Source organism: Streptomyces sp. RPA4-2 (assembly GCF_012273515.2).
Lineage (GTDB): Bacteria > Actinomycetota > Actinomycetes > Streptomycetales > Streptomycetaceae > Streptomyces > Streptomyces kaempferi.
Genome location: NZ_CP050975.2, coordinates 4,186,924 through 4,244,594, shown reverse-complemented (window position 1 = coordinate 4,244,594; position 57,671 = coordinate 4,186,924). Strand labels below are relative to the sequence as shown.

Sequence of the window (57,671 nt, the reverse complement as noted above, 5' to 3'; positions counted from 1 at the left end):
CGTCCGGAACAGCCGTGGCAGGTCCAGGAGTTCGCGCAGCACCGCCGCCCGGCCCGCGCGGAAGGCCTCGTCCGGGACGAAGGCGTACTCCTCGCGGACGGCGGCGGTGTAGGCGGCGTAGGCGTCCGGCGGCGAGGCCAGGACGGCGAGGTCGGCGTCGCAGAGGACGGCGCCGTCGCGGTCGTCGGGGGCGGGGTCGTGGGTGACGGTGAGTCGGACGAGGCGGGCGACCTCCCGTGTGCGCGACGCGTCGCAGCCCAGTTCGGCGAGGGCGCGTTCGGCGAGGCGGGCGGAGCGTTCCTCGTTCTCGGAGCGGTCGGGATGGTAGACGGCGTCGTGGAACCAGGCGGCCAGGCGCACCAGGTCCGGATCGTCCGCGTACTTCTCCAGCAGATCGACGTGGTCGAGGACCGCCGTGAGGTGGGCGACGGAGTGGTACCGGCGCTGCGGCTCCCGCCAGCGGGCGAGGAGGTTGTCCGCGTACGGGGCCGGGTCGGGTCCGCCGGGCGGGCGGGTCCCTTCCAGGGCATGGGTCCAGCGGGCGCGCAGCGCGTCGAGGTCGGGCATGCGCGCATTCTCCCGCGCCGGGGCGGCGGACCACAGGGTGCGGCGGGGACGCCCTCGGGGGATCTTCTCGCGACGGTGGCTGTTCCCGGCGTACGCTGGGGATTGGACTAGACCTGTAGTAGCCGTCCGAGGGAAGAGGTCCTATGAGTGAGCGCAGGCGTGCAGTCCTGGAGGTGATCGCCCTCGACGTGGAGGACGCGGTCGCCGCCCAGGACGGAGGCGCGGACCGGCTGGAGCTGGTCACCGACATGGCCGCCGACGGGCTCACCCCGACGGTGGAGACCTTCGCCGGGATCCGCGCCGCCGTGGACATCTCGCTGCGCGTGATGCTCAGACTGGCCGACGGCTTCGCGGCCGGGGACGTCGACGCGCTCGTCCGCGCGGCGGGCGGGATGCGGACCGCGGGGGCCGACGAGTTCGTCCTCGGGTTCCTCGACGAGCACGGCGGCCCCGACCTGTCCGCCGTGGAGCGGATCGTCGGCGAACTGGACGGCTGCCCCTGGACCTTCCACCGCGCCATCGACCGGGCCGCCGACCGCGACTCGCTGCGCAAGCAGCTCGCCGAACTGCCGGGCCTGGACGCCTATCTGACGGCGGGTTCACCGGACGGCGTGGACGACGGGTTCCCCACCCTCCTCGTCGAGACCGCCCGTGGCGGCGAGCCCGGCTACGAGCCGCGCGTGATGGTGGGCGGCGGCCTGCGCCTCGACCATGTGCCCCGGCTGCGCGCCGCGGGCGTCGACGCCTTCCACATCGGTGGCGCGGCCCGGCCCGGTGGCTGGGCCGGGCCGGTGTCGGCGGACGCGGTACGGCAGTGGCGGGCGGCGCTGGACGCGTAGCGGCCGGTTCTCCGGGCCGGCGTCGGACGCGCCGGGGCCCGCGGCGCCCGCCTGCGCGACCGGTCCCGGGCCGGGCCGCGGGCGGGGACGACGGCTCCCCGGACACCTGCCCCCGCCGTTCCCGAGTCTGCCGTTCCCGAGGCCCCCGGTCTAACCCAGCTGGGGCGGCAGCGGCGCCGCGTGGGTCACGATCAGCCCCGAGACCGCGCGGGTCAGCGCCACGTACAGACGGCGCAGCCCCGTCCGCTCGTCCGGTTCGCCGTCGACCACGGCCCGCGGCTCGTCCAGGACCACGTAGTCGTACTCCAGGCCCTTGGCCAGGGAGGCGGGGACGAGCGTCAGCCGGGTGTCCGGGGTCGTCTCCTCGCCCGGACCGAGATACGTCAGACCGGCGGCGGCCAGCGCCTCGGCGAGCACCGGCACGCGGGCGTCGGCGGCGATGAGCCCGACCGAGCCCTCCTGACCCAGCAACTCCCGGCAGGCCTCGACCACTTCGGGATCCGTCACGGTGGCCCGCAGGTCGAAGAAGCCCGGGTTCTCGCGGACCGACGCCACCGGGGTCAGCCCCGGCGCGATGTGCGGCAGCAGCCGGGAGGCGTAGGTGATGACGTCGGTGGGGACGCGGAAGCCCGCCGTCAGCTCCTCGACGACGGCCTCCTCCTTGCCGAGGTGGGCGAGCGCCTCGCCCCAGCTCCGGGTCGCCCAAGGGGTGGTGCCCTGCGCGAGGTCGCCCAGCACGGTCGCCGACCCCGTCGTACAGCGGCGGCCCACGGCGCGGTACTGCATCGGGGAGAGGTCCTGCGCCTCGTCGAGCACCACGTGTCCGAGGGAGTGCGTGCGCTGGACGAGGTCGGTCGCCTCGTCGATCAGCACCGTGTCCGCGGGGGACCACTTGGCGGTCTTCACGGACCGGGCCGGCTTCGCCCAGAGGATCTCCTTCCGCTCGTCCTCGTCGAGGACCCCCTCGGCGTGGACGGCGAGGAAGTCCGCGTCGGTGAGCAGCCGCAGGACCAGCCGGGCCGGGTCGACGGGCGGCCAGATCGCCTTGACCGCCGCCTTCACCGCGCTGTCACGGGCGACGGCGTCCTGCACCCGGTCGTCCGGCGCCTCCCCGGCCCGCTCCATCTGCACCAGCACGGCGTGCGCGATCCGTTGCGGAAGGGCCTCGCGGGCGGCGCCGTACCGGATGTCGCGGTCCAGCAACTCCCTCACGATCTCCTCCAGTTCGTACGCCGGTACCCGCCAGCGCCGGGAGCCGCGCACCACGACGACCGGCTCGCCCGGCGGGGTCACGTGCGCGCGGACCGCGCGCCGCAGCACCTCGGCCATCCGTGCGTCGCCCTTGATGACGGCGGCGGTGGACGTGTCGGCCCCGCGCACCTCCACATGGGCGACGAGGTCGTCGACCGTGGCCTGCTTGACCTCCAGCTCGCCCAGGGCGGGCAGCACCTGCTCGATGTAGTGCAGGAACGACTTGTTCGGCCCGATGACGAGGGTGCCGGTGCGGGCCAGCCGCTCCCGGTGGGCGTAGAGGAGATAGGCGACGCGGTGCAGGCCGACGGCGGTCTTCCCGGTGCCGGGTCCCCCTTGGACGCACACGCTTCCGCTCAGCCCGCTGCGGACGATCTCGTCCTGCTCGGGCTGGATGGTCGCCACGATGTCGCGCATCGGGCCGACACGCGGCCGCTCGATCTCCCGCTGGAGCAGCTTGCTGGTGGCCGCGGTCTCGGAGGGGTCGGAGAGGTGCTCGTCCTCGTACGCCGTGAGGTCGCCGCCGGTGTACCCGAAGCGGCGGCGCAGCCCGACGTCCATCGGGTCCTTCTTCGAGGCCCGGTAGAACGGCTGCGACACCGGGGCACGCCAGTCGATGACCATCGGGTCGCCCTCGGCGTCGTGCACATGCCGCCGCCCGATGTAGAAGCGCTCGCCCTCCGCGCCTTCCGCCTTGTCGGCGCCGGGCGCGTGGAGATAGTCGAGGCGGCCGAAGAACAGCGGGGTGTGGCTGAGATCGGCCAGGGCCTTGATCCGCTCGTCCATCTGGCGCTGGAGCACCGCGGCGTTGACCCAGTTCGCGGTGACGTCGCGGATGTCGAGGTTCTCCACGTCCTCGCGCATCGCGCGCAGCGCCGCACGGGACTCTCCGAGGTGGGTCCGCTCGCGCAGCAGGGGGTCGTCCGGGGCGTCCGGGCCATGGTAAGCGCGGTCGGTGGGGTCGGCGTGGTCGGCGTGGGGGTCGGCGGGCGGGGTGGACACGGGGTTGCCTCCGGAGACCTGCGGCGTGACTGGATCCTGGATGTTCCTGGGGTAAGCCGGTTTCCGTCCGGGCGGCGGCACTCCGTCGAGGGAGGCGGGCAAGAGCGGAGATTCTAGGTCAGGGGGCGAGCACGGGCCAACCGGTTTTCGTGGTGCCGAAGTGGCGCGGGTTCCACGTCGGCGGCGGTGCGGGTCCGCGGGTGTCAGGGTCGCGGACCCCGGATCCCTAGGGGTCGCCGTCCGTCGTGAGACGGACACGCGGAGGCCCGCGGGTGTACGAGGGGGCACCGAGGTTCGGTCCATGGACCGACGCCATATGGGGCGGAGGCTCCCATGATGGATACATGAGCGCAGCCACTTTCACCCCAGGTCCAGCCCAGCACGGTCCCGCCGCCCGCGGCGCGACCGCCTTCTCCGCCGGCCACCACCGCCATCTCCTCGGCGACGCCCTGCGCGCCGTCAAGGTCTTCGCGGGCGCGGCCCTCGACGTGGTCGTCCTCGGCGAGTACGGCGAGGAGGCGGGCGTACGGCACCACTGAGCCGCGGCCACCGCCGCGGTCGTACGCCCCGCCCACCGCGGTGAGCCGTACGCCGGAGCGAAGTGCCACGGCACTAGGGTCACTCCGTGCTTCAGCGGAACGTGATCACTCGCTCACCCACCGGAGCCGTCGGCCGCCCGCTCGCGACCGCCGCCGCGGCAGCCCTGCTCGCCGTCTCCCTCGCCGCCTTCGCCGCGCTGTGCGTCCGCCAGCGCGCTCCCATGGCCGACGCGCTCGTCTACCGGGCCGAGGGCGCGGCCGTCGCGCACGGCACGGATCTCTACGGGTTCACCGTCACCGAGTGGCGGCTGCCCGCCACGTACCCGCCCTTCGCGGCGCTCCTGTTCGTACCGGCCGCCTGGCTCGCTCCGCCCGCCCTGAAAGTGGCCTTCGTCCTCGGGAACGCGGTCCTGCTGGCCGTGCTCGTACGGCTCTCCTGCCGTCTCGCGGGCCTGGCCGCCCGGCTCCCCGCGGTCTGTGCCGCCACCGCGCTCACCCTGTGGCTCGAACCCGTCTTCCAGAGCGTTCTTTTCGGCCAGATCAATCTCGCCCTCGTCTGTCTGGTCCTGTGGGACCTGACCCGGCCGCCCGGCGCCCCCGGTAAGGGTGTCGCGGTCGGGATCGCGGCCGGCGTAAAACTGACGCCCGTCGCGTTCATCGCGTACCTGCTGTTCACGGGCCGCCGGCGGGAGGCGGGCACGGCCGCGGGCACCTTCGCCGGGACCGTGCTGCTGGGCGCGTTCGTGCTGCCCGCGGCGAGTGTGGACTTCTGGACGCGACGGCTCTATGAGACCGGCCGCGTCGGCAAGCCGTGGATCGTCGACAACCAGTCGCTCCAGGGGCTGATCGCCCGCGCGCTGGGAGAGCCGTCCCCAGGCCCGGCCTGGGCCCTGCCGGCCGCCGTCGTCGGCTGTGCGGGCCTCTGGCTGTCCTGCACCCGCACCGCCGCCGTCCCCGCCGCCGTCCCCACCACCGCCTTCGCCGCCGCGGCGAAGAGCCCGCCCGCTGGGAAGATCCCGTACGCGGCCCGGGCCCGGCACCCGGACGAGGCTCCGTACCCGGAGGAGGCCCTTCACCCCGAGAAGGCCCCGCACGTCTCAGAGGCCTCGCACGTCTCCATGACCACCCCCGCGCCGAGGGCGACGCACGCGCCGGGGACGACGTACGCGCCGGAGGTCGCCTACGCGCCGGAGGTCACCTGTGCGTCACGGACCACCTACGCGTCGAAGACCACGTACGCCCCGGACCGCGCCCTCGCGTACGCCGGGCGGGCGGTCCCGCACGCCGGACGGTCCGCCCCGGCCGCCGGTCCGCACCCCGACCGCTGGGGTGTGCTCGGCACCGCGTTCACGGCCCTGCTCGTCTCACCCATCAGCTGGTCGCACCACTGGGTGTGGTGCGTGCCGCTGATCGCCGTGCTGTACGCCGGACACGGACCCCGTCCGGCCGCCGCCGTCGCCGCGGTCTTCACGGCCCGCACCCTCTGGCTGATCCCGCACCAGGGCGACCTGGACCTCCGGCTCCCCTGGTGGCAGCAGCCGCTGGCGTCCCCGTACCCGCTGCTGGGGCTGCTGGTGCTGGCTCAGCTGTCGGTCAGCAGCTCGTCCGCGTCCAGGATCCGGTAGGCGTACCCCTGCTCCGCCAGGAACCGCTGCCGGTGGGCGGCGAAGTCCTGGTCGATGGTGTCGCGGGCGACGACCGAGTAGAAGTGGGCCTGGTGGCCGTCGGCCTTCGGACGTAGCACCCGTCCCAGCCGCTGGGCCTCCTCCTGGCGCGAGCCGAAGGTGCCCGACACCTGGATGGCGACGGTCGCCTCCGGCAGGTCGATGGAGAAGTTGGCGACCTTCGACACCACGAGCACGCTGATCTCGCCCTCACGGAACGCGTCGAACAGTTTCTCGCGCTGCGCGTTGCTCGTCTCGCCCTTGATGACCGGCGCGTCCAGATGCTCGCCCAGCTCGTCGAGCTGGTCGATGTACTGGCCGATCACCAGGATCTGCTGCCCGGCGAACTTCCGTACCAGCGCCTCCGTCACCTTCCGCTTGGTCGCGGTCGTCGCGCAGAAGCGGTACTTCTCCTCCGCCTCCGCGGTGGCGTACGCGAGCCGCTCGGAGTCGGTCAGATTGACCCGTACCTCCACACAGTCCGCGGGCGCGATGTATCCCTGCGCCTCGATCTCCTTCCACGGAGCGTCGAACCGCTTGGGTCCGATGAGCGAGAAGACGTCCGACTCGCGCCCGTCCTCACGGACCAGGGTGGCGGTCAGGCCCAGCCGCCGCCGCGCCTGCAGATCGGCGGTGAACTTGAAGACCGGCGCGGGCAGCAGGTGCACCTCGTCGTAGACGATCAGACCCCAGTCGCGGGAGTCGAAGAGTTCGAGGTGCGGATAGACGCCCTTCCGCTTCGTCGTCAGCACCTGGTACGTCGCGATGGTGACCGGCCGGATCTCCTTGCGCGTCCCGCTGTACTCGCCGATCTCGTCCTCGGTCAGCGAGGTCCGCTTCACCAGCTCGTGCTTCCACTGCCGGGCGGAGACGGTGTTGGTGACGAGGATGAGGGTGGTGGCCTTGGCCTGCGCCATGGCCCCGGCGCCGACGAGCGTCTTGCCGGCGCCGCAGGGCAGCACCACGACCCCGGACCCGCCGTGCCAGAAGTTCTCCACGGCCTGCTTCTGGTAGGGCCGCAGCGCCCACCCGTCCTCGGCCAGGTCGATGGCGTGCGCCTCACCGTCCACGTACCCGGCGAGGTCCTCGGCCGGCCAGCCCAGCTTCAGCAGCGTCTGCTTGATCTGCCCGCGCTCGGAGGGGTGCACGGCCACGGTGTCGGGGTCGATCCGGGCGCCGACCAGCGGCGCGATCCGCTTCGACCGCAGCACCTCTTCGAGCACGGGCCGGTCGGTGCTGGTCAGGACGAGTCCGTGCGCCGGGTGCTTGCTCAGCGTGAGCCGGCCGTAGCGGTCCATCGTCTCGGCGATGTCGACGAGCAGCGCGTGCGGCACCGGGTAGCGGCTGAACTCGACGAGGGCGTCGACGACCTGTTCGGCGTCGTGACCCGCGGCCCGCGCGTTCCACAGCCCGAGCGGCGTCACCCGGTAGGTGTGGATGTGCTCGGGCGCCCGCTCCAGCTCCGCGAACGGCGCGATGACCCGGCGACAGGCGTCTGCCTGCTCGTGGTCGACCTCCAGGAGCAGGGTCTTGTCGGACTGGACGATGAGGGGACCGTTCACGTACGTACCTATCCCTTCCGCACGGCCAAACCTCAAGTGTGCCTTACGAACGGGTGATCACTGCTGGTCGTCCGCCAGTTCCGCCACCCCCGTGACGCGGTGCAGCGGATAGGTGCGGACCTCGTCGGCCGTGTGGTCGTACGCCGTCACGAAGCCGCCCTCGACGCGGATCGGGGCGATCACGCGCTGGCTGGCTGCGCCCTCGGCGTTGACGTACCCGATCCACACGGTCCCGCCGGTCATGACGGCGGCCTGCATGGTGGCGAGGGTCTCCGCGGAGCTGGTGCGGGGCAGCTCACCGGTGCCCGGCAGATCGGCCTGGGCGCCCTTGCGCGGGCTAGTGGAGGCCAGGTCACCCGCGCGGATGGCGCGGATCGCGGCGCCCAGGAGGGTGGCGTCGGGCACCGGCGGGCCGTCCGGGACGGGCTCGGGGGCGGAACGCGGCGGAGTGCGGTGGGCGTGCGCGCGGGTGATCAGCACGTCCCCCTCGGCGGACTCGGCGGCCGGCGCGAACCCCATGGAACGCAGACCCTCCAGGAGGGCGGCCGGGTCGGCCTGCGCGGCGAGCACGGTGGGCGCGAGGCGTCTGAGCCGCAGCCCCTGGGAGCGCTTGTCGGCGAGGATCTCGTTCAGCAGGGCGTCGTCGTCGCAGCGGACGTACGCCGACGCCGCGCCGATCCGCAGATGGCCGTGCCTGCGGGCCACGTCGTCGATCAGATAGGTGAGCGGCTGCGGGATCGGGGTGCGGGAGTGCGCCGTGAGGAAAGCGTGCAGGTCGGAGGCCGAACGGCCGGCGTCCAGGGCCCGCCGTACCGACCCCGGGGTGAAACGGTAGACCGTCGCCCCGCCCTTCGACTCGACGTCCGCGAGCACACCGAGGGTGTCGGCCAGGGGGCGTTCCAGGGGGCCGGGCGCGACAGCGGTCAGGTCGGCCTGGAGGAGGACGTGGTCCAGGGGCTCGGGGAGCAGCGGCCCGAGGATCCGGGCGGCCTGTGCGGCGGCGGCGGCCCGTTCGGCCGGGGTCCGGGGGAGGGGCGCGGCCAAGCTCGGCGGCGGCGCGGTGGTGTCTGTGCACGGGAAGCCTGGCCCCTGCCCCGGCGCCTCTTCCGGCACTCGCGCCCACGGATCCGGACCCGGACGCGGTGTCGTGGGCCGGAGCCGGCGGCAACCCCAGCAGGGCCCGTCCCTGCGCCGACAGCGCGCCTCGGCCGGTGACCCCCAGCAGCTCCGCCTCGGACAGGGTCCAGCGGGCCAGCCGGCCGCGCAGGTCGTCGCCGGCGGCGGTCCGGGGACCGCGCGGGGGACGCTCCCAGTGGAGCCGGGCGACGACGGAGTCCGGGACGGGGGAGGAGCCCTCCGGGAGACCGGCGAGGAGGGCGAGGACACGGTGGCGGACCTCGGGGGCCGCGGAGCGGTCCAGACCCGGCCCCAGCGCCGACAACGTACGGTCCTTCGCGTCCCGCCCGCCGATCAGGCCCGCCGTGCGGGTCGCGGCCAGCCACGCCGAGGCGAGGAGGGCCCAGCGTTCACCGGAGGGCAGCTCCAGCCACTCGTCGTAACCGGGCGTCGCCGCGTACCGTTCGTCGGCCTCGCCGTCCGTGGCCAGCAGCCCGGCCGCGTAGGCCAGCTCGACCCAGAACGCGGCCACCGGTTCCGACACGTCCAGGGCGACCGCCGTCCGCTTCAGGTCCCGCACGCTCAGACCGCCGGCGCGCAGCACGGAGGGCCCGCCCTCGTGCCAGTCCTTGAGCAGTTCCTCGACGGTGGCGAGGGCGGTGTAGGCCTGGCCGGCCGCGGTCGTGTCCACCATCTGCGGACGGTGCGTCCGGGCCTGTTCGAGGGCCGGCGCCACCGGGTCCGTCTCCCGGTGCGCGCGGCCCGCCCGCAGATGCAGGGCCACCTCACGGGGCAGCACGACCGTGCCGGGCGCCGTCGGCAGCAGCAGCGCGCGGTCGATCAACCAGCGCAGATGACGCGCCGGATCGGCCGTCACCTGGCCGTACGGCGGCCCCCACACCAGCCGGGACAGCACCTCCAGCGACTCGGCGGGCGCCGTGTCGAGCAGCGCCGGCATCCGCCTCCGGTCGGTGAACAGGGTGGTCAGCGAGGCCACCGCGGAGACGGAGTCGTGGGTGGTCGGCAGACCGCAGGCGGCCACGATCTCCTGGATACGGCCCGGGGACATGCCCGCCGTGGCCTCGGCGACCGTCGGGCCGAGGCCGGTGGGGGAGGGGTGCTGGGGGCCCGGGGCGAGCAGTTCGCGCGCCGTGCGCACCAGCCGGAGACGGTCGTCGGTGCCCCAGACGAGGGCCTGTTCGCGCAGGGTGGCGAGCGCGTGCGGGAACGCCGCCGTGACCGCCGGGTCGCGGTCGTCGCCCGCCATCAGGCCCATCAGTTCGTCGTGCGTCGCCGGGTCCGACGCCACCGCCAGGGCCTCCGCCGTCTGCAGGGCGAACCGGTCGAGGCGCTCCAGGGCCCTGACGACCGAGGCGCGGGTGCCGGCGCGGGTGGCGAGCTGCGTCAGGTCGGTCGGGACGGGGGTGATGAGATCCGGCCGGATGCGAAGGAGGGCCGACAGGGAGGTGTCGTCCCTCGTGCGGAGGGCTTCCGCCAGTGAGCGCGGCGGGGTGCCCGCCGGGGCGGGGTCCGGGTCGCGCTGCTCCTCTGTCCTCATCCGCTCAACGGTAGTGGTTCCGCGCCCCCGCCGCCCCTACCCTCCCCCAAGCTCTCGGCTTCGCTCGAGCAGGGGGGACCCCCATCGTCCGTCCTGGGGCTCCGCCCCGGACCCCGCCAGGGGCTGCCGCCCCTGGACCCCCGCATCGCCCGAAGGGCTCGTCCTCAAACGCCGGACGGGCTGGATATGCGGGCCCGCGCCGGATAGTTCCGGGTGGCCTGGAGATGCGGGGCCGCGCCGGGCGGACTGGAGGTGTCGGTCCGCGTTGGATGGTTCCGGCCGGGGGTATGTCCTTCAGCCCGTCCGGCGTTTGAGGACAAGGCCCTTGAGGCCGGAGCGGGGGTCCGGGGGCGGCAGCCCCCGGGAGCGGGCCCCGACGCGGTACCGTCGTGGCCACGGGGTATTCAACGCACGCGCCCCGGAGGGGACTTCGTGGGGATTGAGAGCGACCAGCTCGTATTCGACTATCTGAGCCGCGTCGGCGACCTGGCCCAGCAGCGCCAGCTGCCCTCGGCCACCCGTATGCGACTCGTCTCGGAGCTGCGCAACGAGATCGACCGCCGCCGGTCGAAGGCTCCCGTCGACAACCCGGCCGCCGTCCGCCGCATCCTCTCCCGCCTGGGCACACCGGACGAGATCGTCACGTCGGCCCGTCAGGGCGCGTCCGAGCCGGGCGCGGACACCCGGGCCGCCGTGCCCACCCAGCGCGCCGGTGAGCCGGAGGCCCGCCCCAAGGGTCTGCGCAGGGTCGTCCCGAGGCCGCGGCGCACCTCCGACGAGGACGGTCTTGAGGCCGCCACCGGCGACCACCTCTCGCCGCCTCATCACGCCGGCTCCTACGAACCGGGCGAGGCCTCCGCCCCGGCGGACTGGTGGCGGGTGGACGGCGACCCGTTCGAACTCGGGGACGGCGTGCCGGGTTTCGTCGGCGGTGTGGAGATCCCCGGACTGCTCAGACCACCGCCCAGGCCCCGGAAGGCCGATCCCGGCATCGATGCCGATGCGGATGCCGGCGTCGAAGCGGACGCCGATTCCGGTGAAGAGGCGGCCCCCGCACCGAAACCGGCCACATCGTGGCGCCGGTGGAGGGCACGGGCGAAACCGGTGCCGGCGACGAGTGGGCCCAAGGCCGAGAAGGCCGTCCCCGGCATCGAGGACGAGGGCCGCACGCCCCGGGTGCGGTTCCCCCGCCCGCGTACGTGGAGCAACCCCCTGCTCCTGCTCGCCGCCGTCCTCCTCGTCGCGGGTGCCGCCCTCGGCAACTGGTTCGCGCTCGGGCTCGGCTGGCTCATCGCCTACGCGTCCCGCCGTCTGAGCCCGCACGAGTCGAAGTGGGCCGTCCTCGGCATGCCGGGCCTGGTGGCCGCGGCCGGCATCGTGTGGCTGTGGGGCCGTACTGACGGCCGCTGGGGCGAGCCGATCGCCGAGGGCCACATGGACGAGGCGCTCGCGGACACCTGGCCGTGGGTGGTGCGCGGTGCGGCGGTCGCCTCGGCCCTGTACCTGGTGTGGCGCTCCCAGCGCCGCCGCTGAAGGACCCCGGACCCCAGCCCGGACCACCCCGTGCCCGGCCTGGGCACAATGGTCCATATGCATATCGCACCGATGCCCTCGCGCGGGCTGACCGTCGGCTTCGACCTCGACATGACCCTGATCGACTCCCGCCCCGGCATCCACGCCTGCTACCAGGCGCTCTCGGCACGCACGGACACGTACATCGACTGCGACCTCGTCGTCACCCGGCTCGGGCCGCCGCTGGAGGAGGAGCTCGTCAACTGGTTCCCGGCGGAGCGGGTCCCGGCCGTCGCCGACCTCTACCGCGAGCTGTATCCCGCCTACGCCATCACCGGCACGCTCGCCATGCCGGGTGCCCACGAGGCCGTCGAGGCGGTGCGGGCGGCGGGCGGCCGTGCCGTCGTCGTCACGGCGAAGTGGGAGCCCAACGCCAAACTGCACCTCAAGCACCTGGGGATCGGCGCGGACGCGGTCGTCGGCGACCTGTGGGCCGAGCGGAAGGCGGAGGCCCTGCGCGAGCACGGCGCGAGCGTGTACGTCGGTGACCACACCGGCGACGTCCGCGGCGCGCGCACCGCGGACGCGTACTCCGTCGCCGTGGCCACCGGGCCGTGCGACGCGGCGGAGCTGCGCGCGGCGGGCGCGGACGTCGTCCTCACCGACCTGACGCAGTTCCCGGCGTGGCTGGGCGGCTACCGCGGGGCCGCGCCCGCCTGAACCGCGCGGGCCCGGCGGCGGCCGGCCGCGACCGACCGGAGCACCCCGGCTCCGGCGATCAGAAAACCGACACCCATGAGCATGCTCAAGCCGAACATGTAGGTCGGAAAGGGTTTGGTGTCGAGAAGCAGTGGGGTCACGGTGACGAGTGTGGCCACGGCACCGGCAAAGAACACGAGAGCACCGGCGCGGATCAGCCGGTCACCCGGTTCTGCGGAATTCGGTTGGGTTTTGTCACGCACCGGACCAGGGTAGTTCCCAGCGCGAAGGAACAGTCAGGCGACGTCTTGTCAGTGGCCCCCGGACCATTAGCCTTGGTACCGGCGGGTCGGACGGCCCGCCGCAGTGCTGTCCGGAGCGGTTTCCCGATGGTTGCCCGAAGTTGCCGGAGCAACTTCCGACGTAAGTGCCCGAGCAGTTTTCAGAGCGGTTCCCGACGAGTACGAGGACGAGGACAGACGTGCCTACCGGCCAGGTCAAGTGGTTCAACAGTGAGAAGGGCTTCGGCTTTCTCTCCCGCGACGACGGCGGCGACGTCTTCGTCCACTCCTCGGTCCTGCCCGCCGGAGTCGATGCTCTCAAGCCGGGCCAGCGTGTGGAGTTCGGCGTCGTCGCCGGCCAGCGCGGCGACCAGGCGCTCTCGGTGACCATCCTGGACCCCACCCCCTCCGTCGCGGCCGCCCAGCGCCGCAAGCCGGACGAACTGGCCTCCATCGTGCAGGACCTGACGACCCTCCTCGAGAACATCACACCGATGCTGGAGAGGGGCCGTTACCCGGAGAAGACCTCCGGGAAGAAGATCGCGGGCCTGCTGCGGGCGGTCGCCGACCAACTCGACGTGTAGCCCCGGCCACGGGAAGCTCCCGGCGGTTCGAATACCGGGCTACGGGAATCGCAGCGCGTCCGGGCCGAGGGGCGGCACCAGTCCCTCGGCCGCGGCGCGCGTGAGCAGGCCGCGGACCGCCGCGTAGCCGTCCTCGCCGAGGTCGGCGGTGAACTCGTTGACGTACAGGCCGATGTGCTGGTCGGCGACGGCGGGGTCCATCTCCTGGGCGTGCGCGAGGACGTACGGGCGGGAGGCCTCGGGGTCGTCCCAGGCGGCACGGACCGAGGCGCGGGTCGCGGCGGCGAGTTCGGTCAGGCGCTCCTGTCCCAGCGAGCGTCTGGCGATGATCGCGCCGAGCGGGATGGGCAGCCCGGTCGTCAGCTCCCAGTGCTCTCCCAGGTCGGCGAGCTTGTGCAGCCCGTAGTTCTGGTACGTGAAACGGGCTTCGTGGATGACGAGTCCGGCGTCCACCTTCCCGTCCCGCACGGCGGGCATGATCTCGTGGAACGGCATCACGACGATCTCGCCCACGCCGCCCGGTACCGTGTCCGCCGCCCACAGACGGAAGAGCAGGTACGCCGTCGACGTCTCGCTGGGCACGGCGACCGTACGGCCCGCCAGGTCGGCCCCCGGCTCCCGGGTCAGCACCAGCGGGCCGCAGCCCCGGCCCAGCGCGCCGCCGCAGGGCAGCAGCGCGTACTCGTCGAGGACGTACGGCAGCACGGCGTACGACACCTTCAGTACGTCGGACTCGCCGCGCTCGGCCATGCCGTTGGTGATGTCGATGTCCGCGAACGTCACGTCGAGGGCGGGCGCGCCGGGGACGCGGCCGTGGGCCCAGGCGTCGAAGACGAAGGTGTCGTTCGGGCAGGGCGAGTACGCGATCCGCAGGGGCTCGGGCAGTTTCTCAGGGCTCATGTGGGTTCCAACTCTCCAGGACGGGCGCGAGCTTCCCGAAACCCTCGGTGAGGGCCGCGAGAGCCTCGCCGATGCGCCAGGCGGCGCGGTCGCGCGGGCCGACGGCGTTCGACACCGCGCGCAGCTCCAGCACGGGCACGCCGTGGGCGGCGGCGGCCTCGCCCACGCCGAAGCCCTCCATGGCCTCGGCGAGGGCGCGGGGGTGGCGGGCGCGCAGTGCGGCGGTGCGTTCGGCGGTGCCGGTCATGGTGGACACGGTCAGTACGGTCCCGGCGCGCGCGCCGGTGACGGCCACGAGCTCCCGTACGAGTGCTTCGGGCGGACGGTGAGTGACGGTGCCGAAGCCGAGTTCCGTCACCGGGAGGAACCCGTCCGGGGTCTCGGCGCCCAGGTCCGCGGCGGTGATCTCGTCGGCGAGGACGAGGGATCCGACGGGCGCGTCCGGCTGGAAACCGCCGCCGATGCCGGTGGAGACGACCAGGTCGTAGGGGGCGCCTTCGAGAGCGCCCGCGGTGAGCGCGGCAGCGACGGAGGCGGCGGCGAGGGCGGGGCCGACACCCGCGGCCAGCAGATCGAGGGTCGGCCCGGCGGCGGGCGCGGCGCCGGGCGGCGGGACGGCGGAGGCGGGGCGCAGCCGGTGCAGGGTCACCCCGGGGAGCCGCACCTCATGGTGCGGGCCCGTGAACGCCCCGGCCACCGCGTCCCGTTCGACCGGAACCGCGGTGGCCACCAGCACCTTCGGCCCTGCGGCAGCGATCAGGCGTCCTTCTTGAGCTTGAACGACCACAGTCCGGTCACCGTCTTGTCGCCCTCCTTGATGGAGACGAGCGTGGAGTTGCCGCTGGCTCCGTACTGGGCGTTGAAGAACACGCTTCCCGGAATCGTCCGGTAGGTCTTCTTGCTGGAGTCGGTCAGCGGCTGACCGTTCATCAGGATCGTCCAGCCGTTGTCCGCGATCTTCGGGTCCACGCCGAACCGCACGGTGTCGTCGGGGTCGACCTTGATGGACTTGATGTCCTTGGCCTTGAGGCACTTGGCCAGGTCCGCGCTGCTCACCGCCTTGCCGTCGTTGTAGCAGTCGGTCTCGGAACTCACCGAGCTCTTGCCGACCGTGATCGTGGCCAGCGGCGTCGGCTTGTCACAGGCGGACAGGACGAGAAGTCCGGCGGAAACGGCGCCGAGAGCGGCAACGGCGCGACGGTGATGTCCATTGGCGGCTCTGCCGCGGGGCAGGGAGGTCATGGGCGAAGGCTATCGGGCACGTCCACCGCTCTCCCCACGTGGGGTACGGCGTGCCGCAGTCATGCCACGCGTGGCCGCGCCGTGCCTCCGTGCCGGGCCGCGCCGATCAGCCCCCGGACGGTGGTGAGCCACCCGACGGCGACGATCGCGGCGGCCACGGCGAGGCCCAGCGTGCCGTTGAGGGGCAGCACGATGCCGATCGCGCCGCCGAACACCCAGGCCACCTGCAGCAGCGTCTCGGAGCGCGCGAAGGCGGAGGTCCGTACGAGTTCGGGCACGTCCCGCTGGATCAGCGCGTCCAGGGACAGCTTGGCGAGCGCCTGCGAGAACCCGGCGACCGCCGTGAGGCAGGCCACCAGGACGGCCCCGAAGAAGAGGGCGGCGGTGATCGCGGCGCCCAGCACGCACGCCACGACGGTCACGATGATGATCTCGGGGGCGCGGGATTTCAGCCAGGCCCCGACCGCGGTGCCGAGCGCGTTGCCCGCGCCGGCCGACACGCCGACGATCCCGAGCGAGACGGCCGCGCTCTCGCCGGTGAGCGGGTGCTCGCGCAGCAGGAAGGCGAGGAAGAAGATCAGGAAGCCGGAGAGGCAGCGCAGGGCGGCGTTGGCGGCGAGGGCGTGGGTGACCGCCGTACCGACGGTGCGCAGCCCGGGACGCGGTGTCCTCTCCCGTCGCGGCCCGCGCACGTGCTCCTCGTCCGCGGCCAGCAGCGCCCGGTCCTCGCCCTTGGCCGAGTCGACCTTCGGCGGCAGGGTGAACGACAGGAACGTCCCCGCGACGAAGATCGCGAAGGCGCCGTAGAGCGGATAGCGCGGACCGAGGGCCTGCAGTCCCGCTCCGACGGGCGCGGCGACGCCGGTGGCGAGCAGTCCGCCCAGGGTGACCCGCGAATTGGCCTTCACCAGGGAGAAGCCGGGCGGGAGCAGCCGGGGCACGACGGCGCTGCGCACCACTCCGTACGCCTTGGACGCGACGAGCACCCCCAGCGCGGCGGGATACAGCTCCAGGCTGCCGCTGGCGACCGCGCCCGACAGCAGCAGGGCGAGCATCGCCCGGGCGAGCATCGCGCCGGCCATCGCGGCCCGGCGGCCGTGCGGCAGGCGGTCCAGGAGCGGGCCGATCACCGGGGCGAGGAGGGTGAAGGGCGCCATGGTGATGGCGAGGTAGAGGGCGACGCGGCCGCGGGCCTCGTCGGTGGGCACGGAGAAGAAGACGGTGGAGGCGAGGGCGATGGTGATCATGACGTCGCCGGCGCCGTTGACCGCGTGCAGTTCGATCAGTTTGCCGAGGCCGGACTCACCCGCCCCGTGCGCGTGCGTCGCCTTGCGGATTCCGCGGGCCGTGCCGGTGAACGGGAAGTGCAGGGCACGGCCGACCGCGCGGACGGACCCGCTCATCCGGCCCGGCCCGCCCCTTCGGATGCTCCCCTTGGTGCCACCGATTCCGGCGGTTCCCTGGGACGACCTCGCGGCTGCCACTCCGCAATAGTGCCCCGAGAAGGGCGTGGGTAGTGCGGTTACCACGCGTATAGGGGCCGAGTGGGGCCGGTGCGGGCCCGTGCCGGTCCGCCGTGAAGGGGCCGTGGGCGTTTTTCGGCCGACCGGGAGCGACGCGGCGGGGCCCCTTCCGGTCCGGCCGAGAAGGGGCGGACGGTGGGAAAACGCCGCCTCGTGGCGACGAAGAACACCGGCTCGGAGTGCGGAAGCGCCCCGCCGGTGTGGGCCCAGGGCTCAGGAGAAGGTAGCGTGCGTAACGCGCCTGCGGCGGTTGTTCTCGGCCGCGCGCCTCTCGGTCATCCCGCAGAATGGATGACGTAGGTGCGCCCGAGCGCGATCGGGCGCGGACGTCGACGCGGCCCACCGGTCCGCTCCGTCCGCACCGCCGCCGAGGAAGGGCGCACCCGTGAGACGGCGTAGGAGAGAAGCGATACCTGTGAGCGCAGCGACCACGCGAAGCCGCACCCCCGACCGTCTGTGCGCCGAGGCCGTCGACCTCGCGCGCACCGCCGCCGAGGAGGCAGCCGCCCCCGGCGTCGTCGGTGAACATGTGGGGGTGGTCTCCGAGGGGGACCGTGTCGTCACGCACTACTTCGAGTGCAAGGAGTTCGGCTACCGGGGCTGGCGCTGGGCGGTGACGGTCGCCCGTGCCTCCCGGGCGAAGATCGTCACCCTGGACGAGACGGTGCTGCTGCCCGGCTCGGACGCCCTTCTCGCGCCCGAGTGGGTGCCGTGGAGCGAGCGGCTGCGGCCCGGTGACATGGGCCCCGGTGACCTGCTGCCCACGGACGCCGAGGACCTGCGGCTCGAGCCCGGTTTCTCCGGTGAGGACGAGCCCGCGCCGAACTCCGCCGTCTCGCAGGACATGGCCGAGCTGGTGGAGGCGGAGGACGCGGAGGTGACGGCGGGCGTTCCCGCGCACCTTCCGTTCGCGCCGCGCCGCGGTTCGATCGCGGCGGTGGCGGAGGAGCTCGGACTGCGCCGGGCGCGGGTGCTCTCGCGGTACGGGCTGCATGTCGCGGCCGACCGGTGGGAGGAGTCGTACGGGCCCAAGACGGCGATGGCGCAGGCGGCGCCCGCGTCGTGCGTCAGCTGCGGCTTCCTGAACCCGATCGGGGGCTCGCTCGGACAGGCGTTCGGTGTCTGTGCGAATGAGTTCTCGCCGGCGGACGGGCGGGTCGTGGCGCTCTCGTACGGGTGCGGGGGGCACTCCGAGGCCGCGGTCATGCCGGCGCCGCCGCGGCCGGCGCCGCCGGTGATCGACGAGACCCGGGTCGATCCCTTCCCGCTCCGGCCCTCGCCGGATTCCGGTTCGGTCTCGATCACCCCGGACGAGCCGTCGTCCGAACTGGGCCACTCGTGACCCCGGTGTCCCGTCTCCGGGGGCTGCCGCCCCCGGACCCCCGCTTCGGCCTGAACGGCCTCGTCCTCGAACGCCGGACGGGCTGAACAACACCGCCCGCCGAGGCGCGCTTCCGAGGTGCCCTGGGCGCGGGCAACTCCCCACGGCCCGGCAGGCAAGGCACATGGTGCGGGCCGTGGGCGTGGCGGCGTGGCCCGGTGTGAGGCGCGTTCTGGCAGGGGCTTTGAAGGGGCGCGGGGAACTGCGCGCTCAGCCCCCACGGCCCGGCAGGCAAGGCACATGCCGCAGCGAGCCGGATCCCGCGCACGCCCCGCAGGGCAACGCAGGGCAACGCGGGGCCCCCGTGACCAGGACCGGCCGGAGCCCCCCTCCCCGCACGGTACCTTCGTGCGGCGACCGAGCCCAGCGCTCGCGATCGCGTGAAGCCAGAGGGAGAGTGAACCGTGAGCAAGTTCGTGCAACCGGCACCCGAGGGCGCGGACCCGTTCGGCACGGCCCGCCTGCGCCGCGGCGTGCTGGACGCCTGGGCCACCAGCCCGGCCCGGTTCCGTGAAGACGCCAACGCCGAGGAGGACCTGGTCCTCGGCGGATACCGTGACCGCCTCCTCGTCGAACTCGCCCAGAACGCCGCCGACGCGGCCGCCCGGGCCCACGTCCCCGGCCGCCTGCGGCTCACCCTCCGCGACGGGGTCCTGGTCGCCGCCAACACCGGCGCCCCCCTCGACGCGGCCGGCGTCGAGTCGCTGTCGACCCTCCGCGCCTCCGCCAAGCGCGACGCGCCCGACACCGCCGTCGGCCGCTTCGGCGTCGGCTTCGCCGCGGTCGTCGCGGTCACCGACGAGCCCGCCGTGGTCGGCCGGCACGGCGGTATCCGCTGGTCCCTCGCCGAGGCCCGCGAACTGGCGGCCGACACCGCCCGCCACAGCCCGGGTCTGGGCGACGAGATCCGCCGCCGCGACGGCCATGTGCCGCTGCTGCGGCTGCCGTTCGCGGCCGAGGGCACCGCCCCGGACCCGTACGACACCGCCGTCATCCTCCCGCTGCGGGACACCGCCGCCGAGGATCTCGCCGAGCGCCTGCTGCGAGGGCTCGACGACGCGCTCATGCTCGCCTTGCCCGGCCTGGAGGAAGTGGTCGTCGAGATCGGCGACGGCGGCACGGGCGGCGAGGTGCGCACCCTGCGCCGCAGGGCCGAGGAGCACGGTGTCACCCTGGAGGACTCCCGGGACGGCGCCACCCGCTGGCGCACCGTCTCCCACCACGGCCCCCTGGACCCGGCCCTGCTGGCCGACCGCCCGGTCGAGGAGCGGCTGCGCCCGCAGTGGTCGGTGACCTGGGCCGTCCCGGTCGACACCGACGGCACCCCGGGCCGCCCCCGCACCAGCCCGGTCGTGCACGCGCCGACCCCCAGCGACGAGCCCCTCGGCGTCCCCGCCCTGCTCATCGCCTCCCTGCCGCTCGACACCAGTAGGCGGCACGCCGCCCCGGGCCCCCTCACCGACTTCCTGGTGGAGCGCGCGGCGGACGCGTACGCGGAGCTGCTCGCTGCCTGGAGCCCGGTGGACGCCGGGATCATCGACCTGGTGCCGGGCCCGCTCGGCAAGGGCGAGCTGGACGGCGTCCTGCGCCGCGCGATCCTCGACCGGCTGCCGCGCACCGCCTTCCTGCCGCCGGCCGTCCCGCCGCCGGAGAACGGCGGCCCGGACACCGCCGCCGACTGGCCCGAGAGCAGCGCCGCGGAACACCCGGCCGCCCTGCGGCCCCGTGACGCCGAGGTCGTCGAGGGCGCCGGCGCCGAGACCGTCCGGGTACTCGCCGAAGTGCTGCCCAGCCTGCTGCCCGCCGGCCTGGAGCGCCGGGCGGAGCTCCGGACGCTGGGCGTCGCCCGCGTACCGCTCGCCGAGGCCGTGGACCGGCTGGCCGGGCTGGAGAAGGACCCGGGCTGGTGGTGGCGGCTGTACGAGAGCCTGGCCGGGGTGGACCCGGACCGGCTGTCCGGGCTGCCCGTGCCGCTCGCCGACGGCCGGACGGCGGTGGGGCCCCGGCAGATCCTGCTGCCCGGCTCCGACGACATGCGGGCCGCCGCCCCCGACACCCTCGCCCGCCTCGGCCTCAAGGTCGCCCACCCGGACGCCGCCCACCCGCTGCTGGAAAAACTGGGCGCCCTCCCGGCCACTCCCCGCGCGGTCCTCACCACCCCGCAGGTGCGCGCGGCCGTCGCTGCCTCGCTCGACGACGAGGGGGCCGGCTGGGACCAGGAGGCGCCGGACGCCGAGGAAGTGGCGGAGCTGGTCCTCGCCCTGGTCCGCGACGCCGCGCTCGAACCCGGCGACGAGCCCTGGCTCGGCGCCCTCGCCCTGCCGGACGAGGAGGGCGAACTCGCCCCCGCCGGTGAACTGGTGCTGCCCGGCAGCCCGTTCGCCCAGGTCATGCGCGAGGACGAACTCGCCTTCGTCGAATCGGAGTTGGCCGACCGATGGGGTGAGCAGCCGCTCGCCGCCTGTGGTGTGCTGGCCAACTTCACCCTGGTGCGGGCCACCGACGTCGTCCTCGACCCGGACGAACTGGACCCCCGCGACTCCGACTTCGCCGAACCCGACGACGCGGGACTGCTGGACGCCGTCGACGTGTGGTGCGAGGACGTCCTCGACCGGCTGCCCGACACCCCCGTACCGCCCGTCGCCACCGAGATCGTCGCCGTACGGGACCTGGACCTGGTGGACGACGAGCGGTGGCCGCAGGCGCTCGCGCTGCTGTCCCGGCCGCCGCTGCGCGACGCGCTGACCCAGCCGGTGCGCGTCCTGCTCCCGGACGGCACCCACGAGATCGTCCGGCCGTACTCCGCCTGGTGGCTGCGCGGCCATCCCGTCCTGGACGGGCGTCACCCGGCGGGACTGCTCGCCGCGGGCGGCGACCCGCTCCTGCGCGGGCTGTACGACGAGGCCGACGCGACCGGCTTCGACGACGAGCAGGTGCTGCGGGCGCTGGGCGTCCGCACGTCCGTCGCCGCCCTGCTGGACGAGCCCGGGGGCGCCGCCGAGCTCCTCGAACGGCTCGCCGACCCCGACCGCGAGGTCTCCGGCACCCAACTGCACGCCCTGTACGGCGCGCTGGCCGATCTGGAGCCCGAGCGCGTGACCCTGCCGGACGAGCTGCGCGCCGTGCTGGACGGACGGGTGACCGTCGTGGACGCCGCCGACGCCGTGGTCGTCGACTCGCCCGACCTGCTGCCCTTCACCACCGGCATGCCGCTGCTCCCCGTCCGCCCGTCCCGCGCCGCCGAGCTCGCCGAACTGTTCCAGGTACGGCGCCTCAGCGAGTCGGTGACCGGCGAGGTGACCTCGGAGGGCGCCGAACACGACGTACCCGAGTCCGTACGGATCCTGCTGGGCCCCTCGGCCCCCTCCTCGTACGTCGAACACGAGGAACTCGTCGTCGACGGCACCGAACTGGACTGGCGCCGCACCCGGGACGGGGTGCTGCACGCGTCCACCCTGGAGGGCGTGGCGGCCGGCCTCGCCTGGGCGGCCGGACAGTGGCCGCGCCGCTTCGAGGTCGCGGCCCTGCTGGAGGACCAGTCCCGCACGGAGGAACTGGCCCGGGACCGCTGGTTCGACTGAGGTGGGCGGCCGGTACGGACGGCGCGCGGCGACCGTCCGTACCGGCCCGGCGGGGCCGCTCGATGTGGCCTTGGTCATGTACGCACAAAATCCTCACCCCTCGTACAACCATTCACCCCCGTCACGGATCTGATCACCCGAGTCAAGAGACTCCACATCACTTGGGCTCCGAGTGACGACGAGCCGTGCGGACGACCGGCGTCGGGGCCCCTTTCCCATTTGGGGACTGCATGCGCATTCGAGTCACCGTGGCCGCCGCTACCGGCGCGCTGGCCCTCTCCGCCCTGGCCGTACCGGCGGCGCAGGCCGCCGAGGGGCCCGGCGCCACCTCGGCCGCCCGCTCCGTCGTGGCCGACGCGGTGAAGACTCCCGCCGACGACTCGCGCGGCGACACCGCGATCTCGAACGTCGTGGTGAACGGCGGCAAGGACATCGTTCTCGGCACCACCACGAAGAAGACCTTCACCGTCTCCTTCACCGTGAAGGACAACTCGGGCGTCGAGTGGGCACAGGCGATCCTGTGGCACGGCCCGGACTTCGACCACCTGGACGGCGGCGCCGTGGCCGACTCGTCCAACGGCCGTGCCACCTGCACCAAGGTCAACGCCACCACGTCGAACTGCAAGTCGGCCTACACGGTCAAGGCGGACGTCGACCTCATCGACAGCCTGGCCGGCAGCTGGAAGGTCTGGGCGATCGCCCAGGGCACCGACGGCAACTACGTCCAGAAGGACAACGTCAAGGGCTTCCGGATCCAGCGCCTGTCCAAGCTGACGGTCAACGCGTCCCCGGAGCCGGTGAAGAAGGGCAAGACCATCACGGTCACCGGCGCTCTGACGCGTGCGAGCTGGAACTCGGGCAAGTACCTGGGATACACCGGTCAGTCGGTGAAGCTGCAGTTCAAGAAGAAGGGCGCCAGCGCCTACACCACGGTCAAGACGGTCAAGTCGACCAGTGGCGGCGCACTGAAGACGACGGTCAAGGCGTCCGTCGACGGCACCTTCCGTTACTCCTTCGCGGGCACGACGACCACCCCGGTCGTCAGCGCCACCGGTGACTACGTCGACGTGAAGTAGGCACGCGAACCGGTACGACGAAGGCCGGTGCCGCCCAGCCAGGGCGGCACCGGCCTTCGCGTTCGGCGTCTGCGTGGACGGCGGTCCTGGTCACGTGTACACAAAGAGTTCACCGCTCGTACAACCATTCACCCCCGTCACGGATCTGATCATCCGAGTCAAGAGACTCCACATCACTTGGGCCCTGAGTGACGACGAGCCGTGAGGAACGACCACCGTAGGGGCCCCTTTCTCCACTTGGGGATCGCATGCGCATTCGAGCCACTGTGGCTGCCGCTACCGGCGCCCTGGCCCTCTCCGCGTTCGTCGTGCCGGCCGCGCACGCCGCCGACTCGGCCTCTTCCTACCGTGCGGACGTCGCCAAGGTCCTGGAAGCAGCGCACTCCGCGTCCGGCAAGACCGCGTTCACCGCCACCACCGCCGCCGACGACGCGCCGTACGCCCTCAATGTCACCTTCTCCAACATCAAGGTGAACAGCGGCAAGGCCATCCCGGTCGGCACCACCAACCACGTCGCCGTCCCGGTCACGTACACCCTGACCCACGGCACCGACGTCAAGATCACTGCTGCCGACTTCCAGACCGGCCCCTACCTCTACAAGGGCACCTTCGGCGACCCGGACAACGAGCTCTTCGGCGACGACCCGGCGAAGTGCACCGTCACCTCGACGACCACCGCGTCCTGCAAGGGCAACATCGACATCTACCCGGCCGAGGGCTACCTCCTCAACTCGGACGCGGGTGCCTGGAAGGCCGCGGGCCTGGCCATCGCGCTCAACGGCCAGAACCCGGAGAGCTCCAGCTTCGACATCACCAAGGTCGGTATCGCCGACCAGGGCGGCTTCACTTCTCCCAACGTGCAGCGTTACTCCAAGCTGACGGTCAACGCCTCCCCGGAGCCGGTGAAGAAGGGCAAGACCCTCACGGTCACGGGCAAGCTGTCCCGCGCCAACTGGGAGACGAACAAGTACGCGGGCTACACCGGCCAGTCCGTGCAGCTGCAGTTCCGCAAGAAGAACAGCACCACGTACACCACCGTCAAGACGGTCAAGACCGACGGCTACGGCAATCTGAAGACGACCACCAAGGCCTCCGTCGACGGTTACTACCGCTACAGCTTCGCGGGCACCTCGACCACCCCGGCCGTCAAGGCCGCGGGCGACTACGTCGACGTGAAGTAACCGGCTCGCCGTACTCCACCACGCGGTCCCCGCGCCCCCGCCAGGGGTGCGGGGACCGCGTGGTTCACGCGGGAATGCGCCGGTCCACCCATCTCCACAGGACCTCCAGGACGGCCGCCGCCACCACCGAGATGCCCACCGCGATCCACGGCATCTCCACGCCCACCAGTTTCAGGGCGAAGAAGTGCTGGAGCCACGGCACGATCAGTACGACGACGAACGCCAGCCCCATCGAGGCCACCAGGGCGACCCGCCACCAGGTGTACGGGCGGGCGATGATCGCCAGCACCCACATGGAGATCAGGAACAGCGTCAGCGTCGCGGCGCTGGTCTCCGCGTTCAACTGGTCGGGCCCGGTGTAGTGGTGACGGGCCACCAGATAGGTCACGAAGGTGGCGATCGCCGCGATGACACCGCCGGGGATCGAGTAACGCATGACCCGCCGCACGAAGTGCGGTCGCGCCCGCTCCGTGTTGGGGGCGAGCGCGAGGAAGAACGCCGGGATGCCGATCGTCAGGGTGGACAGCAGGGTCAGGTGCCGGGGCAGGAAGGGGTACTCGACCCGCCAGCACACCACCAGCACCGCCAGCAGCACCGAATAGACGGTCTTCACCAGGAACAGGGTCGCGACCCGGGTGATGTTGCCGATGACCCGGCGGCCCTCCGCCACCACCGAGGGCAGCGTCGAGAAACTGTTGTTGAGGAGCACGATCTGGGCGACCGCCCGGGTCGCCTCCGAACCCGACCCCATGGAGACGCCGATGTCGGCGTCCTTGAGGGCCAGGACGTCGTTCACACCGTCGCCCGTCATCGCCACCGTGTGCCCGCGCGACTGCAGCGCGCCCACCATGTCGCGCTTCTGCCGCGGGGTGACCCTCCCGAACACCGTGCCCTTGTCCAGTGACTTCGCCATCTCCTCCCGCTCGTCGGGAAGCCGGCGCGCGTCCACGACCGCGCCGCTCAGACCGAGCTTCCCGGCCACCGCGCCGACCGAGACCGCGTTGTCGCCGGAGAGGACCTTCGCCCGGACGTCCTGCTCGGCGAAGTAGCGCAGGATGTCCGCCGCGTCCGGGCGCAGCCGCTGCTCCAGTACGACCAGCGCGGTCGGCCGGGCGCCCTTCTTCACGTCCGGATCGTCGAGGTCCCCGGTGGCGCGGGCGAGGAGCAGGACCCGCAGCCCCTCCTCGTTCAGCCGATCGGTCTCGGCGAGCGCCGGGTCGCCGGCGGGCAGCAGTACGTCGGGGGCGCCGAGCAGCCACGTACCGGACTCGCCGTTGCCCTCGTTGAAGGTCGCCCCGCTGTACTTGCGGGCCGAGGAGAAGGGCAGCGACTCGACGCAGCGCCAGTCCTCGCTGTCCGGGTAGGCGTCGATGATCGCCTGGAGGGAGGGGTTCGGCCGCGGGTCGGACTCGCCGAGCGCCCCGAGGACCTTGCGTACGTACGACTCGTCGGCACCCCCCAGCGGCCGCAGCTCGGTGACGTCCATGCCGCCCTCGGTGAGGGTGCCGGTCTTGTCGAGGCAGACGGTGTCGATGCGGGCGAGGCCCTCGATGGCCGGAAGCTCCTGCACGAGGCACTGTTTCCGGCCAAGCCGGATGACGCCGATCGCGAAGGCGACGGAGGTGAGGAGGACGAGACCCTCGGGGACCATCGGCACGATCCCGCCGACCGTCCGCGCGACGGAGTCCTTGAAGCCGTGCTGCTTGACCACGAGCTGGCTGATGACCAGACCGATCGCGGTCGGGACCATCATCCAGGTCACGTACTTGAGGATCGTGGAGATACCGCTGCGCAGCTCGGAGTGGACGAGCGTGAACCGCGACGCCTCCTCGGCGAGCTGGGCCGCGTACGCCTCCCGGCCCACCTTCGTCGCGGTGAACGCGCCGCCGCCCGCGACCACGAAGCTGCCCGACATCACCGCGTCGCCCCGGCGTTTGACCACCGGGTCGGCCTCGCCCGTGAGCAGCGACTCGTCGATCTCCAGGCCGTCGGCCTCCACACAGGCGCCGTCGACGACGATCTTGTCCCCGGGGCCGATCTCGATCACGTCCCCGAGCACGATCCGCGAGGTGCTGACCTCGGCGGCGACCCCGTCCCTGCGCACCGTCGGCTTCGCCTCGCCGATCACCGCGAGCGAGTCCAGGGTCTTCTTGGCCCGCCACTCCTGGATGATGCCGATCCCGGTGTTGGCGATGATCACGTACCCGAACAGGCTGTCCTGGAACGGAGCCACGGACAGCATGATCAGCCAGAGCACACCGATGATCGCGTTGAACCGGGTGAAGACGTTCGCGCGGACGATCTCGCCCAGCGAGCGGCTGCTGCGCACCGGGACGTCGTTCACCTCGCCGCGCGCCACCCTTTCGGCGACTTCGGCGGCGGACAGCCCCTTGGCCCGACCGGGGGCGGGGAGGGGCACGGGGTGCACCGGGTCCAGTTCCGCGCCCGCGTCGATGTGCGTCATGCATTCGACGGTACGTGCGGAAAGGGTGCTTCACCTGCCGAGTGCCCCGAAGATCCGACCAGGGGAGGACGGGGCGCGGCGGGTTGTGATGCCCTGGCAGGAGGCAGGAGGCAGGAGGCAGGAGGCAGGAGGCAGGAGGCAGGAGGCAGGAGGCAGGAGGCAGGAGGTCGGCTGGGGGAGCCGAATTACTCCGCGGTGGTGGACGACGGCGCGGTGTCTGCCGCCGCGGCCCGTTTGATCGCGGCGTCGCGCCTGCGGACGTACCAGATGCCGATGAGTCCGAGACCGGCGCCGGCCAGACAGGTCCACACCCACCAGGTGTGCCCGTGGTCGTCGTACCAGCCGTAGAACGGCAGCTGCACCAGGAAGAGGACGAACCAGAGGATCGTGCCGCCCGTGATGGTGGCGACGACGGGCCCCTCCAGGGGCTCCGGCGCCTCGTGCTTGGGGGTCCACTTCGCCATGGGCACAGCTTACGAGGCCGCGGACCGGCCGACGCTCGCACCCGTGTTCCCGGCGCACACCAACGGTCTACGCGCGGAGATAGCCATTTCTGTTTCATATGTTCATACTGAAACGGTCCGAGTCTGGCCAGTTGTATTCGTAGGAAACACCAACAGGGACCGGGGAAATCCTGTTGGCGATCGACTGCCGACCGGACTCGATCATGTTCCCCGTCCCCCCGCACGCTTGAGGACCCGCATGTCCACCTCGGCCGCCACCAAGGCCCCCGCCCCGCAGGAGCCGGAGTCCCGGTCCGCGCGGAGCGCCCTCGACCGCTACTTCAAGATCTCCGAGCGCGGCTCGAGCATCCCGCGCGAGATCCGCGGCGGTCTCGCCACCTTCTTCGCGATGGCCTACATCATCGTGCTGAACCCGATCATCCTGGGCAGCGCGAAGGACATGTACGGGCACCACCTGGACAACGGCCAGCTGGTCACCGCGACCGCCCTGACCGCGGCCTTCACGACGCTCCTCATGGGTGTCATCGGCAACGTGCCGATCGCGCTGGCGGCCGGCCTCGGTGTGAACACCGTCGTCGCGCTCCAGCTCGCCCCGCGGATGTCCTGGCCGGACGCCATGGGCATGGTCGTGCTGGCCGGCTTCATCGTGATGCTGCTGGTCGCCACCGGGCTGCGCGAGCGCGTCATGAACGCCGTGCCGCTGGGGCTGCGCAAGGGCATCTCGATCGGTATCGGCCTGTTCATCATGCTGATCGGGCTGGTCGACTCCGGCTTCGTCTCCCGCATCCCGGACGTCGCCCAGACCACCGTGCCGCTGCAGCTCGGCTCCGACGGTCACCTCAACGGCTGGCCGGTGCTGGTCTTCGTCCTCGGCACGCTGCTCACCCTCGCGTTGATCGTGCGCAAGGTGCCGGGCGCGATCCTCATCTCGATCGTCACCATGACGGTGCTCGCGGTGATCGTCAACGCCGTCGCCAAGATCCCGTCCTGGGGCCTGACCACCCCGAAGTGGCCGGGCAATCCGGTCGCCACCCCGGACTTCGGGCTCGTGGGCAAGGTGAGCCTCTTCGGCGGCTTCGGCAAGGTCGGCGTGCTGACCGGCATCCTCTTCGTCTTCACCGTGCTGCTGTCGTGCTTCTTCGACGCGATGGGCACGATCATGGGCGTCAGCGACGAGGCCAAGCTGACCGACGCGCAGGGCAACATGCCCGGCATCAACAAGGTCCTCTTCGTCGACGGCATCGCGGTCGCCGTGGGCGGCGCCAGCTCCTCCTCGGCCACCACCTGCTTCGTGGAGTCCACGGCGGGCGTCGGCGAGGGCGCGCGCACCGGCTTCGCGAACGTCGTCACCGGCACGCTCTTCGCCGTGGCGCTCTTCCTGACCCCCGTCGCCACGATGGTCCCGTCCCAGGCCGCGACCCCCGCGCTGCTCGCGGTCGGCTTCCTGATCCTGTCCGGCTCCGTGCGCGAGATCGACTGGGCCGACCACACGATCGCGATCCCGGCCTTCGTGACGATGGTGATGATGCCGTTCACCTACTCGATCACGAACGGCATCGGCATGGGCTTCATCACCTTCGTGGTGCTGCGCCTGGCGGCCGGCCGCGCCCGGGAGATCCCGGTCGCGATGTATGTCGTAGCCGCCGTGTTCGGTTTCTACTACCTGATGCCGGCCCTCGGCCTCACCTGACGGGTGGGGTCTCGCGTCCCCGCCCTTCGGGGACTCCCGGGGCTCCAGAGGCTCCCGGGGTCTCCCGGGCTCACGTGACCCCGTAGAACTTCTCCGTCTCGTCGACGGCGGTCTGGAACCGCTCGTCGAAGTCATCGCGAATGAGCGTCCGGACGACATAGTCCTGGACGCTCATTCCGCGTTTGGCGGCATGGTCTCGGAGCCGGTCGAGCAGCTCCCCGTCTATCCGCAGGCTGAGCACACTGGTCCCCATGGAGTCGAGGGTCGCCGGACTTCGGCGCGGAGCGGGTCACTTTCCGCAGGGGACTCACTCGTATGAGTGACGTAAGGATTCAGTGGTCCGTGTCACGGGCACCCCGATGCTCTTTAGCGAGAGTAATGAGTTAAGCTAAATACATGCCTGACCTCACCCATGGCGACGACGCTGCCGCCGTGAACGCCCTGCGCTCCGCAGTGATGCGGCTGTCACGTCGACTCAAGCACCAGCGGGTCGACGAGTCGCTGAGCCCCACCGAGATGTCGGTGCTCGGCACCCTGGCCCGCTGTGGCTCCGCCACACCGGGTGAACTCGCCCGCAAGGAGCATGTGCAGCCGCCCTCGATGACCCGCATCGTCGCGTTGCTGGAAGCCAAGGGCCTGGTCAGGCTGGAGCCTCACTCCGAGGACCGGCGACAGAAGGTCGTCACGCAGACCGACAAGGCCGAGGCGATGCTCGAAGAGAGCCGCCGCAGGCGGAACGCGTGGCTGGCCGGCCTGGTCGAGGCCCTGGACGAGGACGAGTGGGCGAAGCTCCGCGAGGCCGCTCCCGTCCTGGAGAAGCTCGCGCAGATCTGATGCCCCGCCCGGCGTGCCGACCGACGTCCGGCCGGCACGCCCTCACCCCGGACACCGCCGTCCGTGCCCCCAAGGAGGCGAGCCCTTTTGAGTTCGGGACCCGGAGCAGACTCCGCCCCCGCACCAGCCACCCACGACTCCCCGCCAGCCCCTGACGGTGCCACCCGCCCGTCCCGCACATCCGGTTCCCGGACCCCTTCGGCCCCGTCGGCCCCTCGGCCCCGGCGGCCTCGCCGTCGTCTCCGGCTTACCGCGACGCCGTCAACACCCCCGTCGCCCTCGGCGGCGTCGTCCTCGATGTTCAGCTCCCTGAGGATCCGGAACTACCGGCTGTTCTTCCTCGGGCAGGTCGTCTCCAACACCGGCACCTGGATGCAGCGCATCGCCCAGGACTGGCTGGTGCTCAGCCTCACCGGCTCCTCCGCCGCGGTCGGTATCACCACCGCGCTGCAGTTCCTGCCGATGCTGCTCTTCGGGCTGTACGGCGGCGTCCTGGTCGACCGTCTCCCCAAGCGCCCCACCCTGCTGGCCACCCAGACGGCCATGGGCGTCACCGGGCTCGTGCTCGCCTTCCTGACCCTCTCCGGCCACGTCCAGGTCTGGCACGTCTACCTCGCGGCGTTCGCCGTCGGCCTCGCCACGGTCGTCGACAACCCGGCCCGCCAGTCCTTCGTCTCCGAGATGGTCGGTCCCGGCCAGCTGCAGAACGCGGTCAGCCTGAACTCCGCCAACTTCCAGTCGGCCCGCCTCGTCGGTCCCGCCGTCGCGGGCGTGCTGATCACCGGTGTGGGCACCGGCTGGGCGTTCCTGTTCAACGGGATGTCCTTCGTGGCCCCCATCGCGGGTCTGCTGCTGATGCGCGCCCGCGACCTGCACATGGTCGAGCGGGCGCCCCGCGGCAAGGGTCAGCTCCGCGAAGGCCTCCGCTATGTCGCCGGCCGCCCCGACCTGGTCTGGCCGATCGTGCTCGTCGGCTTCATCGGCACCTTCGGCTTCAACTTCCCGGTCTGGCTCTCCGCCTACGCGGACGACGTCTTCGACGCGGGCGCCGGCGCGTACAGCCTCTTCAACACGCTGATGGCGGTCGGCTCGGTGGCCGGCGCGCTGCTCGCCGCCCGCCGCGGCACGGCCCGGCTGCGCGTGCTGATCGCGGCGGCCCTGGCCTTCGGCCTGCTGGAGGCGGTGGCGGCCGTGGTGCCGTCGCTGTGGCTGTTCTCGCTGCTCATGGTCCCGATCGGGGTCTTCGGGCTGACGGTCAACGTCACGGCGAACACCACGGTCCAGATGGCCACCGACCCCGTCATGCGCGGCCGTGTCATGGCGCTGTTCATGATGGTCTTCGTGGGCGGTACGCCGTTGGGGGCGCCGCTGGTCGGCTGGGTCACCGACGCCTACGGTCCGCGCGTCGGCTTCGCTCTCGGCGGTCTGGTCTCGGCCGCCGCCGCGACGGCCGTCGGCCTGGTCCTGGCCCGCGTGGGCGGCCTGCGCCTGTCGGTCGGCTGGCACCGCGGCCGTCCGCGGGTGCGCTTCGTCCCCAAGGAACGGCTGGCGGCCGCGGCCTGAGCGGGAACCATGGCCCCCGACCCTGGGAGAGTGGCGTCATGAGACTCTTCGCGGCCGTGCTGCCACCCGAGGAAGCGGTACGTGAACTCGGCGCGGCGGTGGACGGGTTGCACCGGCTGCCGGGCGCGGACGACCTGAGGTGGACGGGCCGCCCGGGGTGGCACTTCACGCTCGCCTTCTACGGCGAGGTCGAGGAGGAGCTCACCGGTCCCCTCGCGGACCGGCTGTCCCGGGCCGCCCGGCGTACGCCGCCCGTCCCGCTCGTCCTCCGGGGCGGCGGCCACTTCGGCGGCCGGGCCCTGTGGGCGGGGGTGTCGGGAGACGTCACCACCCTGCGCCTGCTCGCCGACCGCGCGGAGGCGGCGGCGCGCAGGGCGGGCGTCCCGATGGGGGAGCACCGCCGCTACCGCCCGCATCTGACGGTGGCCCGCAGCAGGCAGGCCGCCGACTTCGCGCCGTACGTCACCGCCTTGGACGACTTCGCCGGGCGCCCCTGGACGGCGGCCGAGCTGTGTCTCGTACGCAGCAATCTGCCGAGGTCGGGGGTCCCGGGGGAGCAGCCGCGCTACGAGACGGTGGCGCGGTGGGCGCTGGCCGGGGCGGGCGGCTGAAGAGGGCCGGGGACCGCCGGTTAACCTCAATGACGTGAATCCCAAGACCCGAAACCAAATCATGGCCGGTGTGCTCGTACTGATGTTCGTCGTGGTGGCGCTGGCGGCGGCGGTCAAGTAGCGGCGGCCCGCCCGCGCTCGGCCCGTCCGCGCTCGGCCCGTCCGCGCTCGGCGCGCTCCGCCGCACAGGCGCCGGGAGGGCCGTGAAGGCGCGGGAAGAGCCGCGAGCCTCCGGGAGCGTCGCGGACGGCCCGACCCCGCCGGGTGGCGCGGGAACCGCGGGCCCTGTCCGCGTGGGACCGGCCGCGTGGTTCCCGCACCCCTGACGACCCCCTGCGCAGGCGTGCTACCAGGCGAAGGCCTCCGGGGATGGACCCGGGCCCGGGAAGATCTCGTCCAGCGCGGAGAGGAGCTCCTGCGACAGCTCCAGTTCGACGGCGCGCAGGGCGGAGTCGAGCTGCTGCGCGGTGCGCGGGCCGACGATGGGGCCGGTGACGCCGGGCCGGGTCAGCAGCCAGGCCAGTGCCGCCTCGCCGGGTTCGATCCCGTGCTTGTCGAGCAGGTCCTCGTACGACTGGATCTGCGCGCGGATGGCGGTGTTGGCCAGCGACTCGGCGGCCCGGCCGCCCGCCCTGCGGCCGCCCTCCGCCTCCTTGCGGATGACCCCGCCGAGCAGTCCGCCGTGCAGCGGGGACCAGGGGATGACCCCGAGCCCGTACTCCTGAGCGGCCGGGATGACCTCCATCTCGGCGCGTCGCTCGGCCAGGTTGTAGAGGCACTGTTCGCTGACGAGGCCGATGGTGCCGCCGCGGCGGGCGGCGATCTCGTTGGCCTGGGCGATCTTGTAGCCGGGGAAGTTGCTGGAGCCGACGTAGAGGATCTTGCCCTGCTGGACCAGGACGTCGATCGCCTGCCAGATCTCCTCGAAGGGGGTGCGGCGGTCGACGTGGTGGAACTGGTAGACGTCGATGTAGTCGGTCTTGAGCCGCTTGAGGCTGGCGTCGACCGCCCGCCGGATGTTGACCGCGGAGAGCTTGTCGTGGTTGGGCCAGGCGTCGCCTTCGGCGGCCATGTTGCCGTACACCTTGGTGGCGAGCACGACCTTGTCGCGCCGCTCGCCGCCCTGGGCGAACCAGTTCCCGATGATCTCTTCCGTACGGCCCTTGTTCTCGCCCCAGCCGTACACGTTCGCGGTGTCGAAGTAGTTGATCCCTGAGGCCAGTGCCGCGTCCATGATCGCGTGGCTGTCGGCCTCGTCGGTCTGCGGACCGAAGTTCATGGTGCCGAGGACGAGTCGGCTGACCTTGAGTCCCGTGCGTCCGAGCTGCGTGTACTTCATGACTCCCCACCCAACGGCGTGGAGTGCGCTCTAGGCAAGAGTGGAACGCCGCAACACGCCCTAGTCCCGGGGGAAGTCGTCCGTCTTGATGGTGAGGCCGAGGAGGGTGGTCGTGGCACTCCTCCCCGGCCGCGACCCGGTCGAGCGCAGCCACGCGGTTCAACGATACGTACGACGATCCTGGTGCGCCGGGATTCGGTCAGGCGCTTTCGGCCGCGTACGGTTCCCCGAGGTCCCAGGCCTGGTACATCGCCTCGGCGAAGGCCTCCGTGATCCGGTGTTCGCCGCTCTCGTTCGGGTGGGTGCCGTCGTAGGTGTCGAGGTGGATGTCGTACCCGAGGGGCGGGGAGACGAGCAGCAGGGGGGAGCGGGGCTCGTCGAGGTCGGCGACCGCCTTCGCGAGGAAGTCGTTGAAGGAGGCCACCGCGGCGGCGAAGGGCGCGTCGGACTGCGCGCGGACGTTCGGTATCACCGGCAGGACGGCTATCCGGATCCGCGGGTTCGCCGCGCGGGCCTCGGCGACGAAGGCGCGGACGTTCTCGGCCGTCTGCTCCGCGTTCGTGTAGAAACCCAGGTCGATCAGGCCGAGGGAGACCAGGAGCACGTCGGCGCGGTGCACGCGGACCGCGTCCCGGATCAGCGGGACCATGTGGATCCAGCCCTCGCCCCAGCCGGCGAGATGGGCCTGCGGGAAGTCCGGTTCCGCGTACTCGTACGAGTCGGGGGACTCGGTCGCCTTGTCGTACAGCGTCTCGCGCGGGCCGACGATCCGGAACGGGCCCCCGTACGTCGCGCGCAGGTGCTGCCACATCCGGTAACGCCACGTGTGTTCCCCCGCGCTCCCGATCGTCTGGGAGTCGCCGACGGGCATGAACCTGAGCATCCGCTCATCATGGACGATCGGTACGGAGGGCATGACCGCGGGGGATGTGAGGCTGGACACGCCTCGCGGACGCGATGCGGGGCCGGCCGGTGGCGTAGATCGAACTGAAAGTCCGTTCGAGATGGCAGGCTTGGGCCATGCGCCGATCGCCCTCGTACCTTGCCGCAGCCGCCGCCCGGGTGGCCGCCGGAGCCGCCCTCGTCGTCGCGCTGTCGGCGCCCGCCGTCGCCGACAGCGGGGACGGCGGGTTCACGATCAAGGACCCCCGGATCACCGAGTCCAGCGGACTCGCCGCCTCGCGTCTGCACCCCGGCATCTACTGGACGCACAACGACAGCGACGACGGGCCGTACCTCTACGCCGTCGACAGCAAGACCGGCGAGACGGTCGCCACCGTCACGATGAGCGGGGTCGGCGCCCCCCGCGACGTCGAGGCCATCTCGCTCGGTCCGGATGGCGATCTCTACGTCGGTGACATCGGCGACAACCTCGGCGGCACCTGGAACCACGTCTGGATCTACAAGCTGCCCGAGCCGAAGGTGCTCAAGGACCAGACGATCCGGGCCACCCAGTACGTCGTGAAGTACGCGGACGGGCCCCGCAACGCGGAGGCGCTGATGGTGCATCCGAAGACCGGGCGGGTCTACATCGCCGACAAGAACGAGGACGGCGGCCACCTGTACGAGGGCCCCGCACAGCTCTCCCCCTCCGGCACGAACGTGTTCCGCAGGGTCGCCACCATCGACCTCTGGGTCACCGACGGGGCCTTCTCGCCGAACGGCGAACAGCTGGCGCTGCGCGGGTACTTCGGCGGGATCGTGTACACCTGGAACGACGGGAAGCCCAAGCGGCAGGGGCGGCTGAACGTTCCGCTGCAGGGACAGGGCGAGTCCGTCACGTACACGCCCGACGGGTCCGAGCTGATGTACGGGAGCGAGGGCAAGGACAGCCCGGTGCAGCCCGGTTCGGTTCCCGGGGGCGGCTCCGACTCCAAGTCCCCTTCGAAGAACGGTGGTTCGTCGTCGGCGGGCGGTGACGGGGGCGGTGGACTGGGTGCCGGGGCCAAGGGGGCGCTGGCGGTGGGTGCTGTGCTGGTGGTGGTCCTCGGGGTGAGGCGGCTGCGGCGCAAGTCCTAGGGAGCCGGGAGCCGTGCGGGCTTCTGGTTCGGGCGAGCGCCGGCGGTGACGCGCGCGGCGTCGGGAGACGACAGGAGGAAGGGGCGCCCGGCGAGTGCCGGGCGCCCCTTCCGTGTACGGCTGAGGTCAGAGCTTCTCGATGACGTGGTCGACGCACTTCGTCAGCGCCTCGACGTCCGCCGGGTCGATCGCCGGGAACATCGCGACGCGCAGCTGGTTGCGGCCGAGCTTGCGGTAGGGCTCGGTGTCGACGATGCCGTTGGCGCGCAGGACCTTGGCGACGGCGGCGGCGTCGATCTCGTCGTCGAAGTCGATCGTGCCGATGACCTGCGAGCGCTTGGCCGCGTCGGTGACGAACGGGGTGGCGTACTTGGAGTCCTCGGCCCAGGTGTACAGCCGGGTCGAGGAGTCCTTGGTGCGGGCCGTGGACCAGGCCAGGCCGCCCTGCCCGTTGATCCACTCCAGCTGCTCGTTGAGCAGGAAGAGGGTGGCGAGGGCCGGGGTGTTGTACGTCTGGTTCTTGCGGGAGTTGTCGATCGCCGTGGGGAGCGAGAAGAACTCCGGCACATGGCGGCCCGACGCGTGGACGCGCTCGGCGCGCTCGATGGCGGCGGGGGAGAAGACCCCGATCCACAGGCCGCCGTCGGAGGCGAAGGACTTCTGCGGGGCGAAGTAGTAGACGTCCGTCTCGGCGATGTCGACCGGCAGGCCGCCGGCGCCGGAGGTGGCGTCCACGAGGACGAGGGAGCCCTCGTCGGCGCCCGCGACCCGCCTGACGGGGGCGGCGACACCGGTGGAGGTCTCGTTGTGGGTGAAGGCGTACACGTCGACGCCGGCCTCGGCCGAGGGCTCGGGGTGGGTGCCCGGGTCGGACACGATCACGGTGGGTTCGGCGAGCCACGGGGCGAGCTTGGCGGCCTTGGCGAACTTGGAGCTGAACTCACCGAAGTTGAGGTGCTGCGACTTGTTCTCGATCAGGCCGTGGGTCGCCACGTCCCAGAACGCGGTGGAGCCGCCATTGCCGAGGACGACCTCGTACCCGTCGGGCAGCGAGAACAGTTCGCGCACACCCTCCCGGACCCTCCCGACCAGGTTCTTGACCGGCGCCTGGCGGTGGGACGTACCGAGCAGAGAACTGCCGGTCGCCGCCAGCGCGTCCAGTGCCTCCGTCCGCACCTTGGAGGGGCCGGCGCCGAAGCGTCCGTCGGCGGGCTTGATGTCAGCGGGGATCTGGATGTCAGCCACGAGCCGGAGGGTATCTCTTCGGTGAAACCGGACGGAAGCGTGTCCGTTCGATGAGACGACCCGGCCGGCCCGTGGCTGCCGATGGATCACGGCGCCGAGCCCACGCCCGTGGAGAGCCACGAGGAGGGCGGCGGGAGAGCTACGGGGCCAGCCGGACCGGCAGTTCGTACAGGTCGTTCTGGGTGACCACGGGCTTGTTGCGCAACTCCGCGACGGGGACCGCCAGGTCGAGGGCGGGGAAGCGCTCGTACAGCGCCGGCAGCGCGACGCCCGCCTCCAGCCGGGACAGGGCCGCACCCGGGCAGACGTGCGGGCCGTGGCCGAACGAGATGTGGCGGTTCGCCGTGGTGCGGGTGATGTCGAAGTCCCCGGCCGTCGGGCCGTGGGCGTTCTCGTCCCGCCCGATCGCGCCGTACGACACGATCAGCGCGTCACCCGCGGGGATGACCTTGTCGCCGACCGGCACGTCCTCCGTCGCGAAGCGGATCAGGACGTGCGAGGTGGGGGTGGAGTGGCGCAGTGTCTCCTCCACCACGGCCGGCCAGTCCGCCTCACCGGAAAGGACGAGCGCGCGCTGCTCCGGATGGGCGGACAGGTTGACCACCGCGTTGACGATGAGGGAGATCGTGGTCTCGTGTCCCGCCGCCACCATCAGCTGGAGGGTGGAGACGATCTCCTCGTCCGTGAGGTGGTCGCCGTTCTCGGAGGCGAGGATCAGGGCGCTGGTCAGGTCGTCGCCGGGCTCGGCGCGTTTGGCCGCGACGGTGTCGGCCATGATCCCGGCCAGCTCGGTGAGCGTGGCGAGGACCTCGGCCGGCGGGGTCTGCGTCGAGAAGAACTTCTCGAAGAGCTCCTTGAGACGGGGCAGCCGGGACTCCTCGATGCCCATGAGGTCGGCGACGACGTACATGGGCAGCGGGTAGGCGAAGTCGGCCTTCAGGTCGACGACACCGGCGTCCGCGGAGAGCTGGTCGAGCAGCCCCTGCGTCAGCTTGGTGATCCGCTCCCGCATCTGCTCCACCCGGCGGGGCGTCAGCGCCTGCGCCACCAGTGTGCGCATCCTGCGGTGGTCCGCGCCGTCGACCGTCAGCATGGAGCGACCGGGGTTGGCGAGGCCGATCAGCGGCCAGTCGGGGGCTATCTCGCCGCGCTGCCAGGCGCCCCACACGTTGATGTCCTTCACCAGCCGGGGGTCCGTGAGCAGCGCGCGGGCCTCCGCGTGGCGGGTGACCGCCCAGACGGGTACGCCGCCGGGCAGTTCCACGGCGGCCAGCGGACCGGCTTCGCGCAGCCGGGCGCTCTCGCCGTCGAGGTCGGACACGAACGGGTCGAGGGCGATACGTGCGGTCATGCGGGGATGCCTCCAGGAGCCGGGGTGGGGTTGCCGCGTCGTCGCGGGGGCGGTGGCGACGGCGTATGCCGCCGAGGCCCCCGTGGACCCCGGCCGGACACGCGGGCCGGCCGGGCGCGGTGGAGTCTCACAGTGCGGGTACGGGGGTGAAGCGCACCGGGAGTTCGGTGAGGCCGCGCAGCCAGGGTGAGGGCCGGCGGGTGAGGGAGTCGGCGGGTACCGTCAGGTCGATGTCGGGCAGCCGGTCCAGTACGACCTCGATGCCCGTGCGCGCGATGACCTCGGCGACCTCCTGGGCCGGGAACGGGCAGCGGTGCTCGCCGTGGCCGAAGGAGAAGTGGGCGTTGTTGCCGCCGGTGAGGGCGGAGCCGTCGGTGCGGACCTGCGGGTCGGAGTTGGCGCCCTGGAGGCCGAGCAGCAGCAGGTCGCCGGCGCGGACGCGGTGGCCGCCGAGCTGGGTGTCGCGGGAGGCCCAGCGGCCGGCGACGTTCTGGGTGGGGGTGTCCTCCCAGAGGACCTCGTTCATGGCCTCCGCGACGCTGTTGCGGCCGCCGAAGAGGGAGGCGGCGAAGCGGTCGTCCGTGAGCATCAGGCGCAGCGAGTTGCCGATCCAGTCCGCGGTGGGCTGGTGGCCCGCGGCCATCATGACCATCAGGTCCTGGATGATCTCCTCGTCGGTGAAGCCGGAGGTGTCGGCGAGCATCCGGGAGACGACGTCGCTCGCGGGGTCGGCCTTGCGGTCGGCCAGCAGCCGCGCCATGGAACCGGCGAGGTGCTGCTGTCCGGCGAGTGCCCCCTCCCGCCCGTTGATCATGTCGTTGAGGGCGGTGACCAGGCCGGGGCCCTGTTCCTCGGAGAAGCCGTAGAGCGTCGCGAGGACCCGTACGGGCAGCAGTGCCGCGTAGTCCCCGACGAGGTCGATCTCGCCCTTGGCGCAGGCCGCGTCGATGAGTTCGTCGGCGAACCGCTCGGCGTGGGTGCGCAGTTCGAAGGGGTCGACGGCCTCCAGTGCGTCGCTGATCATCGCGGCGCGCTCACGGTGGCGTTCGCCGACGGTGTAGAGGATGGAGGGCTGCTTGCGGCCGATCATCGGCAGCAGCGGCCAGTCGTCGGGGATGCGGTCCCACTGGTTCCACAGGTCGGAGTCCCGGCTGAACAGCACGGGATCGCCGGTGACCTGGTGCAGTTCGCGGTAGCCGAGCACCAGCCACGCCGGGATGTCGCCGTCCAGCACGACGGACGCCACCGAACCGTGGTCGCGCCGCATCTCCCGGTACAGCTCGGCCGGTTCGGTCTGGAACCGGGGCCCGCTGAGGGGCACGGGGGCGGAGGTCACAGGGCCAACTCCGGGGACTTGGTGACTTCTTCGGTGGCCGGGGTGGCCGGGGCGGTGGCCTCGGCCGCGGCGGCGTACACGGTCTTCAGGTGTTCGACCAGGGTGATCAGCACCCGTTTGCTGGACTCCCGCGAGCGGGCGTCGCAGTCGATGAGCGGGACGTGCGGGTCGAGGTCGAGGGCCTCGCGGATCTCGGCGGGGGTGTGTCCCGGGCCGCCGAAGTCGTTGCAGGCGACGATGAACGGCGTGCCGTGGTGCTCCAGGCGGTCGATCGCGTACCAGGAGTCGTCGATGCGGCGGGTGTCGACGAGGACGACCGCGCCGAGGGTGCCGGAGAAGAGGCGGTCCCACAGGAACCAGAAGCGTTCCTGGCCGGGCGCGCCGAACAGGTACAGCACGTTGTGGGCGTCGAGCGTGATGCGGCCGAAGTCGAAGGCGACGGTGGTCGCGGACTTGCCGCGGACCTCGCTGATGTCGTCGATCGCCTCACCGGCCCGGGTCATCGTCTCCTCGGTGTTGAGGGGACGGATCTCGCTCACGGAGCGGACCAGGGTCGTCTTGCCGACGCCGAAACCGCCGACGACCACGATCTTCAGACCGTTGTCGGCGGTGGCGCCCAGCGGGGTCCTCGCGTCAGAGGTTGCGTAGTCCAACGAGCACCTGCTCCAGGATGTCGGGATCGGGTAGTGCTGCCTTCTGCGGGTGGCGGGCGCTGACCCGGCCCGCGGCGAGCAGGTCGGAGAGCAGGACCCGGGTGATGGACACCGGCAGTTTCAGCACGGCGGCGATCTCCACGACCGCCGTCGGCCGCTCGCACAGCCGCAGGATCGCGGCGTGCTCCGACTGCATGCCCAGCACCGGGTCGCACTCGGCGACCACGAGCGTCACGAGGTCGAACGGGGTGTCCGGCCCGGAACGGCTGCGTCCTCCGGTGAGGGTGTACAGCCGGTCGGGCGCGTCGTCCCTGCCCGGACGGCTCATGACGTCCGGGGCTGCGCGCTCAGGTGTTCGCCGAGTTGCTCCACCAGCTCGCTCATGTTGTGCCCGACCAGGCCGGCGTCCGCGTCCTCGGCGGTGACCACGGCGAGATGGGCGCCGTCACCGGCCTCCACGATGAACAGGACCCCGCCGTAGAACTCGGTCATCGCCGAGCGCACACCGCCGCTGCCGTCGCCGAACTCCACGGACGCGCCGTGGGACAGCGACTGGATGCCGGCGGCGATCGCGGCGAGCTGGTCCGCCCGGTCGACGGTGAGCTCCGGGGTGCGGCACAGCTTCAGGCCGTCGCGGGAGAGCACGAGGGCGTGCCGGGCGCCCGGGGTGCGCTCGAGGAGGCCCTCGATGAGCCAGGAGAGCTTCTCGTCGGCGGTGGTGGTGCCGGTCATGAAGTGGTGTCGCCTTCCGGGTGCGGGGGTGGGGGTCCCGTACGGCTGCTTCGTCGCGTACGGCGTTCTCGGGGGTGTACGCCGGGGCGCGTACGGAGTCCTCGGGCACGGTCCCCTGGACCGCGGCCTGGTCCGGTGCCGTGCCGCGGACGGCCTGGCGGAAGCTGCTGAACCGGGCGGCGGTGACCTTGGAGTCGGTGACGCGGGGTTCGGGTTCGGGGGCCTGGTCCGCGAGGCGGGCGCGGCTGCGCTCGGCGTGCGCGAGGGTGCGGCCGCGGCGGCGCTTGGGCAGGCTGCCGGCGGGCTCGGCGGCCTCGTGCCGGGGGGGAGTCGTGGGTGGGGACCGGGTCCGGGTCGAGGTCCTCGGTGGCCCGGGCGGCGGCGTACGACACCGGGGGCGCTTACCGGCCGCGGGTGGTCCCCGGCCGCGGCATTGCGGTCCTCGGCCGGTACGGGGGCGGGGGTCGCGGCGGGGGACGGTGTCGTGGCGGGCGCGGCCTGGGGAGCGCGGGCGCGGGCGCGGACGGCAGGGACAGCAGGTCCTGGGGGATGAGCACCAGGACGCCGGTGCCGCCGCGCGCGGAAGGCCGGAAGGAGACCTTCAGGCCGTGCTTGCGGGCGAGCCGGCCGACCACCGCGAGGCCGAGCCGGGTACCGGTGAGGCCGCCCAGTTCGGCGCCGTCGCCGGAGACGGCGCGCTCGGCGCGGCGCAGCTGGACGTCGCCCATGACGAGGCCGCTGTCCTCGACGGAGACGATGACACCGGCCGGGACCTCCTCGACGTACACATGGACCTCGGCGGTCGGCGGCGAGAAGTTCGCCGCGTTGTCGAGGAGTTCGGCGAGCGCGTGCATCACGCCCTCGGCGGCGTGTCCGGCGACGGCGGCGTCGCTGGAGGAGTGCAGGCGCACCCGCTGGTAGCCGCCGATGCGCCCCATGGCGCCGCGCAGGATCGACTCCATGACGATGGGCCGTGCCCATCGGCGGCCGGAGCGGGCGCCAGCGAGGACGGCGACGGAGTCGGCGAGACGGCCGGCCTGCGCGGTGCGGTGGTCGAGGTGCAGGAGATCGGCGAGGACCTCCTCGTCGGAGTGCTTCTCCTCCATGGCGCGCAGGTCGGCGAGCATGGCCGTGGAGAGGGCCTGCATACGGCCGGCCGCGTTGGCGGTGGCCGAGATCGCGGCGGCGCGGTCGCTCGTGGCCTGCCGGACCTGCTGGGCCAGGTGCGCCTTCTCCGCGGTGAGTTCGGCGGACCTCCGCTGCTCCTCGGCGATCTCGGCGCCGAGCCGCCGCCGTTCGGCCTCGAAGTCGGCGGTGAGGCGCGCGCGTTCGCGGGCCTCGGCGTCGGCGGTCCGGGTCCGGTCACGCGCGGACTCCTCCGCGAGCCGGGTCCGCTCCTGGTGGAACTCCTCGGCCTGGCGGGCCCGTTCCTGCAGCAGCCGCCCGGCGTCCTGGCTCACGGCGTCGAGGCGGCGGCGCGCCAGTTGCGCGGACCGTACGGCGCGGGTGGCGACCGCGACGGCCACACAGAGCAGCACGGCGGCCGTCCCGGTGACCCAGGCGACAGGCACCCGGGCGGAGTTCGGCGCGGTCGCCACCGCACCGACCACCGCGAGCGCCGCCAGGGCGGCGGTGAGCAGGGGTGCGGGCGCTGTGGCGCGGAGGGTGGGTCGTTCGCCGGAGGGGCTGGGCGCGGTCATGAATCCTGTCCTCGGTCCGTGTCCTCGGTCGTTTCCTGGGCGAGAGGCGACACCTGATACTCAATTCGCCGTCACTATATGAGAGTTCGTGATCGCATTGGGAAGGTTCCGGATCCGGTCCCGTCATCGGACCGCGATTCGGACGCCCCGGATACCGCGCGGAACCGCCGCCCGGGGCCATCCTGGAGGCATGACGGATCTTGGCGATCGGGGACCGGCGGAGTTTCGGGAACTGCGGGCCGCACTGCGTGAACGGCTCGCCGCGGAGGTGCGCGGCGAGATCTCCTTCGACGCCACCGCACGTGCGCTGACCAGCATGGACGCGTCCAACTACCGGCGCGTCCCGCTCGGTGTGGTGGCCCCGCGCGACAGCGACGACGTGGCGGCCGTGCTGTCCGTGTGCCGCGCGTTCGCGGTGCCGGTCGTCGCGCGCGGCGGCGGCACCTCGATCGCCGGCCAGGCGACCGGCACCGGCGTCGTCCTCGACTTCACCCGGCACATGAACCGGATCGTCGCGCTGGACCCCGGGGCCCGCACCGCCGTCGTACAGCCCGGCGTCGTCCTGGACCGCCTCCAGGAGGCCGCCGCCCCGCACGGCCTGCGCTTCGGCCCCGACCCCTCCACCCACGGTCGCTGCACCCTCGGCGGAATGATCGGGAACAACGCGTGCGGGTCGCACTCGGTGGCGTGGGGCACGACAGCGGACAGCGTGCGCGAGCTGTCGGTGCTCACCGGCCGGGCCCAGGCCCGCACGCTCGGCCGCGACTGGCAGGGTGCCCCGCCCGGCCTCCGCGCCCTGGTGGAGGGCGAGTTGGCCCGCCTGCGCACCGGCTTCCCGGATCTGCCGCGCCGTATCTCCGGCTACGCGCTGGACGCCCTGCTCCCCGAGAGGGGCGCGGACGTCGCCCGCTCCTTCTGCGGTTCCGAGGGCACGCTGGGCATCCTGACCGAAGCGGTCGTGGGACTGGTCGAGGCACCCCGGGCGACGGCGCTTGCCGTGCTCGGGTACGCCGACGAGAGCGCGGCGGCGGAGGCGGCCGCCGGGCTGCTGCCGCTCGGGCCGCTCACGGTGGAGGGGATGGCCGCGGACCTCGTACCGCCCGGCGCGGGGCTGCCGCGGGGCGGGGCCTGGCTGTTCGTCGAGACGGGCGGCGCCGACGCGGGGGAGGCCCGCGCGCGTGCCGAGGCGGTCCTGCGCGCCGCCGACGTCCTCGACGCCGCCGTGGTCACCGACCCGGCCGGGCAGCGTGCCCTGTGGCGGCTGCGCGAGGACGCGAGCGGCACGGCGACCCGGATGCCCGGCGACGGGGGAGAGGCCTGGCCCGGCTGGGAGGACTGCGCGGTGCCGCCGGCCCGGCTCGGCGCGTATCTGCGGGACTTCCGGGGCCTGTTGGCGGCTCACGGGCTGCGCGGGACGCCGTACGGGCACTTCGGGGACGGCTGCATCCACGTCCGTATCGACTTCGACCTGCTGACGAGCGAGGGGATCGGGCGCTTCCGCGGCTTCTCGCGGGAACTGGCGGAACTGGTGGTCTCGCACGGGGGCTCACTGTCCGGCGAGCACGGCGACGGGCAGGCAAGGGCCGAGCTGCTGCCCCTCATGTACGGTCCCGAACTGGTCGGCCTCTTCGAGCGGGCGAAGGACCTGTGGGACCCGGACGGCCTGCTCAACCCCGGAATGCTGGTGCGCCCGCACCGGCTGGACGAGAACCTGCGGTTCGCGGTGCTGCCGCGTGAGCCGGTGGACGTGACGTTCGGATATCCGGCGGACGGCGGGGACTTCTCCGCCGCGGTGCGCCGATGCGTGGGGGTCGCCAAGTGCCGTACGACGACGCCCGCCGACGCGGGTGTCATGTGCCCGTCGTTCCGGGTGACGGGCGAGGAGGAGCACTCCACCCGGGGACGCGCGCGGCTGCTGCACGAGATGCTCGCGGGCGAGGTGGTCACCGGCGGCTGGCGGTCGACGGAGGTCCGTGACGCGCTGGACCTGTGCCTGTCCTGCAAGGGGTGCCGATCGGACTGCCCGGTCGGCGTCGACATGGCCACGTACAAGGCGGAGTTCCTGCACCACCACTACGCGGGCCGGCGCCGCCCCGCCGCGCACTACGCCCTGGGGCGGCTGCCCGAGTGGCTCGCGCTGGTCGCCCGGACCAGGACCGCCGGGCTGCTCAACGCGCTGTCCTCGCTGCGCCCGCCGGCCGCGGTGGCCAAGCGGCTGGCCGGGATCGCACCGGAGCGGCAGATCCCGCGACTGGCGCCCGAGACGTTCAGCCGGTGGTGGCAGCGGCGCTTCAAGGAGCGGGTGCGGCGGATGATGCGCGAGGGGGTGCCGGGGACCGCCGGGAACGGCACCGACGGGTACGGCCCTGATGGGAACGGCGTCGACGGGAACGGCGCCGTCGCCCCCGCGGAGGTGGCCCTCCTGTGGCCGGACACCTTCACGGAGCACCTCTCGCCGTCGGTGGGCCGGGCGGCCGTACGGGTGCTGGAGGCGGCCGGCGTGGACGTGATGCTGACGCCGACGGTGGCGATGAGGAAGCTGGGGGGCCCGGGAAGGAGCGGCCGGAACAAGAAGGGGAAGGGCGGCAAGAAGAGGCCGACGGGGGCACCCGGGACGACGGGAACGACGGCCGGGGTGCCGAGCGCGGGCCGCACGTCGGACGGGCCGGCCCCGTGGGCGGTGGGCCGCGCGGGCCGGGTCTGCTGCGGTCTGACGTACGTCTCCACGGGCCAGCTCGACCTCGCCCGCGCGGTGATGCGCCGCACACTCGACCTGATGGGTGCCTTCCTGGACCCGGACGTCCACCCGCGGCCCCCCTCCGTCGTCGTCCTCGAACCGAGTTGTGCCGCCGCGCTGCGCACGGACCTCCCGGAACTCCTCCACGACGACCCGCGCGCGGCGCGACTGGCCTCGGCGGTGCTGACGTTCGCCGAGGCGCTGGAACGGCTGGCGCCGGACTGGTCGCCGCCGTCGCTGGACCGCCCCGTCGTCGGCCAGACCCACTGCCACCAGCACGCCGTCCTCGGCGACGCGGCCGACCGCCGGCTGCGCGCGGCGGCGGGTCTGACCGGCTCGCTCGTGGGCGGCTGCTGCGGCCTCGCGGGCGACTTCGGCTTCGGGAAGGGCCACTACGACGTGTCGGTGGCCTGCGCGGAGGAACAGCTCCTCCCGGCGGTGGCGGCGGCCGGCGACGACGCGGTGCTCCTCGCGGACGGCTACTCCTGCCGCACACAGCTGGAGCAGCTGACGGGCCGCGGCGGAAGGCACCTGGCGGAGGTGCTGGCGGAGGCACTCGACGACTCCGGCCGACGGGCGGGCCACGGGCGTGGGCACGAGAATGGCGAAATGTGCTGACTACCCTGACGTTCCCAGCCATCCCCCTCACCGAGGAGTGCCGCGCATGAGGCTCCGCCTGCAGGTCATCACCCGTGAAGAGCACCTGGCGTTCGTCGCGACACGGGCCTCGGTCAGCCATATGCAGGTGCCGTCCTGGGGTGACGTGAAGCCGGACTGGCGGGCGGAGAGCCTCGGGTGGTTCGACGGGGAGGGCCGGCTCGTCGGGGCCGGTCTTGTGCTGCTGCGGCCGCTGCCGAAGGTGCGGCGGTACCTCGCCTATCTCCCGGAGGGGCCGGTCGTCGACTGGTACGCGGCCGATCTCGTGGAGCGCTGGCTCGACCCTATGCTCGCGTATCTGAAGGGCCGTGGCGCGTTCTCGGTGAAGATGGGGCCGCCCGTCGTCGTACGCCGGTGGAGCGCCGACGCCGTCAAGGCGGCCATCGCCGACCCGGCCGCGCGCCGGCTCGGGGACACGGAGGCGACGACGTACGAACCGGCCGCCGCCGGTGTCGCCGAGCGGCTGCGGAAGCGCGGGTGGCGGCAGGCCGAGGCGGGCGCCGAGGACGGGTTCGCGGCCGGGCAGCCGCGCTACGTCTTCCAGGTCCCCTTCGGCGGCAGGCCGCTGGAGGAGATCCAGCGTGGTTTCAACCAGCAGTGGCGGCGCAACATCAAGAAGGCCGAGAAGGCCGGCGTGAAGGTCGGGCGCGGCGGTTACGACGACCTGCCCGCGTTCTACGAGCTCTACGCGGAGACCGCCGGGCGCGACCGCTTCATCCCCCGGCCGCTGCCCTACTTCCAGCGCATGTGGACCGCCCTGACCGCCGAGGACCCGGACCGTATGCGGCTCTACCTCGCGCACCACGACGGCGAGGTCCTCGCCGCGGCCACGATGCTGACGGTCGGCACCCACGTCTGGTACTCCTACGGCGCCTCCACCAGCCGCAGGCGCGAGGTCCAGCCCAACAACGCCATCCAGTGGCGCATGATGACCGACGCCCACGAACTGGGCGCCGCCGTCTACGACTTCCGCGGCATCACGGACACCATCGAGGAGTCCAACCACCTCCTCGGCCTGCTCCGCTTCAAGGCCGGCGCGGGCGGCGAGGCCGTCGAGTACCTCGGCGAGTGGGACTTCCCCCTCAACCGTGTGCTCCACCGCGCCCTCGACCTGTACATGGCCCGCCGCTGAGGCTCCGGCGTCCACGCGGACCGGGAGGGCCGCTGTGAGCAACGAGACAGGGTCGTACAGGGTTCACGCGCCTGACCGAGTCCATTACTCTGGACCGGAAAGTGCAGCGTGATGCACGCACCCCGAGTCGAGCCCCTGGAAGGCACCGTGAACACCCCCAGCGCCGTCCCGTCCTCCCCGGCGTCCGCGACCCCGGTCGCCCCGGTGATGGCACCCCTGCCCGGTACGGGCGGCGGTTCCCCGGTCCGGCGCGGCGGCCTCGGGCCCGTCGGCCTGGTCCTCGCCGGAGGCATCTCCGTGCAGTTCGGCGGCGCGCTGGCGGTGACCCTGATGCCGCGCACCGGGGCGCTCGGAGTGGTGACCCTGCGGCTGCTGGTGGCCGCGATCGTGCTGATGGTGATCTGCCGGCCGAAGGTGCGCGGACACTCCCGGGCCGACTGGACCACGGTCCTCCTCTTCGGGCTGACCATGGCCGCGATGAACGGCCTCTTCTACCAGTCGGTCGCCCGCATCCCGCTGGGCCCCGCCGTCACGCTCGAGGTGCTGGGCCCGCTGGTGCTCTCGGTGGTCGCCTCCCGCCGCGCCCTGAACCTGCTCTGGGCGGGCCTCGCCCTCGGCGGGGTCTTCCTGCTCGGTGGCGGGGGCTTCGGCAGCCTCGACACGGCGGGCGTCGCCTTCGCGCTGTCGGCCGGCGCGATGTGGGCGGCGTACATCGTCTTCAGCGCCCGTACCGGCCGGCGCTTCCCGCAGGCCGACGGGCTGGCGCTCGCCATGGTGGTCGCGGCGGTGGCGTTCCTGCCGCTGGGGATCGCCGAGTCCGGGACCCGGCTGCTGGACCCGACGACCGTGGCGCTCGGGGCCGCGGTCGCCGTCCTGTCCTCCGTCCTCCCCTACACCCTCGAACTCCTCGCCCTGCGCCGCCTTCCCGCCTCCACCTTCGCGATCCTGATGAGCCTGGAACCGGCCGTCGCCGCGACCGCCGGCTTCCTCGTCCTGCACCAGGCGCTCTCCGCCACCGAGGCCCTCGCGATCGCCCTCGTCATCGCGGCGAGCATGGGCGCGGTACGGACCCAGGTGGGGCGGGGCCGGGCGAACTCCGCGTAGCCGCGTCCGCGGGGTGACCGGGACGGAGCGGGGCGTGGCTGTCGGCCGCTCGCTGTCCGGCGCGTCCCGTCCCTGGGGGCTCCGCCCCCAGACCCCCGCATCGGCCTGAACGGCCTCGTCCTCAAACGCCGGACGGGCTGATGGTGCTTAAGCCGGGGCATGTATGTCAGCCCGTCCGGCGTTCGAGGACGAGCCCTTCGGGCGACAAGCGGGTGCCCAGGGCGGCAGCCCCCTGGCGGGGGGACTGGAGGGAGGGGCGCGTCCGCACCCACCCCGGATGTCCCGCCCCTAATCAATGCAAGCACGCTTGCTTGTTTCTCCGCCCGCTGCCATGCTCCAGAACGCACCGCGCAAGACCCCGCACATCGTCGTGCCCCGAGGGAGCGCCATCGTGTCCGACCTTTCGTCCGTGCTCGACGATCTGCATCGGGAGAGCGAGGAACTCGACCTGCTGGTGGGCGGGTTGGACGAGGAGGGCTGGCGGCTCGCCACCCCGGCCCCGGGCTGGACCGTCGCCCACCAGATCGCTCACCTGGCCTGGACGGACCGCTCCGCGCTGCTCGCCGTGACCGACGCCGAGGCCTTCGCGAAGGAGGTCGAGAAGGCGATCGCCGCACCCGGCGGATTCGTGGACGAGGGCGCCGAGGAGGGCGCGGCCCGGCCGCCCGCCGCGCTGCTCGCCGGCTGGCGTTCGGGACGCGGGGCGCTGGAGGACTCCCTGCGCGCGGCCCCGGCCGGAACCCGCTTCCCCTGGTACGGCCCGCCCATGTCGGTCGCCTCCGTGGCCACCGGCCGGCTGATGGAGACCTGGGCCCACGGCCAGGACGTGGCGGACGCGCTGGGGGTGACGCGCACCCCCACGGACCGGCTCCGGCACGTGGTGCGGATCGGCGTCCGGGCACGGGACTTCGCCTTCGGGGTCCGCGGGCTCACCCCGCCGGAAGGGGAGTTCCGCGTCGAACTCGTGAGCGCCACCGGCGAGCTGTGGACGTACGGACCCGAGGACGCTCCCCAGCGGGTCACCGGCCCCGCCCTCGACTTCTGCCTCCTGGTCACCCAGCGCGCCCACCGCGCCGACCTCGCCGTACGGGCACAGGGCCCCGACGCCGACCGCTGGCTGGACATCGCCCAGGCCTTCGCGGGGCCGCCGGGGGACGGACGGCAGCCCAAGGAGGCGCGGTCCGCGGAGCCACTGCCGCAGGAACCGCCGGGGGAACCCCGGCCGGCGGCACCGACGCCTGAGGACCGGCGCCGGAAGGAGGAGCCGGGCGAGTGAGCGGCTCCCTCCCTTCCCCGCGTCCCCTGCGCATAGGCAACGCCTCCGGCTTCTACGGCGACCGTTTCGACGCGATGCGCGAGATGCTCACCGGCGGTCCCCTGGACGTCCTCACCGGCGACTACCTCGCCGAACTGACCATGCTCATCCTCGGCCGCGACCGTCTGAAGAACCCGGCGGGCGGCTACGCGCGCACCTTCCTGCGGCAGTTGGAGGAGTGCCTCGGCCTCGCGCACGAGCGGGGCGTCCGTGTCGTGGCGAACGCGGGCGGCCTCAACCCCGCCGGACTCGCCGGCGCCGTGCGGGAGCTGGCCGGGCGGCTGGGCATCCCCGTACGCGTCGCCCACGTCGAGGGGGACGACCTCACCCGCGGCCACCCCGGCACTCTCGCCGCGCACGCCTACCTCGGGGGCGCCGGGATCGCCGCCTGTCTGCGCGAGGGCGCGGACATCGTCGTGACGGGACGGGTCACGGACGCCGCGCTGGTCACCGGCCCGGCCGTCGCCCACTTCGGCTGGGCCCCGGACGCGTACGACCGGCTCGCGGGCGCCGTCGTCGCCGGGCACGTCCTGGAGTGCGGCACGCAGGCGACCGGCGGCAACTACGCCTTCTTCGGCGACCATCCGGCGGGGCGGCTGCGCCGTCCCGGCTTCCCGCTCGCCGAACTCCACGAGGACGGCACGAGCGTCATCACCAAACACGACGGCACGGGCGGCCTGGTGGACATCGGCACGGTCACCGCGCAGCTCCTGTACGAGACGTCCGGCGCCCGGTACGCGGGCCCCGACGTCACCGCCCGCCTCGACTCGGTGACGCTCTCCCAGGAGGGCCCCGACCGGGTCCGGATCGCGGGCGTCCGGGGCGAGGCGCCGCCGCCCACCCTCAAGGTCGGCCTGAACCGTCTCGGCGGCTTCCGCAACGAGGTCGTCTTCGTCCTGACCGGGCTGGACATCGAGGCGAAGGCCGCGCTCGTACGGGACCAGATGGAGACCGCGCTCGACGCCGCCAAGTCGCGTCCGGCGGAGGTCCGCTGGGAGCTGGCCCGCACCGACCGGCCGGACGCCCCCACCGAGGAGACCGCGAGCGCCCTGCTCCGTCTCGTCGTACGGGACCCGGACCAGGACGCGGTCGGCCGCACGCTCGGCGGGGCGGCCGTCGAACTGGCCCTGGCGAGCTACCCGGGCTTCCATGTGCTGGCGCCGCCGGGAAAGGGCGCGCCGTACGGGGTGTTCGAGGACTCCCGCGTCCCCCAGGACGCCGTGGAGCAGGTGGCGGTCCTGCCGGACGGGCGCCGCGTCCCGGTGGCTCCGGCCCGCGCCACCCTGGTCCTGGAACCGGCGCCGCAGCCCGACCCGCCCGAGCCGCCGCCCGCCGGGCCGACGCGCCGCGCCCCGCTCGGTCTGGTGGCAGGTGCCCGCAGCGGGGACAAGGGCGGCGACGCCAACGTCGGTGTCTGGGTCCGTACGGACGACGCCTGGCGCTGGCTCGTCCACGAGCTGACGGCCGACCGGTTCCGGAGTCTGATCCCCGAGAGCCGTCAGCTCGACGTCGTCCGCCATGTGCTGCCCAACCTCCGCGCCCTCAACTTCGTCGTCGGGGGAATCCTCGGCGAGGGGGTCGCCGCCCAGCACCGCTTCGACCCCCAGGCCAAGGGCCTCGGGGAATGGCTCCGCTCCCGCCACCTGGACATACCGGAGGCACTCCTGTGACCGTCCTCGCGTCCGCCCTGGACGCCCACAGCCCCGAACACACCGCCCACCGCGACGTCATGCTCGCCAAGCTCGCCGCGCTGGACGCCGAGCACGCCAAGGCGCTCGCGGGCGGCGGCGAGAAGTACGTCGCCCGGCACCGGGAGCGCGGCAAACTGCTCGCCCGCGAGCGCATCGAGCTGCTGCTCGACCCCGACACCCCCTTCCTGGAGCTGTCGCCGCTGGCGGCCTGGGGGAGCGACGCCCCCGCGTACACGGTGGGGGCCTCGCTCGTCACCGGGATCGGGGTCGTCGAGGGCGTGGAGTGCCTGATCACCGCCAACGACCCGACGGTGCGCGGCGGTGCCAGCAACCCGTGGAGCCTGAAGAAGGCGCTGCGGGCCAATGACATCGCCCTCGCCAACCGGCTGCCCTGCATCAGCCTCGTCGAGTCGGGCGGCGCCGACCTGCCGTCCCAGAAGGAGATCTTCATCCCCGGGGGCGCGATCTTCCGCGACCTGACCCGGCTGTCGGCGGCGGGCATCCCGACCGTGGCCGTCGTCTTCGGGAACTCCACCGCCGGCGGCGCGTACGTCCCCGGCATGTCCGACCACGTGATCATGGTCAAGGAGCGGGCGAAGGTCTTCCTGGGCGGTCCGCCGCTGGTGAAGATGGCCACCGGCGAGGAGAGCGACGACGAGTCCCTGGGTGGCGCGGAGATGCACGCGCGGGTGTCGGGTCTCGCGGACTACTTCGCCGTCGACGAGCGGGACGCCCTCCGGCAGGCCCGGCGCGTCGTCGCCCGGCTCAACCACCGCAAGGCGTACCCGGACCCGGGACCGGCGGCCCCGCCCAAGTACGACGAGGACGAGCTGCTGGGGATCGTGCCCGGCGACCTCAGGCACCCCTTCGACCCGCGCGAGGTCATCGCCCGGATCGTCGACGGCTCGGACTTCGACGAGTTCAAGCCCCTCTACGGGACCAGCCTCACGACGGGCTGGGCGTCGCTGCACGGCTACCCGGTCGGGGTGCTGGCCAACGCCCAGGGCGTGCTGTTCAGCGCCGAGTCGCAGAAGGCCGCCCAGTTCATCCAGCTCGCCAACCAGCGCGACATCCCGCTCCTCTTCCTGCACAACACCACCGGCTACATGGTCGGCAGGGAGTACGAGCAGGGCGGCATCATCAAGCACGGCGCGATGATGATCAACGCGGTGAGCAACAGCCGTGTCCCGCACCTGTCCGTCCTGATGGGCGCCTCCTACGGAGCCGGCCACTACGGCATGTGCGGACGGGCCTACGACCCGCGCTTCCTGTTCGCCTGGCCCAGCGCCAAGTCCGCCGTCATGGGCCCCCAGCAGCTCGCCGGCGTCCTGTCCATCGTCGCCCGGCAGTCGGCGGCGGCCAAGGGCCGTCCGTACGACGACGAGGCCGACGCCGCCCTGCGCGCCATGGTGGAGCAGCAGATCGAGTCGGAGTCCCTGCCGATGTTCCTGTCCGGGCGGCTGTACGACGACGGGGTGATCGACCCCCGTGACACCCGCACCGTCCTCGGCCTGTGCCTGTCCGCGATCCACACCGCGCCCTACGAGGGCGCGCGCGGCGGCTTCGGCGTCTTCCGGATGTGAGGTCCCTCCCCATGATCAGTTCCATCCTTGTGGCCAACCGGGGCGAGATCGCCTGCCGTGTCTTCCGCACCTGCCGGGAGGCCGGGATCCGGACCGTCGCCGTGCACTCGGACGCCGACGAGAACGCCCTGCACGTACGGGAGGCCGACGCGGCGGTGCGGCTGCCGGGCGCGACACCCGCGCAGACGTACCTCCGCGGCGACCTGGTCGTGAAAGCGGCCCTCGACGCCGGAGCGGACGCGGTGCACCCCGGATACGGCTTCCTCTCCGAGAACGCGGACTTCGCGCGGGCCGTCCTCGACGCGGGCCTGGTCTGGATCGGGCCGCCGCCCGAGGCGATCGAGGCGATGGCGTCCAAGACCCGCGCCAAGAAGCTGATGGGTCTTGCCCCGCTGGTGGAGGTCACCACGGACGACCTTCCGGTGCTGGTCAAGGCGGCCGCGGGCGGCGGCGGGCGCGGTATGCGGATCGTGCGCGAACTGGCCGCTCTGGAAACGGAACTGGAGGCGGCGCGGGCCGAGGCCCTCAGCGCCTTCGGCGACGGCGAGGTCTTCGTCGAGCCGTACGTGGAGGGCGGCCGGCACGTCGAGGTGCAGATCCTCGCCGACACGCACGGCACGGTCTGGGCGCTCGGCACGCGCGACTGCTCGCTCCAGCGGCGCCATCAGAAGGTGATCGAGGAGGCCCCGGCCCCGGGGCTCGGGCAGCGGCTCACCGACACGCTGTACGACCTGTCCGTACGCGCCGCCCGCGCCGTCGACTACGTGGGCGCCGGGACCGTCGAGTTCCTGATCGCGGACGGCACCGCCCACTTCCTGGAGATGAACACCCGCCTCCAGGTCGAACACCCCGTCACCGAGGCGGTGTTCGGGATCGACCTCGTCGCGCTGCAGATCCAGGTCGCCGAGGGTGCCGCGCTCGACGACGCTCCGCCCCCCGCGCGCGGGCACGCGGTCGAGGCCCGTCTGTACGCGGAGGACCCGGCAGCCGCCTGGGCCCCGCAGACCGGCACCCTGCACCGCCTCGCCGTCCCGGACGGCGTCCGCCTGGACACCGGCTACGGCGACGGCGACCGGATCGGTGTGCACTACGACCCGATGCTCGCCAAGGCCGTCGCCCACGCCCCCACGCGCGCACGGGCCCTGCGCACCCTGTCGGGTGCCCTGGAGCGGGCGGACATCCACGGCCCGGTCACCAACAGGGACCTGCTCGTACGGTCCCTGCGGCACCCGGAGTTCGCCGAGGGCCGCATGGACACCGGGTTCTACGACCGCCACCTCGCCGCTCTCACGACGCCCGTCGCCGAGCCGTACGCGCCGCTGGCCGCAGCCCTCGCCGACGCGCACGGCCGTTCCCGGTTCGGCGGCTGGCGCAATCTGCCCTCCCAGCCGCAGATCAGGCGTTACCTCGTGGCGGGACAGGAGCACGAGGTCCGCTACCGGCACACCCGGGAGGGGCTGACCGCCGAGGGAGTGCGCGTCGTGAGCGCCGACGCCGGTCTCGTCGTCCTCGAAGTGGACGGTGTGCGGGAGCGGTTCCGGGTGGCACGCCACGGCGACCAGGTGTACGTGAACTCCACCGCCCTCACCGCGCTGCCCCGCTTCCCCGAACCCACCGCCGACCACGCCCCCGGCTCCCTGCTCGCGCCGATGCCCGGCACGGTGGTCCGGGTGGCCGAGGGCCTCGCCGAAGGAGTCCGGGTGGAGGCCGGCCGGCCCCTGCTGTGGCTGGAGGCGATGAAGATGGAGCACCGGATCTCCGCCCCGGCCGACGGCACCCTGACCGCTCTGCGCGTAGTCCCCGGCCAGCAGGTGGAGATGGGGGCTCTGCTGGCGGTCGTGGACAACGACGTGCCCGGATAAGGGCCGCGGGTGACCGCGCGCTCCGCCACGAAAGACCCGCACCTTCCGTACTCAGGAGGCCCGATGAGCCCCGTAACAGAGACCGAAGAGCACCAAGCCCTCCGTGCCGCCGTCGCCGCCCTCGGCAGGCGTTACGGCCGCGACTACCTGACCGGCGCCATTCGCGAGGACCGCCACCCCACCGAACTGTGGGCCGAGGCGGGCAAGCTCGGCTACCTGGGCGTGAACCTGCCGGAGGCGTACGGCGGCGGAGGCGGCGGCATAGCCGAACTCTCCCTCGTCCTGGAGGAGTTGGGCGCCGCCGGCTGTCCGCTGCTGATGATGGTCGTGTCCCCCGCGATCTGCGGGACCGTCATCGCCCGCTTCGGCACCGAGGAGCAGAAGCGCGCGTGGCTGCCCGGCCTCGCCGACGGCACCCGCACCATGGCCTTCGGCATCACCGAACCCGACGCCGGCTCCAACTCGCACCGGATCACCACCACGGCCCGCCGGGACGGCACGGACTGGCTGCTGAGCGGCCGCAAGGTGTTCATCTCCGGCGTCGACATCGCCGACGCCACCCTCGTCGTCGGCCGTACGGAGGACGCCCGCACCGGCAGCCTCAAGCCCTGTCTGTTCATCGTCCCGCGTGACGCGGAGGGCTTCGGCCGGCGGCAGATCGACATGGAACTCCAGAGCGCGGAGAAGCAGTTCGAGCTGACCCTCGACGATGTGCGGCTGCCCGCCGAGGCACTCGTCGGCGACGAGGACGCGGGTCTGCTCCAGCTCTTCGCCGGGCTCAACCCGGAGCGGGTGATGACGGCCGCGTTCGCGATCGGCATGGGCCGCTTCGCGCTCTCCCGTGCCGTCGAGTACGCCCGCGAGCGCACCGTCTGGAAGGCCCCCATCGGCGCCCACCAGGCCGTCGCCCACCCGCTCGCCCAGGCCCACATAGAGCTCGAACTCGCCCGTCTGATGATGCAGAAGGCGGCCTACCTGTACGACTCCGGGGACGACGTCGCCGCCGGGGAGGCCGCCAACATGGCCAAGTACGCCGCCGGTGAGGCCTGTGTGAAGGCGGTCGACCAGGCCGTGCACACCCTCGGCGGCAACGGACTCACCCGCGAGTTCGGCCTCGCCTCGTTGATCACGGCCTCACGGGTGGCCCGTATCGCCCCGGTGAGCAGGGAGATGATCCTCAACTACGTCTCCCACCAGACCCTGGGACTGCCCAAATCGTACTGAGGGGCGCGCCGAAGGGCCGCACCGGAGCGGACCACCGGCCGGTCCTCCCACCGAAGAAGCCCACCGGCCGCCCGTACCGCCCGAGCGCCCCGGTGGGTCCTCCCACCGAAGAACCCACCGGCCAGTCCTACCAGCGAGCCGCTCCAGGAGGACCCGTGTTCCGCAGTGTGTACGCCGATGTCCCGGCCGTCGAGGAACCCATCCACGAGGCCGTCCTCGGCCGGGCCGCCGAGCGCGGAGACATGCCCGCGCTGGTCGACGGCGTCGACGGCACGACGCTCAGCTACGGCCAACTCGACCGGTTCCACCGCCGGCTGGCCGCCGCGTTCGCCGACGCGGGCCTCCGCAAGGGCGACGTGCTCGCCCTGCACAGCCCGAACACCATCGCGTTCCCGACGGTGTTCTACGGCGCCACGCGCGCGGGGGCCTCGGTCACGACCGTGCACCCGCTCGCCACGGCCGAGGAGTTCGCCAAGCAGCTGCGGGACAGCGCCACGAGCTGGATCGTGACCGTCTCACCCCTTCTGGAGACGGCCCTGCGGGCCGCGGAACTGGCGGGCGGGGTACGGGAGATATTCGTCTGCGACAGCGCGCCGGGGCACCGGTCACTGGTCGACCTGCTCGGCTCGGCCGCGCCCGAGCCACGGATCGACATCGACCCCGTGACGGACGTCGCGGCCCTCCCGTACTCCTCCGGGACCACCGGCATACCCAAGGGCGTGATGCTCACCCACCGGTCCATCGCCACCAACCTGGCGCAGCTGGCGCGCTCGGTGCCGATGGACGAGGGGGAGCGCATCCTCGCGGTGCTGCCCTTCTTCCACATCTACGGGCTGACGGCTCTGATGAACGCGCCCCTGCGACAGGGCGCCACCGTCGTCGTGCTGCCCCGTTTCGACCTCGACACGTTCCTCACGGCCATCGAACGGCACCGCATCACGGGCCTGTTCGTGGCCCCGCCGATCGTGCTCGCGCTCGCCAAGCACCCGGCCGTCGCGGGCTACGACCTGTCGTCCCTGAAGTACGTCATCTCCTCCGCCGCGCCCCTGGACGCCCAGCTTGCCGCAGCCTGCGCCGAGCGGCTCGGCCTCCCGCCCATCGGCCAGGGCTACGGCATGACGGAACTCTCCCCCTGCACCCACCTGGTCCCGCTGGACGCCGCCGACGCGCCCCCGGGGACGGTGGGCAGGCTGGTCGCGGGCACCGAGATGCGGATCGTCTCCCTCGACGACCCGGACGAGGAACTCGGCGTCGGCGAGGCCGGGGAGATCGTCATCCGCGGTCCCCAGGTGATGAAGGGCTATCTGGGACGTCCCGACGCCACCGCCGAGATGATCGAACCGGACGGCTGGCTGCACACCGGGGACGTCGGGTACGCGGACGCGGACGGCTGGCTCTTCGTCGTCGACCGGGTCAAGGAGCTCATCAAGTACAAGGGCTTCCAGGTCGCGCCGGCCGAACTGGAGGCACTCCTGCTCACCCACCCGGGCATCGCGGACGCCGCCGTCGTCGGGGTCTACAACGAGGACAACAACGAGGTCCCGCACGCCCACGTGGTGCGTCAGCGGTCCGCCACCGGGCTGTCCGAGGGCGAGGTCATGATGTACGTCGCCGAACGCGTCGCCCCGTACAAACGGGTCAGGGGTGTCACCTTCGTCGACGTGGTGCCGCGGGCGGCCTCCGGGAAGATCCTGCGGCGGGAACTGCGGGGCCGGTCATGACCGTCGTGCGCGCGGACCAGGACCGCGCCGTCGCCACCCTCACCCTCGACTCGCCCGCCAACCGCAACGCCCTGTCGTCCGCGCTCGTGGGCGAACTGGCCCAGGAGCTCACGCGGTGCGGCGAGGACGAGGACGTCCGCGCGGTCGTCCTCGCCCACACCGGCAACACGTTCTGCGCGGGCGCCGACCTGCGTGACCCGCCGCACCCGGACGCGCTCGTCGGTCTGCTGCGGCGGATCGTCGAACTGCCCAAGCCGGTGGTGGCCCGGGTGACCGGGCACGTCCGGGCGGGCGGTCTCGGTCTGCTGGGCGCCTGCGACATCGCCGTCTCCTCCGCCGAGGCCACGTTCGCCTTCACGGAGGTCCGCATCGGCGTCGCGCCCGCCGTCATCTCCCTCCCCCTGCTGTCCCGCACGGACCCCCGAGCCCTCGCCCGCTACTACCTCACCGGCGAACGCTTCGACGCGGCCGAGGCCGTACGGACGGGACTGCTGACCGCGACGGGCGCCGACGTCGACGTGACTCTCGCCCCCGTCCTGGACGGCCTGCGCCGGTCCTCCCCGCAAGGCCTCGCCGAGACGAAACG

Annotated in this window: 45 protein-coding genes and 1 pseudogene (2 of these 46 only partly in view); 25 read left to right on the top strand and 21 right to left on the bottom strand. The window is 72.7% G+C overall.

Annotated elements, in window-relative coordinates; genetic code table 11:
- On the bottom strand, positions 1-567 hold the 5' portion of the coding sequence (locus HEP85_RS18410; protein ID WP_168528711.1) for a hypothetical protein. 96 nt of this gene lie to the left of the window's left edge; 567 of the gene's 663 nt are visible here — the first part of the coding sequence; the start codon lies at positions 565-567; its stop codon lies beyond the left edge, outside the window.
- Positions 568-710: 143 nt separating this feature from the next.
- On the opposite strand from HEP85_RS18410, the gene HEP85_RS18405 reads away from it, so the two are divergent.
- Positions 711-1,406: a copper homeostasis protein CutC gene (locus HEP85_RS18405; RefSeq protein WP_168528710.1), complete on the top strand. Its 696-nt coding sequence runs from the start codon at positions 711-713 to the stop codon at positions 1,404-1,406.
- Between the two features lie 150 nt (positions 1,407-1,556).
- Here HEP85_RS18405 and HEP85_RS18400 read toward each other — a convergent pair whose 3' ends face one another.
- Positions 1,557-3,521 (bottom strand): ATP-binding domain-containing protein, encoded by a 1,965-nt coding sequence (locus HEP85_RS18400; protein WP_248002492.1) that lies wholly within the window; start codon positions 3,519-3,521, stop codon positions 1,557-1,559.
- 482 nt (positions 3,522-4,003) lie between these two features.
- Here HEP85_RS18400 and HEP85_RS18395 point away from each other — a divergent pair, with 482 nt between their 5' ends.
- Both HEP85_RS18395 and HEP85_RS18390 read left to right on the top strand, forming a co-directional pair.
- Entirely contained in the window at positions 4,004-4,198 is a 195-nt protein-coding gene (locus tag HEP85_RS18395; RefSeq protein ID WP_168528709.1) for a hypothetical protein, read from the top strand.
- 86 nt (positions 4,199-4,284) lie between these two features.
- Positions 4,285-5,823, top strand: coding sequence for a glycosyltransferase family 87 protein (locus tag HEP85_RS18390; protein WP_248001982.1), 1,539 nt, complete (start codon positions 4,285-4,287; stop codon positions 5,821-5,823).
- On the opposite strand, the gene HEP85_RS18385 is transcribed toward HEP85_RS18390, so the two are convergent.
- Together HEP85_RS18385 and HEP85_RS18380 are read right to left on the bottom strand one after the other, a co-directional pair.
- The gene (locus HEP85_RS18385) at positions 5,781-7,424 is read right to left on the bottom strand and encodes a DNA repair helicase XPB (RefSeq protein WP_168528708.1); all 1,644 of its coding nucleotides are present in this window, start codon (positions 7,422-7,424) and stop codon (positions 5,781-5,783) included. The two genes, HEP85_RS18390 and HEP85_RS18385, sit on opposite strands and share 43 nt — an antisense overlap.
- Positions 7,425-7,481: 57 nt before the next feature.
- Positions 7,482-10,098 (bottom strand): annotated as a pseudogene (locus tag HEP85_RS18380) (helicase-associated domain-containing protein).
- A 432-nt stretch (positions 10,099-10,530) separates the two neighbouring features.
- Here HEP85_RS18380 and HEP85_RS18375 point away from each other — a divergent pair.
- Together HEP85_RS18375 and HEP85_RS18370 are read left to right on the top strand one after the other, a co-directional pair.
- Positions 10,531-11,631: a hypothetical protein gene (locus HEP85_RS18375; RefSeq protein ID WP_168528707.1), complete on the top strand. Its 1,101-nt coding sequence runs from the start codon at positions 10,531-10,533 to the stop codon at positions 11,629-11,631.
- A gap of 57 nt (positions 11,632-11,688) precedes the next feature.
- The gene (locus tag HEP85_RS18370) at positions 11,689-12,330 is read left to right on the top strand and encodes an HAD family hydrolase (protein WP_168528706.1); all 642 of its coding nucleotides are present in this window, start codon (positions 11,689-11,691) and stop codon (positions 12,328-12,330) included.
- Here the strand turns inward: HEP85_RS18370 and HEP85_RS18365 are convergent.
- On the bottom strand, positions 12,306-12,572 hold the full coding sequence (locus tag HEP85_RS18365) for a hypothetical protein (protein ID WP_329526730.1): 267 nt from the start codon (positions 12,570-12,572) through the stop codon (positions 12,306-12,308). The genes HEP85_RS18370 and HEP85_RS18365 overlap by 25 nt on opposite strands.
- A gap of 218 nt (positions 12,573-12,790) precedes the next feature.
- Here HEP85_RS18365 and HEP85_RS18360 point away from each other — a divergent pair, with 218 nt between their 5' ends.
- Positions 12,791-13,174 (top strand): cold-shock protein, encoded by a 384-nt coding sequence (locus HEP85_RS18360; RefSeq protein ID WP_153289949.1) that lies wholly within the window; start codon positions 12,791-12,793, stop codon positions 13,172-13,174.
- 39 nt (positions 13,175-13,213) lie between these two features.
- Here HEP85_RS18360 and HEP85_RS18355 read toward each other — a convergent pair whose 3' ends face one another.
- The 4 genes from HEP85_RS18355 to HEP85_RS18340 are packed head-to-tail and all read right to left on the bottom strand — an operon-like array spanning position 13,214 to position 16,800.
- Positions 13,214-14,074: a 1,4-dihydroxy-6-naphthoate synthase gene (locus HEP85_RS18355; protein WP_168528704.1), complete on the bottom strand. Its 861-nt coding sequence runs from the start codon at positions 14,072-14,074 to the stop codon at positions 13,214-13,216.
- Positions 14,064-14,804: a futalosine hydrolase gene (locus HEP85_RS18350; protein WP_168528703.1), complete on the bottom strand. Its 741-nt coding sequence runs from the start codon at positions 14,802-14,804 to the stop codon at positions 14,064-14,066. The genes HEP85_RS18355 and HEP85_RS18350 overlap by 11 nt, the downstream gene beginning before the upstream one ends.
- Before the next feature lie 26 nt (positions 14,805-14,830).
- Positions 14,831-15,316 (bottom strand): DUF2771 domain-containing protein, encoded by a 486-nt coding sequence (locus HEP85_RS18345; protein ID WP_168528702.1) that lies wholly within the window; start codon positions 15,314-15,316, stop codon positions 14,831-14,833.
- Between the two features lie 59 nt (positions 15,317-15,375).
- The gene (locus HEP85_RS18340) at positions 15,376-16,800 is read right to left on the bottom strand and encodes an MFS transporter (protein WP_211118018.1); all 1,425 of its coding nucleotides are present in this window, start codon (positions 16,798-16,800) and stop codon (positions 15,376-15,378) included.
- Between the two features lie 454 nt (positions 16,801-17,254).
- Here HEP85_RS18340 and HEP85_RS18335 point away from each other — a divergent pair, with 454 nt between their 5' ends.
- The 4 genes from HEP85_RS18335 to HEP85_RS18320 all read left to right on the top strand — a co-directional run bounded on the left by HEP85_RS18335 (position 17,255) and on the right by HEP85_RS18320 (position 24,058).
- Positions 17,255-18,181 (top strand): DUF3027 domain-containing protein, encoded by a 927-nt coding sequence (locus HEP85_RS18335; RefSeq protein WP_168528700.1) that lies wholly within the window; start codon positions 17,255-17,257, stop codon positions 18,179-18,181.
- Positions 18,182-18,624: 443 nt separating this feature from the next.
- Positions 18,625-21,801, top strand: a complete 3,177-nt coding sequence (locus HEP85_RS18330; protein ID WP_369657757.1) for a sacsin N-terminal ATP-binding-like domain-containing protein — start codon at positions 18,625-18,627, stop codon at positions 21,799-21,801.
- A gap of 230 nt (positions 21,802-22,031) precedes the next feature.
- A complete protein-coding gene (locus HEP85_RS18325; protein WP_168528699.1) occupies positions 22,032-22,877 on the top strand; it encodes a DUF5707 domain-containing protein in 846 nt (281 codons plus the stop codon).
- A 248-nt stretch (positions 22,878-23,125) separates the two neighbouring features.
- The gene (locus HEP85_RS18320; RefSeq protein WP_168528698.1) at positions 23,126-24,058 is read left to right on the top strand and encodes a hypothetical protein; all 933 of its coding nucleotides are present in this window, start codon (positions 23,126-23,128) and stop codon (positions 24,056-24,058) included.
- A 64-nt stretch (positions 24,059-24,122) separates the two neighbouring features.
- Here the strand turns inward: HEP85_RS18320 and HEP85_RS18315 are convergent, their stop codons facing one another.
- Both HEP85_RS18315 and HEP85_RS18310 read right to left on the bottom strand, forming a co-directional pair.
- Positions 24,123-26,522: a cation-translocating P-type ATPase gene (locus HEP85_RS18315; RefSeq protein WP_168528697.1), complete on the bottom strand. Its 2,400-nt coding sequence runs from the start codon at positions 26,520-26,522 to the stop codon at positions 24,123-24,125.
- 185 nt (positions 26,523-26,707) lie between these two features.
- Positions 26,708-26,986, bottom strand: coding sequence for a DUF2530 domain-containing protein (locus HEP85_RS18310; RefSeq protein ID WP_168528696.1), 279 nt, complete (start codon positions 26,984-26,986; stop codon positions 26,708-26,710).
- A gap of 238 nt (positions 26,987-27,224) precedes the next feature.
- Here HEP85_RS18310 and HEP85_RS18305 point away from each other — a divergent pair, with 238 nt between their 5' ends.
- Positions 27,225-28,676, top strand: coding sequence for an NCS2 family permease (locus tag HEP85_RS18305; protein WP_168528695.1), 1,452 nt, complete (start codon positions 27,225-27,227; stop codon positions 28,674-28,676).
- Between the two features lie 70 nt (positions 28,677-28,746).
- Here HEP85_RS18305 and HEP85_RS18300 read toward each other — a convergent pair whose 3' ends face one another.
- Positions 28,747-28,929, bottom strand: coding sequence for a ribbon-helix-helix protein, CopG family (locus tag HEP85_RS18300; RefSeq protein ID WP_148008990.1), 183 nt, complete (start codon positions 28,927-28,929; stop codon positions 28,747-28,749).
- A gap of 143 nt (positions 28,930-29,072) precedes the next feature.
- On the opposite strand from HEP85_RS18300, the gene HEP85_RS18295 reads away from it, so the two are divergent.
- From HEP85_RS18295 to thpR, 3 genes are all read left to right on the top strand, one after another.
- Entirely contained in the window at positions 29,073-29,510 is a 438-nt protein-coding gene (locus tag HEP85_RS18295; protein WP_168528694.1) for a MarR family winged helix-turn-helix transcriptional regulator, read from the top strand.
- Between the two features lie 297 nt (positions 29,511-29,807).
- Complete coding sequence (locus HEP85_RS18290; protein ID WP_168528693.1) at positions 29,808-31,073, top strand: MFS transporter; 1,266 nt, start codon at positions 29,808-29,810, stop codon at positions 31,071-31,073.
- A 38-nt stretch (positions 31,074-31,111) separates the two neighbouring features.
- Complete coding sequence (gene thpR / locus HEP85_RS18285) at positions 31,112-31,684, top strand: RNA 2',3'-cyclic phosphodiesterase (protein ID WP_168528692.1); 573 nt, start codon at positions 31,112-31,114, stop codon at positions 31,682-31,684.
- A 346-nt stretch (positions 31,685-32,030) separates the two neighbouring features.
- Here the strand turns inward: thpR and HEP85_RS18280 are convergent, their stop codons facing one another.
- Positions 32,031-33,023: an aldo/keto reductase gene (locus HEP85_RS18280; protein WP_168528691.1), complete on the bottom strand. Its 993-nt coding sequence runs from the start codon at positions 33,021-33,023 to the stop codon at positions 32,031-32,033.
- 199 nt (positions 33,024-33,222) lie between these two features.
- On the bottom strand, positions 33,223-33,906 hold the full coding sequence (locus HEP85_RS18275) for an SGNH/GDSL hydrolase family protein (protein WP_168528690.1): 684 nt from the start codon (positions 33,904-33,906) through the stop codon (positions 33,223-33,225).
- 137 nt (positions 33,907-34,043) lie between these two features.
- Here HEP85_RS18275 and HEP85_RS18270 point away from each other — a divergent pair, with 137 nt between their 5' ends.
- On the top strand, positions 34,044-35,042 hold the full coding sequence (locus HEP85_RS18270; protein ID WP_168524949.1) for a WD40 repeat domain-containing protein: 999 nt from the start codon (positions 34,044-34,046) through the stop codon (positions 35,040-35,042).
- A 126-nt stretch (positions 35,043-35,168) separates the two neighbouring features.
- On the opposite strand, the gene serC is transcribed toward HEP85_RS18270, so the two are convergent.
- The 7 genes from serC to HEP85_RS18235 all read right to left on the bottom strand — a co-directional run bounded on the left by serC (position 35,169) and on the right by HEP85_RS18235 (position 42,059).
- Complete coding sequence (gene serC, locus HEP85_RS18265; protein WP_168528689.1) at positions 35,169-36,287, bottom strand: phosphoserine transaminase; 1,119 nt, start codon at positions 36,285-36,287, stop codon at positions 35,169-35,171.
- Between the two features lie 139 nt (positions 36,288-36,426).
- A complete protein-coding gene (locus HEP85_RS18260) occupies positions 36,427-37,638 on the bottom strand; it encodes a cytochrome P450 (RefSeq protein WP_168528688.1) in 1,212 nt (403 codons plus the stop codon).
- A gap of 127 nt (positions 37,639-37,765) precedes the next feature.
- Positions 37,766-38,974 (bottom strand): cytochrome P450, encoded by a 1,209-nt coding sequence (locus HEP85_RS18255; protein ID WP_369657756.1) that lies wholly within the window; start codon positions 38,972-38,974, stop codon positions 37,766-37,768.
- On the bottom strand, positions 38,971-39,627 hold the full coding sequence (locus HEP85_RS18250; protein WP_168528687.1) for an ATP/GTP-binding protein: 657 nt from the start codon (positions 39,625-39,627) through the stop codon (positions 38,971-38,973). Before HEP85_RS18250 ends, HEP85_RS18255 begins: the two co-directional genes overlap by 4 nt.
- Positions 39,608-39,955: a DUF742 domain-containing protein gene (locus HEP85_RS18245; protein ID WP_148008980.1), complete on the bottom strand. Its 348-nt coding sequence runs from the start codon at positions 39,953-39,955 to the stop codon at positions 39,608-39,610. The genes HEP85_RS18250 and HEP85_RS18245 overlap by 20 nt, the downstream gene beginning before the upstream one ends.
- Positions 39,952-40,359, bottom strand: coding sequence for a roadblock/LC7 domain-containing protein (locus HEP85_RS18240; RefSeq protein ID WP_148008979.1), 408 nt, complete (start codon positions 40,357-40,359; stop codon positions 39,952-39,954). The genes HEP85_RS18245 and HEP85_RS18240 overlap by 4 nt, the downstream gene beginning before the upstream one ends.
- 401 nt (positions 40,360-40,760) lie before the next feature.
- Complete coding sequence (locus HEP85_RS18235) at positions 40,761-42,059, bottom strand: sensor histidine kinase (protein ID WP_369657755.1); 1,299 nt, start codon at positions 42,057-42,059, stop codon at positions 40,761-40,763.
- A 190-nt stretch (positions 42,060-42,249) separates the two neighbouring features.
- On the opposite strand from HEP85_RS18235, the gene HEP85_RS18230 reads away from it, so the two are divergent.
- The 10 genes from HEP85_RS18230 to HEP85_RS18185 all read left to right on the top strand — a co-directional run.
- Positions 42,250-45,414 (top strand): FAD-binding and (Fe-S)-binding domain-containing protein, encoded by a 3,165-nt coding sequence (locus HEP85_RS18230; protein WP_168528686.1) that lies wholly within the window; start codon positions 42,250-42,252, stop codon positions 45,412-45,414.
- 46 nt (positions 45,415-45,460) lie between these two features.
- The gene (locus HEP85_RS18225; protein WP_168528685.1) at positions 45,461-46,585 is read left to right on the top strand and encodes a peptidoglycan bridge formation glycyltransferase FemA/FemB family protein; all 1,125 of its coding nucleotides are present in this window, start codon (positions 45,461-45,463) and stop codon (positions 46,583-46,585) included.
- A 147-nt stretch (positions 46,586-46,732) separates the two neighbouring features.
- Positions 46,733-47,689, top strand: a complete 957-nt coding sequence (locus HEP85_RS18220; RefSeq protein ID WP_168533762.1) for a DMT family transporter — start codon at positions 46,733-46,735, stop codon at positions 47,687-47,689.
- A 391-nt stretch (positions 47,690-48,080) separates the two neighbouring features.
- A complete protein-coding gene (locus tag HEP85_RS18215; RefSeq protein WP_168533760.1) occupies positions 48,081-48,965 on the top strand; it encodes a TIGR03084 family metal-binding protein in 885 nt (294 codons plus the stop codon).
- Positions 48,962-50,674, top strand: a complete 1,713-nt coding sequence (locus HEP85_RS18210) for an acyclic terpene utilization AtuA family protein (protein WP_168528684.1) — start codon at positions 48,962-48,964, stop codon at positions 50,672-50,674. The genes HEP85_RS18215 and HEP85_RS18210 overlap by 4 nt, the downstream gene beginning before the upstream one ends.
- Entirely contained in the window at positions 50,671-52,278 is a 1,608-nt protein-coding gene (locus HEP85_RS18205) for an acyl-CoA carboxylase subunit beta (RefSeq protein ID WP_369657754.1), read from the top strand. The genes HEP85_RS18210 and HEP85_RS18205 overlap by 4 nt, the downstream gene beginning before the upstream one ends.
- A gap of 11 nt (positions 52,279-52,289) precedes the next feature.
- Positions 52,290-54,140: a biotin carboxylase N-terminal domain-containing protein gene (locus HEP85_RS18200; protein WP_168528683.1), complete on the top strand. Its 1,851-nt coding sequence runs from the start codon at positions 52,290-52,292 to the stop codon at positions 54,138-54,140.
- Between the two features lie 63 nt (positions 54,141-54,203).
- On the top strand, positions 54,204-55,364 hold the full coding sequence (locus HEP85_RS18195) for an acyl-CoA dehydrogenase family protein (RefSeq protein ID WP_168528682.1): 1,161 nt from the start codon (positions 54,204-54,206) through the stop codon (positions 55,362-55,364).
- Between the two features lie 155 nt (positions 55,365-55,519).
- Complete coding sequence (locus HEP85_RS18190; RefSeq protein WP_168528681.1) at positions 55,520-57,085, top strand: 4-coumarate--CoA ligase family protein; 1,566 nt, start codon at positions 55,520-55,522, stop codon at positions 57,083-57,085.
- Positions 57,082-57,671: the 5' portion of an enoyl-CoA hydratase family protein gene (locus HEP85_RS18185; RefSeq protein ID WP_168528680.1), read on the top strand. The gene runs 145 nt beyond the window's last position; 590 of the gene's 735 nt are visible here — the first part of the coding sequence; the start codon lies at positions 57,082-57,084; its stop codon lies off the right edge, out of view. Before HEP85_RS18190 ends, HEP85_RS18185 begins: the two co-directional genes overlap by 4 nt.

Coding starts and splice junctions, on each gene's coding strand:
- HEP85_RS18270 (WP_168524949.1), top strand. CDS start 34,044: ATGCGCCGATCGCCCTCGTACCTTGCCGCAGCCGCCGCCCGGGTGGCC.
- HEP85_RS18310 (WP_168528696.1), bottom strand. CDS start 26,986: ATGGCGAAGTGGACCCCCAAGCACGAGGCGCCGGAGCCCCTGGAGGGG.
- HEP85_RS18290 (WP_168528693.1), top strand. CDS start 29,808: ATGTTCAGCTCCCTGAGGATCCGGAACTACCGGCTGTTCTTCCTCGGG.
- HEP85_RS18230 (WP_168528686.1), top strand. CDS start 42,250: ATGACGGATCTTGGCGATCGGGGACCGGCGGAGTTTCGGGAACTGCGG.
- HEP85_RS18200 (WP_168528683.1), top strand. CDS start 52,290: ATGATCAGTTCCATCCTTGTGGCCAACCGGGGCGAGATCGCCTGCCGT.
- HEP85_RS18240 (WP_148008979.1), bottom strand. CDS start 40,359: ATGACCGGCACCACCACCGCCGACGAGAAGCTCTCCTGGCTCATCGAG.
- HEP85_RS18225 (WP_168528685.1), top strand. CDS start 45,461: ATGAGGCTCCGCCTGCAGGTCATCACCCGTGAAGAGCACCTGGCGTTC.
- HEP85_RS18195 (WP_168528682.1), top strand. CDS start 54,204: ATGAGCCCCGTAACAGAGACCGAAGAGCACCAAGCCCTCCGTGCCGCC.
- HEP85_RS18315 (WP_168528697.1), bottom strand. CDS start 26,522: ATGACGCACATCGACGCGGGCGCGGAACTGGACCCGGTGCACCCCGTG.
- HEP85_RS18345 (WP_168528702.1), bottom strand. CDS start 15,316: ATGACCTCCCTGCCCCGCGGCAGAGCCGCCAATGGACATCACCGTCGC.
- HEP85_RS18305 (WP_168528695.1), top strand. CDS start 27,225: ATGTCCACCTCGGCCGCCACCAAGGCCCCCGCCCCGCAGGAGCCGGAG.
- HEP85_RS18260 (WP_168528688.1), bottom strand. CDS start 37,638: ATGACCGCACGTATCGCCCTCGACCCGTTCGTGTCCGACCTCGACGGC.
- HEP85_RS18400 (WP_248002492.1), bottom strand. CDS start 3,521: ATGCGCGAGGACGTGGAGAACCTCGACATCCGCGACGTCACCGCGAAC.
- HEP85_RS18325 (WP_168528699.1), top strand. CDS start 22,032: ATGCGCATTCGAGTCACCGTGGCCGCCGCTACCGGCGCGCTGGCCCTC.
- HEP85_RS18245 (WP_148008980.1), bottom strand. CDS start 39,955: ATGAGCCGTCCGGGCAGGGACGACGCGCCCGACCGGCTGTACACCCTC.
- HEP85_RS18320 (WP_168528698.1), top strand. CDS start 23,126: ATGCGCATTCGAGCCACTGTGGCTGCCGCTACCGGCGCCCTGGCCCTC.
- HEP85_RS18405 (WP_168528710.1), top strand. CDS start 711: ATGAGTGAGCGCAGGCGTGCAGTCCTGGAGGTGATCGCCCTCGACGTG.
- thpR (WP_168528692.1), top strand. CDS start 31,112: ATGAGACTCTTCGCGGCCGTGCTGCCACCCGAGGAAGCGGTACGTGAA.
- HEP85_RS18355 (WP_168528704.1), bottom strand. CDS start 14,074: ATGAGCCCTGAGAAACTGCCCGAGCCCCTGCGGATCGCGTACTCGCCC.
- HEP85_RS18370 (WP_168528706.1), top strand. CDS start 11,689: ATGCATATCGCACCGATGCCCTCGCGCGGGCTGACCGTCGGCTTCGAC.
- HEP85_RS18275 (WP_168528690.1), bottom strand. CDS start 33,906: ATGCTCAGGTTCATGCCCGTCGGCGACTCCCAGACGATCGGGAGCGCG.
- HEP85_RS18280 (WP_168528691.1), bottom strand. CDS start 33,023: ATGAAGTACACGCAGCTCGGACGCACGGGACTCAAGGTCAGCCGACTC.
- HEP85_RS18295 (WP_168528694.1), top strand. CDS start 29,073: ATGCCTGACCTCACCCATGGCGACGACGCTGCCGCCGTGAACGCCCTG.
- HEP85_RS18300 (WP_148008990.1), bottom strand. CDS start 28,929: ATGGGGACCAGTGTGCTCAGCCTGCGGATAGACGGGGAGCTGCTCGAC.
- HEP85_RS18395 (WP_168528709.1), top strand. CDS start 4,004: ATGAGCGCAGCCACTTTCACCCCAGGTCCAGCCCAGCACGGTCCCGCC.
- HEP85_RS18235 (WP_369657755.1), bottom strand. CDS start 42,059: ATGACCGCGCCCAGCCCCTCCGGCGAACGACCCACCCTCCGCGCCACA.